The following is a 57,671-nucleotide window of genomic DNA, read 5'->3' as shown; positions in this document are numbered from 1 at the left end:
GGTCATCATCAACATTACCACTGCCGCGGCAGTCAGCGTTTTACAGCGCATCTCTACATTCCTTTTCTGGGGCCAAACGCCTTTTTCTCAGGCTGTTTTTTTGCCATCAAATTCTGAACTCTGCCTGCGGCAGGCTTTATTATTCAGGCGACATAAGTAGCCGATGATAATAAACCTTTTCGCTATTGGAAACCTCTACATCGACAGAGCAAGCATATGACCACGCAGCGGGAAGAAAGTGCGGCCGTTACGCCGCTAAAAGTTCTTTCGCGTTAGCAAGGGTATTACGCGTGACCTCGCTGCCGCCCAGCAGACGCGCCAGCTCCTGCAGGCGCGCGCGCTTGTCCAGCGCCTGCATATGGGTTTCGGTCATCGCGCCGTCGGTCTCTTTGCTGACAAAGAAATGCTGATGGCCGCAGCCCGCCACCTGCGGCAGGTGGGTAACGCACATTACCTGGGTTGATTCGCCCAGCTGGCGCAGCAGGCGTCCGACGACGGCGGCGGTCGGGCCGCTGATGCCGACGTCCACTTCGTCGAAGATCATCGCCGGCGTTTCCATCTTCTTCGCGGTAATCACCTGGATTGCCAGCGCAATACGCGACAGTTCGCCGCCGGACGCCACTTTACCCAGCGGCTGCAGAGGCTGGCCTGGGTTGGTGGTTACCTGGAAGTCGATGCGCGTCGCGCCGTCCGCCGTGAGGTGGTCGGGATTAAACGCCAGCGCAATAGTAAAACGGCCGTGCGGCATAGAAAGTTGGTGCATACTTTGCGTAATCAGCTGCTCAAGTTCGGCGCCATATTGCTGACGTTGCTGATGTAGATGCTCAGCACTGCGCAGAGCAGCTTGATAGTGTTCGCTTACTAACTCTTGCAGGCTCTCCTGATCGCTCTCCTGCTGCGAAAGCAGCTCGGCCTCCGTCAACAGCTGCTGATGCAGCTCCGCCAGACCTTCCGGCGCGACGTGGTGCTTACGCGCCAGCGCAATATAGCGCGAGATGCGCTGCTCCAGCTCATACAGGCGGTTGGGATCGAGATCGAGCCGGTCAACGTAGTGGCGCAGCTCGTCGCTCGCCTCGCTGAGCTGAATTGCCGCCTCTTCCAACATATTGAGCACGCCGCTCAGCTTGTCGTCCAGCGTTACCACCTCGGTCACCATCTGCCGCGCAGTGTAGAGCAGGCTGTTGAGATTGCTGTCGTCGCCGTCGGCAAGCAGCTGCAGCGCCTGCTGGCTGGTAGAGAGCAGTTGACCGCTGTTGGCGAGGCGCTTGTACTCCTCGTCGATCTGCTCGTACTCGTTCGCCTGCGGCGCGAAATCGTTGAGTTCTTTCAGCTGATACTGCAGCAGCTCGCGGCGCGCCTCGCGCTCCTGCGACAGCTGCTGATGCTGTGCCAGATTGCGACAGCTCTGATGCCAGGCCTGATAGTCGCTGCGCATCTGGCGCAGCAGATCGTCATGGCCCGCGTAGGCGTCAAGCAGGTGTTTCTGATGGTCGGGTTTAAGCAGCAGCTGGTGAGCGTGCTGACCGTGGATTTGAATCAGCAGCTGGCCCAGATCGCGCAGCTGCGACAGCGGCACCGCGGTACCGTTGATAAAGCCGCGTGAGCGGCCGTCGGCGCTGATGACGCGGCGCAGCAGGCACTCGTTGCCGTCATCCAGCTGATTCTCCTCGAGCCAGCGCTGCGCTGAAGGCGACGACTTGAGGTTAAAGCGGGCGCAGAGGTCGGCGCGCGCGGCGCCCTGACGCACCATGTCCGCTTCGGCGCGACCGCCAAGGCACAGACCGAGGGCGTCGATGGCAATAGACTTACCCGCGCCGGTTTCACCGGTAATCGCCGTCATACCGCGTTGGAAATCAATGTCGAGCTCACGAACGATAGCGAAATTACTGATGGTCAGCTGTGCCAGCATAGAATCACCTGTATGGAAAAACAGATATGGTTTTTCGTACAGTATAAACTGGTTTTTTATCCAGTAAAGAGGGCGCGCTGAAATTAGAACAATTTTTTCGACCAACCTAGTTTTGAGCTTAGCGTATTGAAATAGCTGTAGTTTTTAGGGTGAATCAGGTTCAGGTGGTTCTCGCTGCGGCGGATCAGCACATCTTCGCCTTCCTGAATCGGCAGGGCGATCTGGCTGTCGCAGCTGATTTCGAGATCGCTGCGACGCGACGAAAAGCGCAGTCGGATAGTGCTGCTGCTGTTGATCACCAGCGGCCGCGCCGAGAGGGTATGCGGGAACATCGGCACCAGCGCGATGGCGTCGAGCGAAGGGGTTAAAATCGGGCCGCCTGCCGACAGCGAATAGGCGGTTGAGCCGGTCGGCGTAGAGATAATCAGGCCGTCAGAACGCTGCGAGAAGGCAAACACTTCGTCGATATAGACCTCGAACTCGATCATGTGCGCCACTTTGCCGGGGTGCAGCACCACCTCATTGATCGCCAGGCCGAGCCGCGGCGAGCACGCATCTTTACAGACGCGCGCCTCAAGCAGAAAACGGCTTTCGACGAAATAATTCCCCTGCAGCACCTCGTCCAGCTGCTGCTGCGCATTGTCGGGATCGAGATCGGTGAGAAAGCCGAGGTTGCCGCGGTTAATGCCGATCACTTTGATATCGTAGCGCGCCAGCACGCGCGCCGCGCCAAGCATATTGCCGTCACCGCCGACCACCACGGCGAGGTCCGCCTGCTGTCCAATCTCCGCCAGCGTGCCGGTCTGGGCATCCTGAAGGTTGAGCTCCTGCGCGATCTGCTTCTCAATAATCACTTGATAACCTTTGGACGTCAGCCAGCGCCATAGCATCTCATGCGTGGTGAGAGCGGTAGGGTGACGCGGATGGCCTACAATACCAATGCAGTTAAAGTGTTTGTTCATTTGGTGGGTCTTTCCTCATAAGCCAAAACGGCAAGGCAATGTGATGGGTTCCCTTGAAACCGTCAAACCGATCCCCATAATAAGCGGACTGGCGAGATGAATGTGCAAAACGCGGAGAAATTCATGAGTAGTAAAGAACAGAACACCCCAAACGAGCAAGTCTCAGACGAAATTCAACAGGATCAGCAGCAGCCTCAGGAAGCGGAGACGGCAGTAGAGGTGGATCCGCGTGATGAGCGTATTGCGCAGCTGGAAGCTGAACTGGCGCAGTTGCAGACCGGCGTACGCGACGCTCAGCTGCGCGCGCAGGCGGAAGTGGAAAATATCCGCCGTCGCACCGAAATTGACGTTGAGAAAGCGCACAAATTCGCGCTGGAAAAATTCGCGAACGAGCTGCTGCCTGTTATCGACAGCCTTGAGCGCGCGCTGGAAGTCGCAGACAAAGAGAACCCGGAGCTGGCGTCGATGATTGAAGGGATCGAACTGACCCTGAAATCGCTGCTGGGCGCCGTGCGCAAATTCGGCGTTGAAGTGGTCGGCGATACCAACGTGCCGTTCAATCCGGAAATCCATCAGGCGATGTCGATGATGGAGTCAGACGACGTGGCGCCTAACCATGTGATGATGGTGATGCAGCGCGGCTATACCCTGAACGGTCGCCTGCTGCGTCCGGCGATGGTTGCGGTCGCGAAAGCGAAGAGCTAAGCAGTCAACGCACGTCAGACGGCCGCACGGTGATGCGGCCGTTTTTATTTGCGGCTCAGCTGGCGGGCAGCTGCGGCATCCAGTCGATGGGTTGCTCGCCCGCCTGCGTCAGCAGATCGTTGGCCTGCGCGAAATGGCCGCAGCCAAAGAAGCCGCGATGGGCGGAAAGCGGCGAAGGATGCGGCGCCTGTAAAACGTGATGACGCTGCCGATCGATAATGCTGCCTTTCTTCTGCGCGTGCGAGCCCCAGAGTAAAAACACCACGCCTTCGCGATGTTCATTAATCGCGGCAATGACGTTATCGGTAAAGGTTTCCCAGCCGAAGCGCGCATGAGAATGCGCCTTGCCCGCTTCCACGGTCAACACCGTATTCAGCAGCATCACGCCCTGTTTCGCCCAGCTTTCGAGAAAGCCGTGCTGCGGACGCGTAAAATCGGGAAACTCCTGCTCCAGCTCTTTATACATATTCTGCAAAGAGGGCGGCACCGGCACGCCAGGCAATACCGAGAAGGCCAGTCCGTGCGCCTGATTCGGCCCGTGATAGGGATCCTGACCCAGAATCACCACCTTGACGTCGCCCAGTTCGGTAAGGCGAAACGCATTGAAAACATCTTTCTGCGGCGGATAAACCGTCACGCCAGCCGCCCGTTCGTTCGCCACCAGTTTCAGGGTTTCGGTAAAGTAGGGTTTCTCTTTCTCTTCGGCCAGCACGTCGTGCCAGGTCAGTTTATCCGTCATGGTCTGCTCCCTTATAGATCGATGCCGTTAGCTTAACGGTTCGCCGCACCAGGTTGAAGGTAAAAAATATTTGAAATTTACAAAATATTTTTTAGGTAAAAATTTATCTGAATCAATTAATTGAAATTAGCAGCGAAAAGCGTGGCTGTGAAAATTGACCGAGGTCAAAACCTCTGCAAGAAGCGAGTGTTATATCAAGGCGATAATTTGATTTACTCACCGCGCTGAGCAGGATAGCGCCATGTTCTGGAGAACTAATTATGATCACTGGCATTCAAATTACTCAAACCAATAATCCCGATTTAATGCACTCTTTCTGGCTGATCGACGACGAAAAAGCGGAAGCACGCTGCCTGTGCGCGAAAGGGGGTTACGAAGAAGATCAGGTTGTCGCCGTGAGCGAGCTGGGTGAATTCGCATATCGCGAAGTGCCGATGGAGATGAAACCGCAGGTACGCATCGAAGGCGGCCAGCACCTGAACGTTAACGTGCTGCGCCGTGAAACGCTGGAAGATGCGGTTAAACATCCGGAGAAGTATCCACAGCTGACGATTCGCGTTTCAGGCTACGCGGTGCGCTTCAACGCCCTGACGCCGGAACAGCAGCGTGACGTCATTACCCGTACTTTTACCGAAAGCCTGTAATCTGGCAACTTTGGGCGCGTGTAGAAAAAGCGCCCACCGCATTGTAAATGGCAGGTTATTGAAAATAGTTAATATTTAACTTTTTCAGCGCTGGCGGCGTGATAACAATCCGGAGCTTTGGCTATTAGCCTTTATCCGAAAGGAATAATCGTTGTTTTGCGCGCTTAACTAAAAAAAATCGCCTCATTCGAGGCGATTTTTTTATAACGATGCTGATTTATTCCGCATCGCCGCTGGCTGGCGCGGCAGCGCTTGGTTTGCGGCGCTTGCCCACGTTTTTGGCGTCGCGATGACGTTTCTTCACGCGCGGTTTTTCCGCTTCGCTCTCTTTTTTCTCTTTACGTTTCGCCAGCGCCTTTTTCGACGGTTTTCCGGTGGTTTTGGCGCTTGGCGCGCGCGTTACCGGACGCAGCTCGTCGATCACGCGCGGTTTCAGCGGCTCATTCAGATAGCGGCTGATTTTGCCCAGCAGCAGATGATCGTGCGCTTCCACCAGCGACAGCGCGGTGCCTTTACGCCCGGCGCGCGCGGTACGGCCGATACGGTGCAGATAGGTATCGGCGGTGCGCGGCATATCGTAGTTGATGACGTGGCTGACATCTTCGATATCGATGCCGCGCGCGGCGACGTCGGTCGCCACCAGCACGTTGACGCGACCGTCGGTAATGCGTTTGATCGCCTCGGTGCGTTTAGCCTGCACCATTTCGCCTTCCAGATAGCAGCAGCGAATCCCCGCATCGTGCAGCCACTGCACCAGCTCGTGCAGACGCTCGCGCTTGCGCACGAAGACGATGGAACGCGTGGCGTCCGGCTGCTTCAGCAGGTGGATCAGCAGTTTGGTTTTATGCTCCAGATCGTCGGCGCGGTAGTACCACTGCTGAATTTTTTTACGCTCGCGACGGCTGGGATCGGCTTCGACTTCAACCGGATCGTTAAGCAGACGCTCGGCAAAATCTTTAATCGCGTCGCCTTCCAGCGTCGCGGAGAAGAGCATGGTCTGCTTACGCCAGCGGGTTTCGCCCGCAATGGTTTCGATATCCTGCGCGAAGCCGAGATCCAGCATGCGGTCCGCCTCGTCGAGGATCAGCGTCTCAACGGCGCGGCAGTCGAAGTTCTCTTCTTTAATATACTGAAGCAGACGTCCGGTGGTCGCCACCACCACATCCTGGTTCTCGCTGAACACTTCCGCGTGGTTCATATAGGCCACGCCGCCGGTGATGGTCGCGATATCGAGATGGGTATGTTTCGCCAGCTCGCGCGCATGATCGGCGACCTGCATCGCCAGTTCCCGCGTTGGGGTCAGGATCAGGATGCGCGGCGGCCCCGATTTCTTGCGCGGAAAATCGAGCAGGTGCTGCAGTACCGGCAACAGGTACGCGGCGGTTTTCCCGGTGCCGGTAGGCGCCGAACCCAGAACGTCGCGGCCCTCCAGCGCGGGCGGGATCGCCTCGGCCTGAATGGCGGTAGGGCGCGTGAAGCCTTTATCCTGCAGGGCTTCCAGCAGGCTTTCGTCGAGTTCGAGTTCGGAGAATGTGGTTACTGTCATGGTCTACCTCAGTTTGGGGCGCTGATTATAGACAGATCGCACGCAATCTTCATCTGTTAATCCGCGCCGGCCAGCCCATTACGTGTATTCCTCACGCCGTCACGTTACACTGAAGCGCTGCCGCACGGCAGGAAAAAGGGTAATGGTTGCAGAGTATGACGCAGGAAAAGCCGCATGTGCGGCCGGTGTTAAAAAGAAACGGTTTCACCTTCAAACAATTTTTCGTGGCGCACGACCGCTGCGCCATGAAAGTCGGCACCGACGCCATTCTGCTGGGCGCCTGGGCACCGGTCGCCAACGCGCGCCGCGTGCTCGATATCGGCAGCGGCAGCGGGCTTATCGCCCTGATGCTGGCGCAGCGTACCGCCGATGCGGTGCTTATCGACGCGGTTGAGCTGGATGCCGCCGCCGCGCAGCAGGCGCAGGAGAATGCGGCGCAGTCGCCGTGGGCGGCGCGCATTCACGTCCATCAGCAGGATATCGCCGCTTTCGCCGACAGTTGCGGCCAGCGCTATTCGCTGATCGTCAGCAACCCGCCCTATTATCCGCCCGATGTCGCCTGCGCCACGCCGGCGCGCGACGCGGCTCGCTCGACGGCGACGCTGGATCACGCCAGCCTGCTGCGTTACGCGGCGCGTTTGATCGACGAAGAGGGCTTTTTCTGCGTCGTGCTGCCGGAAACGGTAGGACAAACCATGATTACGCTGGCGCAAGCGTCAGGCTGGCATCTGCGTTTTCGCATCGACGTGGCGGAATATGCGCATCGACCGCCGCATCGCGTGCTGCTCGGTTTTTCCCCCAGCGCGGGCGAAACGCTGCTGGAGCGCATGGCGATCCGCAATCAGGATACGCACTATTCGGAAGCCTGGCGCAGCCTGACCCGCGACTTTTACCTCTTTATGTAACAGGGCGTCAGGATCGTCGGCTTCGCTTCAGGCAGCATATCGGGATAGTCGCGGGTAAAATGGAGCCCGCGGCTCTCTTTGCGCGCTAGCGCGCAGCGCACCATGAGTTCGGCCACCTGCGTCAGGTTGCGCAGCTCCAGCAGATCGCTGGAGAGACGAAAATGCGCGTAGTACTCGTCGATCTCCTGCTGCAGCAGGTTAATGCGACGCAGCGCGCGCTCCAGCCTGCGCGTGGTGCGTACAATCCCCATGTAATCCCACATAAATAGCCGCAGCTCGTGCCAGTTATGCTGGATCACCACGCGCTCGTCCGCATCGTCTACGCGGCTTTCATCCCAGGCCGGCAGGCTGTCGGGCGCGGCTTTTTGCGGCAGCGTCTGAATCAAATCCTCGGCAGCCGACCAGCCGTAGACCAGACACTCCAGCAGGGAGTTAGAGGCCATGCGGTTTGCGCCGTGCAGCCCGGTATAACTTACTTCCCCGATAGCGTAGAGCCCCTCGACATCCGTGCGTCCGCGCGCGTCTACCATTACGCCGCCGCAGGTGTAGTGCGCGGCGGGTACGATGGGAATGCGATCCCGCGTCAGGTCGAGGCCGAAGGTCAGCAGTTTTTCATAAATCGTCGGGAAATGGGCGCGGATAAATTCCGGCGGCTGGTGGCTGATATCCAGATAGACGCAGTCGACGCCGAGCCGCTTCATTTCGTGATCGATGGCGCGCGCCACGATATCGCGCGGCGCCAGCTCGGCGCGTGCGTCGAAGTCGGGCATAAAACGGCTGCCGTCGGGCCGCAGCAGCCAGGCGCCTTCGCCGCGCAGCGCTTCGGTCAGCAGAAAGCTGCGCGCGTCAGGATGAAACAGTGACGTAGGATGGAACTGGTTAAATTCCAGATTGGCGACGCGACAGCCGGCGCGCCACGCCATGGCGATGCCGTCGCCGGACGCGACGTCGGGATTGGTGGTGTACTGATAGACCTTCGCCGCGCCGCCGGTCGCCAGCACCACCGCGCGAGCGCTGCAGGTTTCCACCCGCTCGCGGTTGCGGTTCCAGATCCAGGCGCCAACAGCGCGGCGCGGGCCGGGCAGGCCCAGCTTGTCCGACAGGATCAGATCGACCGCGTTACTGCGTTCGAGAATCTGGATGCGAGGATGACTTAGCGCCTGGCTCACCAGCGTAGTTTCGACGGCGCGCCCGGTAGCGTCGGCGCTGTGAAGGATGCGCCGATGACTGTGTCCGCCTTCGCGCGTCAGGTGATAGGGCATATCGCCCGCCGCCTGCGGATCGCGATCGAAGGCGACGCCGTTGTCGATCAGCCACTGCACGCAGTGGCGCGCGTTGCTGGCAACGAACGAGACCGCCTCGCGTTCGCACAGGCCGGCGCCAGCGATCAGCGTATCTTCCACATGCGACTCGATGCTGTCGGTCTCATCAAACACTGCGGCGATACCGCCCTGGGCATAAAAGGTAGAGCCTTCGCTGACCTGCGCTTTGCTCAGTACCAGCACTTCGTAATGCGCCGCCAGCCGCAGCGCCAGCGATAAACCCGCCGCACCGCTGCCGATAATTAAAACATCGCACTGGTAATCTGGAGAGAATGAGTGTGCCATAGTGTTTAATTTACTAAACAAGGGTGGCTTGAGAATAGGCGTTTCACGCAGTGTTGTGAAGTATTTTAAACACCAGTGCTGCCTGTTTAGATCAACTAACCGGCAGAAAGCGGTAAAATCAGCCAATTAGCCAAAAGCGTAGCGAAAACCCGTTTTTTATATAAAACCTGGGGCGAAGGCAGGATTTAAAGATGAAAAAGCCTCTGTCATAAGGTACTCTGCCTGCGATTCTGCGTTGATAGCCGCAGTCTGGATTACACTGTCTTGAGAATGAAAAACAAATGACAGCGCCTCCGGAAGAGTCATCATCAGCGCGTTAAGTGAACTTTTTGCCGCACCACCACTCTAAGCGCATGCTTGCTCAGAACCATGAAGATGTGCTGGCAGTTCCTTTACGCATTTAAAAGTATTTGGGGAGACATTACCTCGGATGAGCGAGCAGTTAACGGATCAGGTACTCGTAGAGCGGGTGCAGAAGGGAGATCAGAAGTCATTTAACCTCCTGGTTATTCGCTACCAGCATAAAGTGGCGAGCCTGGTTTCCCGCTACGTCCCGTCGGGGGACGTGCCTGATGTCGTGCAGGAGTCCTTTATCAAAGCGTATCGCGCGCTGGAATCCTTTCGCGGCGACAGCGCGTTCTATACCTGGCTTTATCGTATCGCGGTCAATACCGCAAAAAATTATCTGGTTGCTCAGGGGCGTCGCCCGCCATCCAGCGATGTGGATGCGATCGATGCGGAAAATTTCGAAAGTGCTGGCGCGTTAAAAGAAATTTCGAACCCTGAGAACTTAATGTTGTCAGATGAACTGAAACAAATCGTCTTTCGCACCATTGAGGCACTCCCTGAAGATTTGCGTATGGCAATCACGCTCAGGGAGCTGGACGGACTGAGCTACGAAGAGATCGCCGCCATCATGGATTGCCCGGTCGGTACGGTGCGTTCACGTATCTTCCGTGCGCGAGAGGCCATTGATAATAAAGTTCAACCGCTTATCCAACGTCAGTGATAACGGCTACTGGAAGGGTACTTAGGCATGCAGAAAGAACAACTTTCCGCTTTGATGGATGGCGAGGCGCTCGATAACGCGCTGCTGTCAGCACTATCTCAGGATGCAGAGCTGCAACAGCGCTGGACTAGCTATCATCTTATCCGCGACACCATGCGCGGTGATGTAGGCGATGTGCTGCACTTCGATATCTCCGCGCGCGTTGCGGCGGCCCTTGAACAAGAGCCGGCCCGTAAGGTTACGCCGCTGATCGTCGAATCTCAGCCCGAACCGGCCAGCGTTGCGAAGATGCCTTTCTGGCGCAAAATGCGTCCCTGGGCGGCGCAGCTGACTCAGGTCGGCGTAGCGGCGTGCGTATCGCTGGCGGTTATCGTGGGCGTACAGCATTACAACCAGCCGAGCGGCACCACCGCAGAACCGTCTGATTCGCCGGTGTTCAATACGCTGCCGATGATGGGCAAGGCTTCGCCGGTCAGCCTGGGCGTGCCGTCTGACGCCTTCGACACCAGCGGCTCCAGCCAGCAGGTTCAGGAGCAGCGCCGTCGCGTTAACGCGATGCTGCAGGACTACGAACTGCAGCGCCGTCTGCATTCCGATCGTCTGCAGTTCGAAACCAACGCGCCGCAGCAGGCGCAGGCGAACGTTCCCGGCAACCAGTCCTTAGGTACGCAACAGCAGTAATGAAGCAGCTTTGGTGCGCCGTTAGCCTGCTGGCAGGCAGCCTGCTTTGGTCATCTACCGCCCCGGCGCAGACATCTGCGTCCGGGGCGTTGTTACAGCAGATGGAGCAGGCAAGCCAGAATCTCAACTACGAATTTGCTTATATCAACGTCTCGCGCATCGGCATCGAGTCGCTGCGTTATCGTCACGCGGTGATCGATAATCGCGTCTATGCGCAGCTGCTGCAGATGGACGGCCCGCGCCGCGAGGTCATTCAGCGCGGCGGCGATATCAGCTATTTCGAACCCGGCCTCGATCCTTTCTCTCTGCCCGGTCAAAACATTATCGACGCCTTGCCGTCGCCTATCTTCGCTGATTTCACTCAGCTCGCCAGCGCGTGGGATTTTATCCCGGTAGGGCGTTCGCGCATTGCCGATCAGCTGTGCGAGGTGATCCGTATCGTCTCGCGCGACGGCACGCGCTACAGCTATGTGGTGTGGCTCGATGTGGACACCAAACTGCCGCTGCGCATCGATCTGCTGGATCGCGACGGCGAAACGCTGGAGCAGTTCCGCGTGATTAGCTTCGCGGTCGACGAAGGCGTGCGCAATCTTATGCAGGGGCTGCAAAAGGCCAATCTGCCGCCGTCGCTCTCGGTGCCGGAAGGCGAGAAGGTCAAGCTCAGCTGGCAGCCAGCCTGGGTGCCGGCGGGCATGAAGCTGGTGTCGCAGAGCCGACGCGATATTCCGGCGATGAATAAAACCGTTGAATCGCGTCTGTACAGCGACGGCCTGTTCAGCTTCGCCATCAATATTACTCCGGCCGACAAAAGCAGCGTCACGCAGACATTGCGCACAGGACGTCGCACGGTGCAGACCGAAGTGCGCAATAATAGCGAAATCACCGTGGTGGGCGAACTGCCGCCTGCCACGGCAAAACGCATAGCGGACAGTATTGATTTGGGGTCGCAACGATGATGAGAGAGTGGGCCACGGTGGTGGCATGGCGTGACGGCATCGCCACGCTGCATACGGAGGCGAAAACCTCCTGCAACAGCTGCTCGGCGCGTAAAGGCTGCGGCAGCCACATGCTGAACAAACTGGGACCGAAAGACGCTCACGTGATGGAAATCGCCAGCGCGACGCCGCTTCATCCCGGTCAGCGCATCGAACTCGGCATCAAAGAGAGCAGCCTGCTCGGTTCGGCGCTGCTGGTCTATATGACGCCGCTGTTTGGACTGTTTCTGCTGGCGGGCCTGTTCCAGGCGCTATTTCACAGCGATCTGGCGGCGGCCTGCGGCGCGCTGCTTGGCGGCATCGGCGGCTTTATCGTCGCCAAAGGCGTGTCGCTGAAAGTCGGCGATCGCGCCGCTTTTCAGCCCGTCATTCTGAGCGTGGCGCTTCCGCCTGACGCCCTGCGGGTGGAAAGCGAAGCCTAATCCTCTGCAGGCCGCGTATATCGCGGCCTTTTAGCGCCTGTTTCTCGCCAAAAAGTGTTGTGATTCCGCAACGTTCCATTCTTTTATGCGCGGCCTTAACAGTGTAATATGCGTCGTCATTAATGAGGCTGACAGGATTGTAGGTAAAGAGCGATCTTCCTGAATGTGTCTGTGCTCAGGTTCTCAACTGTTTTTCTACGTGAAGATATTCATATAAATGAAGCACATAAGAAACTTCTCCATCATCGCGCACATTGACCATGGTAAATCGACGCTCTCTGACCGCCTGATTCAAATCTGTGGCGGCCTGACCGATCGCGAGATGGCGGCGCAGGTTCTCGACTCGATGGACCTGGAGCGTGAGCGCGGCATTACTATCAAAGCGCAGAGCGTGACGCTCGATTATAAAGCGCTCGACGGCGAAACTTACCAGCTCAATTTCATCGATACCCCAGGGCACGTCGACTTCTCCTATGAAGTGTCGCGCTCGCTGGCGGCCTGCGAAGGCGCGCTGCTGGTGGTGGATGCAGGACAGGGCGTAGAAGCGCAGACCCTGGCGAACTGCTACACCGCGATTGAGATGGATCTGGAAGTTGTGCCGGTACTGAATAAAATCGATCTGCCTGCCGCCGATCCGGAACGCGCGGCGCAGGAGATTGAAGATATCGTCGGCATTGACGCCACCGATGCGGTGCGCTGTTCGGCGAAAACCGGCGTCGGCGTGCCGGAAGTGCTGGAGCGTCTGGTGCGCGATATTCCGCCGCCGGAAGGCGATCCGGAAGGCCCGCTGCAGGCGCTGATTATCGACTCCTGGTTCGATAACTACCTTGGCGTGGTCTCACTGATCCGCGTGAAAAACGGCACGCTGCGCAAAGGCGACAAAGTCAAAGTGATGAGCACCGGCCAGGTGTACAACGCCGATCGCCTCGGCATCTTCACGCCGAAGCAGGTTGACCGCACGCAGCTGAACTGCGGCGAAGTGGGCTGGCTGGTCTGCGCCATCAAAGATATCCTTGGCGCGCCGGTGGGCGATACCCTGACGCTGTCGCGCAATCCGGCGGATAAAGCGCTGCCAGGCTTCAAAAAAGTGAAGCCGCAGGTCTATGCTGGCCTGTTCCCGGTTAGCTCTGACGACTACGAAGCCTTCCGCGACGCGCTCGGCAAGCTGAGCCTGAACGACGCCTCGCTGTTTTATGAGCCGGAAAGTTCTACCGCGCTCGGCTTCGGCTTCCGCTGCGGCTTCCTGGGTCTGCTGCATATGGAGATCATTCAGGAGCGTCTGGAGCGCGAATACGATCTCGATCTGATCACCACCGCGCCGACCGTGGTGTACGAAGTGGAGACCACCAGCGGCGAAATCGTCTACGTCGACAGCCCCTCTAAGCTGCCGCCGCTGAACAATATCGAAGAGCTGCGCGAGCCGATCGCCGAGTGTCATATGCTGCTGCCGCAGGAGTATCTGGGCAACGTCATCACGCTCTGCATCGAGAAGCGCGGCGTGCAGACCAACATGGTCTACCACGGCAACCAGGTCGCGCTGACCTATGACATTCCGATGGCGGAAGTGGTGCTCGACTTCTTCGACCGTCTGAAGTCGACCTCGCGCGGTTACGCCTCGCTGGACTACAACTTTAAACGTTTCCAGGCTTCCGACATGGTGCGCGTGGACGTGCTGATCAACGCCGAGCGCGTCGATGCGCTGGCGCTGATTACCCACCGCGACAATTCGCAGTATCGCGGCCGCGAGCTGGTTGAGAAGATGAAAGAGCTCATCCCGCGTCAGCAGTTCGACATTGCGATTCAGGCGGCGATCGGCACCCACATCATTGCTCGCTCAACCGTGAAGCAGTTGCGTAAAAACGTGCTGGCCAAATGCTACGGCGGCGACGTCAGCCGTAAGAAGAAACTGTTGCAGAAGCAGAAAGATGGCAAGAAGCGCATGAAGCAGGTCGGCAACGTTGAGCTGCCGCAGGAAGCCTTCCTCGCTATTCTGCATGTCGGCAAGGACAGCAAATAAGGATCCCCAATGGCTAATATGTTCGCCCTGGTTCTGGCGCTAGCAACGCTGATTACCGGCATTATCTGGTGTATCGATCGCGTTAAATGGGCGCCGGCGCGCCGGGCTAAACGAGCGGAAGCGCAGGCTGCGGCCGGTCATACCCTCGACGAGAAAACGCTGGCGAAAGTCAACGGGCAGCCTGGCTGGGTAGAGACCGCCGCGTCGGTCTTCCCGGTGCTGCTGGTGGTGTTCGTGGTGCGCTCGTTTATCTATGAGCCATTCCAGATCCCGTCCGGCTCCATGATGCCGACGCTGCTGATCGGCGATTTTATTCTGGTGGAGAAGTTTTCCTACGGCATCAAAGATCCCATCACCCAGACGACGCTGATCCCGACCGGTCATCCGCAGCGCGGCGATATCGCGGTATTTAAATACCCGAAAGATCCGAGCCTGGACTACATCAAGCGCGTGATCGGCCTGCCGGGCGACAAAGTGGTGTTCGATCCCTACAGCAAAACCCTGACCGTTAGCCCGAACTGCGCCGCCGGCCAGCGCTGCGCCAGCGCGCTGCCGATCACCTACACCAATATAGAGCCGAGCGACTTTATTCAGACCTTCAGCGGTTTTGACGGCAATGAAGCGGGCAACGGGTTCTATCAGGTGCCGCAGGGCGAAACCATGCGCGGCGGACTGCGTCTCGGTACCCGTAAAGAGACGCTGGGCAACGTCACGCACGATATTTTGCTGGTAAACGAAGCGCAGAGTCAGGCGAGCATGTATTATCAGCAGCCGGGCCAGCCGCAGGCGACCTGGATCGTGCCGCAGGGGCAATATTTCATGATGGGCGATAACCGCGACAACAGCGCCGACAGCCGCTACTGGGGCTTTGTCCCGGAACGCAATCTGGTCGGCAAAGCGGTCGCCATCTGGATGAGCTTCGATAAGCAGGAAGGTCAGTGGCCGACGGGCGTACGCCTGAGTCGTATCGGCGGCATTCACTGAGTCATCTGGCCCGGATAAACGGGCAAAACGGTTGGCCTCCTGCGGGGGGCCACTGCACACTAAACAGAATGCGTTGGAAAGCCAGCCCTGTTTCGTATGCAGAGTCACAGACGCACAAAAGAACTGGAATCGCATGAACCCCATCCTCATTAATAAGCTTCAGCGCAAACTGGGCTACACTTTTACTCATCCGGAACTCTTGCAACAGGCGCTAACGCACCGCAGCGCCAGCAGTAAGCACAACGAGCGTCTCGAATTTCTTGGCGATTCCATTCTCAGCTATGTGATCGCCAATGCGCTCTATCATCGCTTTCCTCGCGTCGACGAGGGCGATATGAGCCGCATGCGCGCGACGCTGGTGCGTGGCAACACGCTGGCGGAGATGGCGCGAGAGTTTGACCTCGGCGAATGTTTGCGTTTGGGGCCGGGCGAACTGAAAAGCGGCGGATTTCGCCGTGAATCCATCCTTGCGGATACGGTGGAGGCGCTGATCGGCGGCATCTTCCTCGACAGCAATATCCAGACGGTGGAAAAGCTGATCCTTGACTGGTATCAGTCGCGCCTCGAGCAGATTAGCCCGGGCGACAAGCAAAAAGATCCGAAAACCCGCCTGCAGGAGTATCTGCAGGGGCGTCATCTGCCGCTGCCGTCCTATCTGGTGGTGCAGGTGCGTGGCGAAGCCCACGATCAGGAATTCACCATTCACTGTCAGGTGAGTGGCATGGCTGAACCGGTGGTGGGCGTAGGCTCCAGCCGCCGTAAAGCAGAACAGGCTGCTGCCGAACAGGCGCTAATTAAGCTTGGTCTCGAATAGCAACATCCCGGCGCCTGAACAGGCGCTGAAAAAGTCAGGACTCGAATGAGCGAACAGAATACCTATTGCGGCTTTGTCGCGATTGTCGGCCGACCCAACGTCGGCAAATCCACCTTACTGAACCAGCTGCTGGGGCAGAAGGTGTCGATCACCTCGCGTAAGCCGCAAACCACGCGTCACCGCATTATGGGCATTCACACCGAAGGCGAATACCAGGCCATCTACGTGGACACGCCCGGGCTGCACATGGAAGAGAAGCGCGCCATTAACCGCCTGATGAACCGCGCGGCCAGCAGCTCTATCGGCGACGTCGAGCTGGTGATCTTCGTGGTCGAAGGCACGCGCTGGACGCCGGACGACGAGATGGTGCTCAACAAGCTGCGCGACAACAAAGTGCCGGTAGTGCTGGCCATCAACAAAGTGGACAACATTCAGGATAAAAGCATCCTGCTGCCGCATCTGCAGTTCCTCAGCCAGCAGATGAACTTCCTCGACATCGTGCCGATCTCCGCCGAAAGCGGAAAAAACGTTGATACGATTGCGGCGATCGTGCGCAAGCGTCTGCCGCAGGCGGACCACCACTTCCCGGAAGATTACATCACCGACCGCTCGCAGCGCTTTATGGCGTCGGAAATTATCCGCGAGAAGCTGATGCGCTTCCTCGGCGCCGAGCTGCCGTACTCCGTAACCGTGGAAATCGAGCAGTTCGTGGCGAACGATCGCGGCGGCTACGATATCAACGGCCTGATCCTCGTCGAGCGCGAAGGGCAGAAGAAGATGGTGATCGGCAACAAAGGCGCCAAAATCAAAACTATCGGCATTGAAGCGCGTAAAGACATGGAAGAGATGTTCGAAGCCAAAGTGCATCTCGAACTCTGGGTCAAAGTGAAGTCCGGCTGGGCCGACGACGAACGTGCGCTGCGCAGCCTGGGCTACGTAGACGACCTCTGATCCTATGGAAGGCTGGCAACGCGCCTTTGTGCTGCATAGTCGCCCTTACAGCGAAACCAGCCTGCTGCTCGATCTCTTCAGCGAAAGTCACGGGCGCGTCAGGGTGCTGGCGAAAGGCGCGCGCGCGCGCCGCTCGCAGCTGAAAGGCACGCTGCAGCCCTTCACGCCGCTGCTGGTGCGCTGGACCGGGCGCGGCGAGGTCAAAACCCTGACCAAAGCCGAAGCGGTGTCGCTGGCGCTGCCGCTCAGCGGCATTACGCTCTACTGCGGCCTCTACGTTAACGAACTGGTGTCGCGCGTGCTGGAGCAGGAATTTCCCTTCTCAGAACTCTTCTTTGACTACCTGAACTGTCTGCAGACGCTGGCGGCGGCCAACAGCTCGCCTGAGCCGGCGCTGCGCCGCTTCGAGCTGGCGCTGCTCGGCCATCTCGGCTACGGCGTCGACTTTCTGCACTGCGCCGGCAGCGGCGAGCCGGTCGCCGACAACATGACCTACAGCTATCGCGAAGAGAAGGGCTTTATCGCCAGTCTGGTCGCCGGTCAGCGCAGCTTCACCGGCCGCCAGCTGCGCGCGCTGTGGGAACGCGATTTTCCCGATGCCGACACGCTGCGCGCCGCCAAGCGCTTTACCCGCATCGCGCTGAAACCCTACCTGGGCGGCAAACCCTTAAAGAGCACCGAGCTGTTTCGCCAGTTCGTGCCGAAAAAGCGGCCCGATGCCGCCAGCCCGTAGCGCTGTGCCTGCGCCGCGCGCCGCGGTACACTCTGATTTTTCGACATAGTTAACCTGAGGATTGTCATGGCTGAGTTGCTGTTAGGGGTCAACATCGATCATATCGCCACGGTACGTAACGCGCGCGGCACCCACTATCCCGATCCGGTTCAGGCGGCTTTCGTCGCCGAGCAGGCGGGCGCGGAAGGCATCACCGTGCATCTGCGCGAAGATCGCCGCCATATCACCGATCGCGACGTGCGTATTCTGCGCGACACCATCCAGACGCGCATGAACCTGGAGATGGCGGTTACCGACGAGATGGTGGGCATCGCCTGCGATATCCAGCCGCACTTCGTCTGTCTGGTGCCGGAGAAGCGCGAAGAGGTGACCACCGAAGGCGGCCTCGACGTGGCGGGCCAGCAGGAAAAAATCAACGCCGCGGTGAAGCAGCTGAGCGACGCGGGCATTCAGGTTTCGCTGTTTATCGATCCCGACCATCGCCAGATTGAGGCGGCGGTCGCCAGCGGCGCGCCCTATATCGAAATTCATACCGGCGCCTACGCCGAGGCGCCGGAAGGATTGCCGCGCGATGCCGAGCTGGCGCGCATCCGTCACGCCGCCACCTTTGCCGCCAGCCTGGGCCTCAAGGTCAACGCCGGCCACGGTCTGACCTACCACAACGTCCAGCCGATCGCCGCGCTGCCGGAGATGCACGAGCTGAATATCGGCCACGCCATTATTGGCCGCGCGCTCTTCAGCGGCCTGGCTGACGCGGTAAAAGAGATGAAGCTGCTGATGCGGGAAGCGCGTCGCTAATGGCTATTCTCGGACTGGGCACCGACATCGTCGAAATCGAGCGTATCGCTGGCGTGATTGAGCGCTCCGGCGACCGCCTGGCGCGGCGTGTGCTGAGCGAAGCCGAGTGGCAGCAATATCAGCGGCATCAGCAGCCGGTGCGCTTTCTGGCTAAGCGCTTCGCCGTCAAGGAAGCGGCGGCCAAGGCCTTCGGCACCGGCATTCGCGGCGGTCTGGCGTTCAATCAGTTTGAAGTTTATAACGATGAGCTGGGCAAGCCCGGACTGCGCTTTTTCAATCACGCCAGCGAAGTGGCGGAAAAGCTGGGCGTCCGGCAGGTTCACGTCACGCTGGCGGATGAGCGTCACTACGCCTGCGCAACGGTGATTATCGAAAACTAGTGGTGCAGCAGCACGAACTTCTCCCACAGCGCATCGCGCGATTCGATGTGCTGTGGATCGATAATAATGGTGTTATCGATAGGGCAGACGCTCTGGCAGGTCGGCGCATCGTAGTGCCCGACGCACTCGGTGCAGCGGCTGGCGTCGATCTCATAGATCTCCGCGCCGAGCGTAATGGCCTGGTTAGGGCATTCGGGTTCGCACATATCGCAGTTAATGCATTTGGCGGTAATCAGCAGCGCCATGATTTCACCTGATTAGCTAAAAACGGCGCCATTATACTCGCGTTCGCCGCCTAGTTCAGCTTTTTCACCAGCGCTTCGCTGTGACGGATATGGCTGGCGGCGCGCTCTGGATCGTTCTGCACCAGCGCCATAAACAGCAGATCGGTCAGCGCCAGCTGCGCCGTGGTCGACGAAATGGCGGCGCTGCGCGTGCTCTGTTCTTCCGCTACGGTATAGAGACAGTGGGTCGCGGTCTGCTGCAGGCTGTTGGGCGTAAAGCCAGTAAAAGCCAGTACGTACGCGCCAATCTGCGCGGCTTCCTGCGCCGCCAGGTTGATCTCTTTACGCTCGCCGGTATAGGAGATCGCCAGCAGCACGTCGCCGGGACGCATCGCCTGCACGCTGGAGAGCAGCGCGTGCATATCCTGCTCCGCCACCGCATTAATGCCGATCTTCATCAGCTTCCAGGAAAAGTCCTTCGCCACCAGTCCCGAAGCGCCGATGCCCACCAGCACGATGCGCTGGGCGTTTTTCAGCAGGTGCAGCGTCGCGTTCAGCTTCTCTTCGCTATTGATATCGAGCGTGGCGCGAATCGCGGAGAGCTTCTCGGTCAGCAGCTTCTCGCCCACGGTTTTCAGCGAGTCGTCGCTGAGAATATGGTTATGCACGGTAATGGCGTCGCGATCTGCCAGCGATTCGCTCAGCGCCAGCTTAAGCGCCGGAAACCCCTTATAGCCCAGTTTCTGCGCGAATTTCACCACGCTCGACTGGCTAACGCCCGACTCTTCAGCCAGCTTCTGCGAGCTGAGATGGCGTGCCCGATCCGGCTGTGACAACAGAAAGTCCGCCAGCCGACGCTCGTTTAGCGCCAGACGCGGATAGAGCTGACGAATGCGCAGCAATGAACTCATGCCTGGTCCTCGTTTAAGTAGCCTGCCGTAAGATGCCTTTCTCTGCTGAAGAATAAACTATTCATCTGGCATTGTAGCCACTGGAATTAAAAATAGCCCTCTTCGCCGCTGCCGCGGTTGATGGCTACAATAAGGAAACACAGGGCGAACAAATCAGAAAGGAGCGTTTTTTGACCAAGGGTACACAACGTCGCGTAGTGTTTTTCGATCTGGACGGCACATTGCATCAGCAGGATATGTTCGGCACCTTTATGCGCTATTTGCTCTGGCGTCAGCCGCTCAATTTGCTGCTGGTGGTACCGCTGTTGCCGGTGGTCGGGCTAGGGCTGCTGATTAAAGGGCGCGCGGCGCGCTGGCCGATGAGCCTGCTGCTCTGGTCGATTACCTTTGGCCGCTCGGAGCGCACGCTGCTGCGGCGCGAAGCGGCCTTTGCGCAGTGGTTTCGCCAGCGGGTAACCGCATTTCCGGTGGTGCAGCAGCGCCTGACCGACTATCTGGGCAGCGATGATGCCGACGTCTGGCTGATTACCGGCTCGCCGCAGCCGCTGGTGGAGCAGGTCTACTTTGACTCGGCGTTTTTGCCGCGCGTCAAACTGATCGCCAGCCAGATGCGGCGCGGCTTCGGCGGTCGCGTACTGGCTATGCGCTGCCTCGGCCATGAAAAGGTGGTCCAGCTCGAAGAGCAGATCGGCACGCCGCTACAGCTCTATAGCGGCTACAGCGACAGTAAGCAGGATAACCCGCTGCTCTTTTTCTGCCAGCACCGCTGGCGCGTCACGCCGCGCGGCGAACTTCAGCAGCTGGAGTAGGTTGCATCTTCGATTCTGCGCGCGGGATCGCTATAATGCGCCGCTTTGCTGCTGCCGGGAGTGAGCCTGCGTGAATCAATCTCAAGACGAATACTGGATGCGCCATGCGCTGCGGCTGGCGCGCATCGCCTGGGAACAGGGCGAGGTGCCGGTCGGCGCGGTGCTGGTGCAGGGCGATCGCGTTATCGGCGAAGGGTGGAACCGGCCCATCGGTCAGCACGATCCGACCGCGCACGCCGAAATGATGGCGCTGCGTCAGGGCGGCAAAGTGCTGGAGAACTATCGCCTGCTGGATACCACGCTCTACGTGACGCTGGAGCCCTGTGTAATGTGCGCCGGCGCGATGGTGCACAGCCGCATCGCGCGGCTGGTCTACGGCGCCAGCGATGAGAAAACCGGCGCGGCGGGCTCGCTGATGGACGTGCTCGGCCATCCCGGCATGAATCATCAGGTAACGCTACAGAGCGGCGTGCTGGCGGAGGAGTGCGCGGCGATGCTGAGCGACTTTTTCCGCATGCGGCGCGAGCAAAAAAAAGCGCTGCGTCAGGCGCAGCGCGGAACGGACTAACGCGGCGTCGACGTCGCGCTTCACTCGTTGCCTAATTCATGGCGATTTCCGGCGCCACCGCCGGATAGCCGCTGCCCAGCTCTGCCTCTTGCGCCGCTTGCTGGGCCAGGCGCTTTTCCTGCTCCTGCAAATATCCCACCAGACTCAGCTGATACTTACGGATGTTCTCAACGTAGTTATAGGCTTCGTGACCGCGCGCGTAGCCGTAGGTGGTCTGCGCATAGTAGCGTTTCTGGCTCAGCATCGGCAGCCGCAGCTTGACGTCGGCCCAGCTGTCGGGATTGCCGCCCTGTTTCGCCGTAAGCTTACGCGCATCCAGCATATGGGCGTAGCCCATGTTGTAGGCCGCCAGCGCGAACCAGATGCGCTCATCTTCGGGAATGGTGGCGGGCACCTTTTCCATCATGCGCTGTAGATAGAGGCTGCCGCCGCGAATGCTCTGCTCGGTGTCGGTACGATCCTCGACGTTCAGGCTGTCGGCGGTATTGCGCGTCAGCATCATCATGCCGCGCACGCCGGTCGGGGAGGTCGCCAGCGGATTCCAGTGCGACTCCTGATAGGAGATCGCCGCCAGCAGCCGCCAGTCGATACTGGCCGCATACTTCTCAAACAGCGGTTTAATCTCCGGCAGCGTCACGTCGATGGCGCGCAGGAAGGTGCGGGTATCGACATAGTCGAAAGTGCCGACGTGGCCGAGATACTTCTCCTCCAGGCGCGCCATCACGCCTTCTTCACCCATTGAGTTAAAGAAGTCGAGCATCGCGGCGTTCAGGCTGCTGTCGTCGTTATGCGGCACATACCAGGTGACCGGTTCTTCATCCGTGACGTCGAACGCCACCGCCAGCTGCGGATGGATGCGCTGCAGCAGGGCGATAGTGACGGAATCGCCGATGGTGTAGTCGAGCTTGCCGTCGGCGACCGCCTCCAGCAGCGCTTTCGGCCCCTGATCGGTGGAGATCACCCAGTTGAGATCGGGATACTGCTTATCGCGCGCCGTTTTCAGCGACGACAGATAGGCGGAGCCGGAAGCGACCCTGAGCTCACCTTTAAGATCGCCGAGATTCTTCGGGCGCGGCTTATCGACGCGATAGACCAGCTGCTGGGACACGGAGTAGTAGCTCGGCCCGGTTTTATAGCGCGCCAGCCTTTCATCGTTGTAAATCAGGCCCGCCGCCAGCAGGTCCGCTTTGCCGTCGTCGAGATCGTCAAACAGATCGCTAAGGTTTGGGCGCACCGTGACCTTGAGCTTAACGCCCAGATAGTCGGCAAAGCGCTTCGCCAGCTCGTAATCCATGCCGGCGGGAGCTTTATTGATGGTGTAGTAAGTCAGCGGGGAATTGATGGTACTGATACGCAGCACTCCCCGTGATTTTATCTGCGAAATCGCATCCTGTCCGTTGCCGTACCACGGGATCGATGGCCATAACGCCATCGCCAGCAGCAGGGTGACGAGACCGATCAGCAGATAGTTTAATTTTAGGCGTTTCAAATAGTTGTCTCTCGCTGGCTCTAAGGCCTCTGTCTTTTAAAGGCAGTATTGATCTTTTTTGAACTCCCAGAGCGAGGGGCATTTTGCGCAACTCGGCAGCGTAGAGCAACTTATAAAGCAGGTTTTGCGCAAAATTCAGGCAATTCCGCAGGCAGAGAAATTATGCGCAAACGGTTTCGTCGAGCGGGGTGTTTCTCTATAATACCGCCCGTTTTCTGCTGTTGTGCCCCTTGAAGCGTCGCACGGCGCTCTGACGAGAGATTAAATGATGGAAATTCTGCGTGGTTCGCCCGCCCTGTCGGCATTTCGTGTAAACAAACTGCTGACCCGCTTTCAGGACGCTCACCTGCCGGTGAGTGACATTTACGCCGAGTACGTCCATTTTGCCGATGTCAGCGCACCGCTGAACGCTGATGAAAAAGCGCGCCTGCAGCGCCTGCTGAAATACGGTCCTTCTCTCGCCGAACACGCGCCGCAAGGCCGCCTGCTGCTGGTGACGCCGCGTCCCGGCACCATCTCGCCCTGGTCTTCCAAAGCGACCGATATCGCGCACAACTGCGATCTGCCGCAGGTGCGCCGCCTGGAGCGCGGTCTGGCCTTCTATGTGCAGGCGCCGCAGCTCACCGACGCGCAGTGGCAGACGCTTCAGGCGCTGCTGCACGATCGCATGATGGAGACGGTTTTCAGCGATCTGTCGCAGGCGGAAGCGCTGTTCGCGCACCACGAGCCGCAGCCGCTGAAAAGCGTTGACGTGCTGAATAATGGCCGTCACGCGCTGGAAGAGGCGAACCGCACGCTGGGGCTGGCGCTGGCGGACGACGAAATCGACTATCTGCTGGCGGCTTTCCAGCGCCTCGGGCGCAACCCCAACGACATCGAACTCTATATGTTCGCGCAGGCCAACTCTGAGCACTGCCGTCATAAAATTTTCAACGCCGACTGGATTATCGACGGCGAAAAACAGCCGAAATCGCTGTTTAAAATGATTAAAAACACTTTCGAGACCACGCCGGACCACGTGCTGTCAGCCTATAAAGACAACGCGGCGGTAATGGAAGGCTCGGAAGTGGGACGCTTTTACGCCGACGCGCAAAAAGGCGAGTATGAGTACCATCAGGAGGCGGCGCATATCCTGATGAAGGTAGAAACCCATAACCATCCTACGGCGATCTCGCCGTGGCCTGGCGCGGCGACCGGCTCCGGCGGCGAGATCCGCGACGAAGGCGCCACCGGACGCGGCGCGAAGCCGAAAGCTGGCCTGGTGGGCTTCTCGGTGTCGAACCTGCGTATTCCCGGTTTTGAGCAGCCCTGGGAAGAGGATTTCGGCAAGCCGGACCGCATCGTCAGCGCGCTGGACATCATGACCGAAGGCCCGCTGGGCGGCGCGGCGTTTAATAACGAATTCGGACGTCCGGCGCTGAACGGCTATTTCCGCACCTATGAAGAGCGGGTCAACAGCCATAACGGCGTCGAGCTGCGCGGCTACCATAAGCCGATCATGCTGGCGGGCGGCATCGGCAACATCCGCGCCGATCACGTGCAGAAAGGCGAGATTACCCTGGGCGCGAAACTGATCGTGCTGGGCGGCCCGGCGATGAATATCGGTCTGGGCGGCGGCGCGGCCTCGTCTATGGCGTCAGGCCAGTCCGATGCCGATCTCGATTTCGCTTCCGTACAGCGCGACAACCCGGAAATGGAACGCCGCTGTCAGGAGGTGATTGACCGCTGCTGGCAGATGGGTGAAGAGAACCCGATTCTGTTTATTCACGACGTGGGCGCGGGCGGCCTCTCCAACGCCATGCCGGAGCTGGTGAGCGACGGCGGCCGCGGCGGCCGTTTCAACCTGCGCGACATCCTGAACGATGAGCCGGGCATGAGCCCGCTGGAAGTATGGTGCAACGAGTCGCAGGAGCGTTACGTACTGGCGGTGGCGCCGGAGAAGCTGGCGCAGTTCGATGCGCTCTGCCAGCGCGAGCGCGCGCCTTACGCCGTGATCGGCGAAGCGACCGAAGAGCAGCACCTGAGCCTGAGCGACAGCCACTTCGACAACACCCCTATCGATATGCCGCTGGACGTGCTGCTGGGCAAAACGCCGAAGATGACGCGCGACGTGGTGACACAGCAGGCCAAAGGCGAGCCGCTGCTGCGCGACGGTATTACCCTTAGCGACGCGGTAAAACGCGTGCTGCACCTGCCGACCGTGGCGGAGAAAACCTTCCTCGTCACCATCGGCGACCGTACCGTCACCGGCATGGTGGCGCGCGACCAGATGGTTGGTCCGTGGCAGATTCCGGTGGCGAACTGCGCGGTCACCACCGCCAGCCTCGATAGCTATCACGGCGAGGCCTTTGCGCTGGGCGAGCGCGCGCCGGTTGCGCTGCTCGATTTCGCCGCCTCCGGCCGTCTGGCCGTGGGGGAAGCGCTGACCAACCTGGCAGCGACGCAGATTGGCGATCTCAAGCGCGTGAAGCTCTCCGCGAACTGGATGGCGGCGGCAGGCCACCCTGGCGAAGATGCCGGCCTCTACGAAGCGGTCAAGGCGGTAGGCGAAGCGCTCTGTCCTGCGCTTGGCATTACGATTCCGGTGGGCAAAGACTCGATGTCGATGAAAACCCGCTGGCAGGAAGGCATCGAGCAGCGCGAAATGACTTCGCCGCTGTCGCTGGTGATCACCGCTTTCGCCCGCGTGGAAGATGTGCGCCGCACCGTCACGCCAGAGCTGCAGGCGGACGGCGAAAACCTGCTGCTGCTGATCGATCTCGGCAACGGCGCGAACACGCTTGGCGCCACCGCGCTCTCGCAGGTCTATCGTCAGCTGGGCGACAAGCCGGCCGACGTGCGCGACGCGCAGCAGCTGGCGGGCTTCTTTAACGCGATTCAGGCGCTGGTGGCGCAGCAGAAGCTGCTGGCTTACCACGATCGTTCAGACGGCGGCCTGCTGGTCACGCTGGCGGAAATGGCCTTTACCGGCCACTGCGGCGTCGAGATCGATATCGCCGCGCTGGGCAGCGACGCGCTGGCCGCGCTCTTTACCGAAGAGCTGGGCGCGGTGATTCAGATCAAGGCCGAAGATCGCGCGGCAGTGGAAAAGATGCTGGCGGAGCAGGGGCTCGCAGCGTGCAGTCATGTGATCGGCAGCGCGCAGCGCGGTGACCGCTTTGTGATTCGCTCCGGCGACAGCGCGGTCTACAGCGAAAGTCGCACCACGCTGCGTACCTGGTGGGGCGAAACCAGCTGGCAGATGCAGCGCCTGCGCGATAACCCGATCTGCGCCGATCAAGAGCATGAAGCGCGTAAAGACGACAACGATCCTGGCCTCAACGTCCATCTGACCTTTAATCCGGAAGAGGATGTCGCCGCGCCGATGATCGCCACCGGCGCGCGTCCGCGCGTCGCGGTGCTGCGCGAGCAGGGCGTTAACTCCCACGTCGAAATGGCGGCGGCGTTCCATCGCGCAGGCTTTACGGCGGTTGACGTGCATATGAGCGATCTGCTGGCAGGACGTCGCGGTCTGGATGAGTTCCAGGCGCTGGTGGCGTGCGGCGGTTTCTCCTACGGCGACGTGCTGGGCGCCGGCGAAGGCTGGGCGAAATCTATTCTGTTCAACAACCGCGTGCGCGATACGTTCGAAAACTTCTTCCATCGTCCTCAGACGCTGGCGCTGGGCGTGTGCAACGGTTGTCAGATGATGTCGAACCTGCGCGAGCTGATCCCGGGCAGCGAACTCTGGCCGCGCTTCGTGCGTAACCAGTCGGAGCGTTTCGAAGCGCGCTTTAGCCTGGTGGAAGTGGCCGCCAGCCCGTCGCTGCTGCTGGACGGCATGGCTGGCTCGCATATGCCGATTGCGGTCTCTCACGGCGAAGGCTTTGTCGAAGTGCGCGACGGCGCGCATCTGGCGGCGCTGGAGTCTAAAGGACTGGTTGCGCTGCGCTTTGTCGATAACTACGGCAAGGTGACCGAAACCTACCCGGCTAACCCGAACGGCTCGCCTAACGGCATTACGGCGGTGACCAACGAAAGCGGCCGCGTGACCATCATGATGCCGCACCCGGAGCGCGTTTTCCGTACGGTAAGCAACTCCTGGCATCCGGCGGAGTGGGGCGAGGATAGCCCATGGATGCGTATCTTCCGCAACGCGCGTAAACAGCTGGGCTAAACCCGCCAGTGCGACAAGACAAAAGGAGACAGCGATGTCTCCTTTTTTATGTCTGTTGGCAAATGGCGACAGTTGCCACTCTCTGATGTCTCTAAAAGGAGACATTTATCCTGATGATAAATCAGTGATTAATATTCAGGGTATCGATGTGTTGGGTTTTAGCGACAGAAGGGCGCGCGCGGCGGCGCGTCAGGCGTCCGTCAGCGAGAAATAACCTGGCAACCCTATGAAAAAGAATGTTATTTCTTTTTTGGCATGAAGTTTGCTAATATTACTGTGTGGCTCATTCTCCTGTTTATGATTGCCCCGCTACGGCGGCAGAGCTCATAAAAACTGAATGACGCACCAAACGGAGCCTGCCGTCCACCAACCGATAATCGTTTGCTCTGCAACGTTATCAAGCATCGGGCGCAACGTTGAGTTAGGCTCCACCTTATTTCCAGGCGATGCTGCGGCGTCGCTCTCACGGCAGGCCGAAAGGCCTGCCGTTTTCATTTCCGCTCTATCTTCCACCGACGGACTTCGCTAGCATTCTCACAGCGTTTATTACAGGAAGCGACCGCGTGAGAAGATGGCGTTTATTTCCCCGATCGTTGCGCCAGCTGGTGCTGATGGCGTTTTTGCTGGTGCTGCTGCCGCTGCTGGTGCTGGCCTGGCAGGCATGGGAAAGTTTGTCGGCGTTAAGCGATCAGGCCGCCGACACCAACCGCAACACCTTCACCGACGTGCGCCGCAGCGAAGCGATGGCGCGCACCGCGCTGGAGCTGGAGCGCAGCTACCGGCAATATTGCGTGCTGGGCGACGTTACCCTGGCGCGCCTCTATGAAACCCAGCGCGCGCGTTACAGTCAGATACTCGACTCTCACATCTCCAGCCTGCCCGCGCTGGCGGTGTTTCAAACGCTGCGCGCGACGCTGCCGCAGCTGGCTGAACTCAAGTGCGATAACGGCAACCCGGCCGCCGCCGCCTCGCAGGCGCTGGAGCGCTTTTCCGCCGTTAACGCGCAGCTGGTACAGGAGACGCGTGAAGTGGTATTCGCGCGCGGGCTGCAGCTGCAGCGCGAAATCGCCGATCGCGGCCAGTTTTTCGGCTGGCAGGCGCTTATCCTGTTTATCGTCAGCCTGGCGCTGGTGCTGCTGTTCACCCGCATGATTATCGGGCCGGTAAAAAGCGTCGAACGCATGATCAACCGGCTCGGCGAAGGGCGCGAACTGGGCGCGACCGTGGCTTTTCGCGGCCCGCGCGAGCTGCGCTCTCTGGGGCAGCGCATCGTCTGGCTCAGCGAGCGGCTGGCGTGGCTGGAGACGCAGCGCCATGAGTTCCTGCGTCATCTCTCTCACGAGTTGAAGACGCCGCTTGCCAGCCTGCGCGAGGGTACGGAGCTGCTGGCGGACGAGGTGGTGGGCGCGCTGAACGGCGACCAGAAAGAGGTCGTGGCGATCCTGGATGCCAGCAGCCGCCATCTACAGCGCCTGATTGAGCAGCTGCTCGACTACAACCGCAAGCTGGTAGAGGGGCCGACGACGCTGGAGACGGTGGATATCGGCGAGCTGGTGGATATGGTGGTCAGCGCCCATGCGCTGCCGGCGCGCGCTAAGCTGATGCATGTGCACTGCGATCTTCAGGTGAAAAGCTGTCTGGCGGAGCCTGTGCTGCTGATGCGCGTCATCGACAACTTATACTCTAACGCCGTGAACTATGGCGGCGAATCCGGTAGCATCTGGCTGCGCAGCCAGCTGCACGGCGACAAGGTCTGGATAGAGGTCGCCAACAGCGGCACGCCGATTCCCGCTAAAGAACGGGAAATGATCTTCGAACCCTTTTTCCAGGGGAGTCTGCAGCGTAAAGGGCCGGTTAAAGGCAGCGGGTTAGGACTGAGCATCGCCAAAGACTGTCTGCGCCGCATGCAGGGGGATCTGCTGCTGATCGACAGCAAAGATGCCGACGTTTGTTTTCGTATCGTACTGAATCACACAGCCGGGAATCACTGACAGATGAATATCGTCTTCGCCTCACTTTTTACCGCGCTGCTGAGCCTTTCGCTCAGCGGCTGCAGCGCCTCCCCGGCCGCTTCGTCCGCGCATCGCGACGCCGTCGTCGCCGAGCCTGAGGTCAGGCTTCCCGATTACCTGGCGACCGACTGCGCCAGCGTCTGGCGCAACGAAAGCGCGACGGCAACGGGGAATCCGCTCTACTGGCTGCGCGCCATCGACTGCGCCGAGCGTCTGTCGCCCGCAGAAGCGCGCGCCGAAGCGCATCGCTGGCCGGTAGAAGGCTGGGCGCGCGCCTTTAAAAACGGCATCCTGATGGCTAATGGCAACGTCACGCCGCTGGAACGCCGCGATTACGTCGACGCGCTGGATGCGTACAGCAGCCGCTTTCCCGGCGCGGTACGTCCGCTGATTCAGCTGTGGCGCGGCAATCAGGTCGCACAGCTCGATCTCAGCGAAACGCGCACGCGCTTCGCGCATTTGCAGCAGAGCAGCGATGCGCAGCTCGACGCGCTACGTCAGCAGCAGACGCAAATGCGCCAGATCCTTAACGACACGCAGCATAAGCTTGAGCGCCTGACGGATATTGAACGTCAGCTCTCTTCGCGCAAAGCGCCAGACGTCACCGAAAGCGGCCATGCGCCGGAAACCTCGCCACATGAGGAGCCTTAATGGCCAGACAATCCGCACGTCTGCTGCTGGTGGATGACGATCCCAGCCTGTTAAAGCTGCTGGGGATGCGCCTCAGCAGCGAAGGTTACCAGGTCACCACCGCCGCCAGCGGGCCGGAAGCGCTGCGCCTGCTGCAGAAAGAGCAGATCGATCTCGTCATCAGCGATTTGCGTATGGATGAGATGGACGGGCTGGCGCTGTTCGGCGAAATCCAGAAGCGTAACCCCAGCCTGCCGGTGATTATCCTCACCGCGCACGGCTCGATCCCCGACGCCGTCTCCGCCACGCAGCAGGGGGTATTCAGCTTCCTCACCAAGCCGGTAGACCGCGACGCGCTCTATAAAGCGATTGACGATGCGCTGGCGCAGCGCGCGCCGGCCAGCGACGACCGCTGGCGCGAGGCGATCGTCACCCGCAGCCCGATTATGCTGCGGCTGCTGGAGCAGGCGCGCATGGTGGCGCAGTCCGACGTTAGCGTCTTAATTAACGGCCAGAGCGGCAGCGGCAAAGAGGTGCTGGCGCAGGCGATCCACGCCGCCAGCCCGCGCGCGGGCAAACCTTTTGTCGCCATTAACTGCGGCGCGCTGCCGGAGCAGCTGCTGGAGTCGGAGCTGTTCGGTCACGCCCGTGGCGCCTTTACCGGCGCGGTAAGCGCGCGCGAAGGACTCTTTCAGGCGGCGGAAGGAGGCACGCTGTTTCTGGACGAAATCGGCGATATGCCGCCGTCGCTGCAGGTGAAGCTGCTGCGCGTGCTGCAGGAGCGCAAAATCCGTCCGCTCGGCAGCAATCACGATATCGACATTAACGTGCGCATTATCTCCGCCACTCATCGAGACTTGCCGAAGGCGATGGAGAAGAAAGAGTTCCGTGAGGATCTCTTTTACCGCCTTAACGTGGTCAATCTTAAGCTGCCGGCGCTGCACGAGCGCACCGAAGATATTCCGCTGCTCGCTGGCCATCTGCTGCGTCAGGCAGCGGATCGGCATAAACCCTTTGTACGCAGCTTTTCCGTTGATGCGATGAAACGGCTGATGACGGCAAGCTGGCCGGGCAACGTGCGTCAGCTGGTAAACGTGATCGAGCAGTGCGTCGCGCTTACCTCGTCGCCGGTGATCAGCGATGCGCTGGTCGAGCAGGCGCTGAGCGGAGAAAACAGCGTATTGCCGACCTTTGTCGAGGCGCGAAACCAGTTTGAGCTGAACTATCTGCGTAAGCTGTTGCAGATGACCAAAGGCAATGTCACCAATGCCGCCCGGCTGGCCGGGCGCAATCGCACCGAGTTTTATAAGCTGCTGTCCCGACATGAACTGGACGCCAGCGATTTTAAAGAGTAGCTTTCTGGCGCGATGAAGCGCCTGAGAGCGTTGACGAATGCCCCGGCGGCCGGGATGCGTTGCGGGCAACACGCCTGTAGCCTGCGGCTGCGGGTCTATACTTACAGCACCCCATCCGGCCACGGAGGGAGTGAGAAAAGGGTCTGACATGAAAAAGATTGATGCGATTATCAAACCATTCAAACTCGACGATGTGCGCGAAGCCTTAGCCGAAGTCGGCATCACCGGGATGACGGTCTCTGAAGTGAAAGGTTTTGGCCGTCAGAAAGGGCATACTGAGCTCTATCGCGGCGCGGAATATATGGTCGATTTTCTGCCGAAAGTGAAAATTGAAATGGTCGTAGGCGACGACATCGTCGACACCTGCGTGGAAACCATTATGAAAACCGCCCAGACCGGTAAAATCGGCGACGGTAAGATTTTTGTTTTCGACGTATCGCGCGTGGTGCGTATTCGTACCGGCGAAGAGGACGAAGAGGCGATTTAACGCCGGAAACATGCGGGCTTTGTCTGTAACTAAGTGCCAGCGCAGGTGATATAGCCCGATCGCAAAGACGCAAAATACGGCATCCTTGCCAGCTCGGCCCGCGCCTTCCATGGCGCGGGACGCTTTGCTCTCCGGTCCATACCACCTGCTACCAGGCATTATGTGCCGTCTGTAGTCGGTTCCAGAAGCGGCATCAAAGCCCCTTATGCGGGCCAAACACTTCATAGTGGATGCGTGAGGCGTCGACGCCCGCGTCGCGCAGCTGTCCGGCGATAAACTGCATAAAGCCGATCGGACCGCACAGCCAGAACTGCGTGCGCGCATCCTGTAATCGCGCGGATTCGGCAGCCAAATCCATCACGCCTTCGGCATCAAAACGGCCGGCGTCGGCCGCCTCCGGCACGCGATACCAGACGCGTTTCTCAAAGTCGCGCAGGCGGGCGCCCGTCTCGGCCACTTCTTCCGCAAAGGCGTGCTGCGCGCCGTTTTCCGCTGCATGCAGCCAGGTGACCGGCGCGGCATGCTGCTGTTCGGCCAGCGCGTGCAGCATCGCCAGCGTCGGCGTTACGCCGACGCCTGCAGAGATCAGCGTTACCGGCGTCTCCGTACCGACTTCCATAAATACATCGCCGTGCGGCGCGGTCAGCTCCAGCACATCACCGACCTGCGCTTTTTCATGCAGCCAGCCGGAGACGGTGCCTTGCGCGTCGCGCTTCACCGCAATGCGGTAGCTTTTGCCGTTGCTGGTGTGGGTCAGCGAATACTGGCGATTTTGCTGAAACTCAAACTCGGCGGGATGCAGATGCACGGTGAGATACTGGCCTGGTTTAAACGCCGCAACCGCGCCGCCGTCGACCGGGGTCAGAGTAAAGCTCTTGATAACGGAACTTTGCGCTTCGATAGCGGCGATGCGGAAGGGGCGCGTGCCGCGCCAGCCGCCTGCCTGCTGCTCGGTTTCCTGATAAATCGCCTCTTCGCGCTGGATAAAGACATCGGCCAGCACGCCGTAAGCGCGGCCCCATGCCGCCAGCACCTCATCGCCTGGATTTAGCAGCTCTCCAATGGTTGCCAGCAGGTTCTCGCCGACAATGGCGTACTGTTCCGGCTTGATCGCCAGGCTGGCGTGCTTCTGCGCGATCTTTTCAACGGCGGGCAGCAGCGCCGCCAGGTTATCGAGATTCGCGCCATAGGCGCAGATGGCGTTGAACAGCGCTTCGCGCTGGTTGCCATTGCGCTGATTATTCATATTGAAGACGTTTTTGAGTTCAGGATGCTGCGACAGCATGCGGTCGTAGAAGTGAGCGGTAAGCTTCGGTCCTACGGCGGCGACGGCGGGAAGCGTGGATTTCACGGTAGCGATGGTTTGTGCGTCAAGCATGGGAATACCTCAGGCTGCGTAAAGTTGTATTTTAAATACATGTTATAATCGCATCCCTGAAGTTGTAAATAACCCGCTGCGAAAATGGGCCATCGCGCTGGCAAGGTTTGGGTACAAATTGAAAAAATCTACGTCACAACCTGATGAAAAATCGTGAAGAGCATGCCGTATGGAAAAGCGTAAAAAACCTTTGCCAGCGGCAAGCCAATCGTTTGCGTGCAAAGCGGAATTGGCGCTACCGTCACCTGGCAAAACGGTTTACACTGTTGGCCTTTGCTCCTTAAGGGAGCCTAAACCGCCGTTAAAAAGTTAGCTGAGTCAGGAGATGCGGATGTTAAAGCGTGAAATGAACATTGCCGATTATGATGCCGAATTGTGGCAGGCGATGGAGCAAGAGAAAGTGCGTCAGGAAGAGCACATTGAACTGATTGCTTCTGAAAACTACACCAGCCCACGTGTAATGCAGGCGCAAGGTTCGCAGCTCACCAATAAATACGCGGAAGGGTATCCGGGAAAACGCTACTACGGCGGTTGTGAATTTGTCGACATCGTGGAGCAGCTGGCGATCGATCGCGCTAAAGCGCTGTTTGGCGCCGACTTCGCCAACGTGCAGCCGCATTCCGGCTCTCAGGCTAACTTCGCCGTCTATACCGCGCTGCTGCAGCCGGGCGACACCATTCTGGGCATGAATCTGGCGCACGGCGGTCACCTGACTCACGGTTCGCCGGTCAACCTTTCCGGCAAACTCTACAACGTCGTGCCTTACGGCATCGATGAGAGCGGCAAAATCGACTACAACGAGCTGGCGGAACTGGCGAAAACCCATCAGCCGAAAATGATCGTCGGCGGCTTCTCCGCCTATTCCGGCGTCTGCGACTGGGCAAAAATGCGTGAAATCGCTGACAGCGTCGGCGCTTACCTGTTCGTTGATATGGCGCACGTGGCTGGCCTGATCGCCGCTGACGTCTATCCGAACCCGGTGCCGCATGCGCATATCGTCACCTCGACCACCCATAAAACCCTGGCGGGTCCGCGCGGCGGCCTGATCCTGGCGAAAGGCGGCGACGAAGATCTCTACAAGAAACTTAACTCTGCCGTCTTCCCGGGCGGGCAGGGCGGTCCGCTGATGCACGTTATCGCCGGTAAAGCGGTGGCGTTTAAAGAGGCGATGGAGCCGGAGTTCAAAGCGTACCAGCAGCAGGTCGCGAAAAACGCCAAAGCGATGGTGGAAGTGCTGATTGCGCGCGGCTACGACATCGTGTCTGGCGGCACCCATAACCACCTGTTCCTGATCGATCTGGTGAGCAAGAACATGACCGGCAAAGAGGCGGACGCCGCCTTGGGCCGCGCCAACATCACCGTTAATAAAAACAGCGTGCCGAACGATCCGAAAAGCCCGTTCGTCACCTCTGGCGTGCGTATCGGTACGCCTGCCGTGACCCGTCGCGGCTTTAAAGAAGCGGAAGTCCGCGAGCTGGCTGGCTGGATCGCCGACGTGCTGGATAACGTCAACGACGAAGCGACTATCGAACGCACCAAACAGAAAGTGCTGGAAGTCTGCTCGCGTCTGCCGGTTTACGCGTAAGCGTACGCCTGCGCGATCGTGATTAAGGATGGCTTCGGCCATCCTTTTTTATTGCCGTTTTTAGGCTAAAATCGCGCGCACTTACTTATCATGGACACTTTGCTGCGGGAGGCAGGATGACTATCGGCTCGGCGAAATGGCTCGGTCTTGGCTATTTCACTTACTTTTTTTGCTACGGCATCTATCTGCCTTTCTGGGGCGTCTGGTTAAAAGAGACCGGCCTCGACGCGGAAAAAATCGGCCTGCTGTTGGGCTGCGGCATGGTGGCGCGCTTCATGGGCAGCCTGCTGATCGCTTCACAGGTCAAACATCCAGCGCAGCTGATTACCGCGCTGCGGCTGCTGGCGCTGATGACCTGCCTGTTCGCCGCCGGCTACTGGATAGGGCAGCAGTGGCTGTGGCTGCTCTTCGTTATGGTGGGCTTTAACCTCTTTTTCTCGCCGCTGGTGCCGCTCAGCGATGCGCTGGCCGCCACCTGGACGCAGCAGATCGGACTCAAATACGGGCCGGTGCGGCTGTGGGGATCGCTGGCGTTCGTTATCAGCTCCGCGCTGACCGGGCTGCTGGTGAACCACTGGTCCTCGCAGGCGATTCTGGCGCTGCTCTCCGTCGGCGTACTGGCGATGCTGGGCGGCATGCTGTTGCCGCCGCACACCCGACCGCAGGGTGAGGAGCGGCACAGCGCGGCGAGCGGCGGCTGGCAGGCGTGGCGCGATCTGCTGCGCGAGAACAGCGTGTGGCGCTTTATGCTGTGCGTTACGCTGATGCAGGGCGCGCACGCCGCCTATTACGGCTTCAGCGCCATCTGGTGGCAGCAGAGCGGCTATTCCGCTTCGGTGGTAGGCTATCTGTGGTCGCTCGGCGTGGTGGCGGAGATTGTGGTTTTCGCCCTGAGCAATCGCCTGTTTCGCCGCTGGCGCGCGCGCGATCTGCTGCTGCTCTCCGGCCTTTGCGCGCTGGCGCGCTGGACGCTGCTGGGCGCGACCGTTGAGCTGCCGTGGCTTATTGTGGGGCAGATCCTGCACTGCGGCAGCTTTACCGTCTGTCATCTGGCGGCGATGCGTTTTATCGCTGCGCGCCGCGGCCCGGACGTGATTCGGCTGCAGTCGATCTATTCAGCGCTGGCGATGGGCGGCGGCATTGCGGTCATGACCATGATTTGCGGCGTGCTGTTCGCGCATCTGCAGGGGCATCTCTTCTGGGTGATGGCGCTGGTGGCGCTGCCGGCGCTCTTCTTGCGGCCGCGCGCGGTTTAAGCCTCCAGCAGCGCCCGGATGCGCTGCTGCTGATGTTCGCTCAGCGGCAGCTCGGCGTGGATCAGCGGCGGCGAATAGAGCGGCAGCGAGGTGGCGTAAGGCGAGATCACCAGCGCGATCTCGCGCGGCGCGCCCTCGCGCTGAAAGTCGCTCATCTCCTGATATTTGATATTGATCGGCAGCAGCGAGATTTCACGGATTTGCTGCTCAATCTGCTGCTCAAGCCGGGCGTTATCGCCCGTCAGCAGCAATACCTGCTTCTCCTGTAGCGCGTTCTCCTGCATCAGCCAGGCGCCAAAGATCACCGCAATCAGGCTTACCTCCTCCTGACTAAAGCGTAAATCGTACGCGGTTTCGAAATCGCTCAGTGCCTGCTGCGTGGTACGCAGCAGGCGCGGATAGAGCTTAGTGACATCCAGCGCCACACTGTTATCAATACCGATGCTGAAATGAGCGCGATCCAGCGCCTGCGCCAGATGGGTATAAAGCTGCTCCGTCAGTTCCTCGGGCTCGTCGAAGCGCAGTTCGGCCAGCTGCTCGAAGGCGGCGACCAGTTGCCTGGTGGCCTGCATCAGCCGCTGGCTGCAGGGATGATCGAGCGCGTCAGGCGCTGGCGCGTGGATCAGGCTAAACAGCAGCGTCCAGAATTCCGCTTCGCTGATATGCGGCGCCAGGTGGCAGCGCTTTTGCCAGTGCAGAATGACGTCCATTGCCGCCTCACGCTCATACTTTTGCTGCAGCCAGGCAAGCTGACGCTCGTTGAACATCGCGGGCTGACGCTGCATCAGGCCATATTTCATAAAGATTTGCAGAAACAGCCGATCGCGCGCGCTGAAGTCGCGGCAGAGTTTCAGGCTGCAGTGCTGGATCAGCGCCTGCAGATTGGTTTCGTCGTAGAGCGCTTTCTCAATCTTCATCGCTTTCAGCCGCTGGCGCAGCGGCGCGGCGAAGTGGTCGCGCACGAAGTTTTCCGACAAGCGCAGCCCGCGCCGCAGCCAGTGCAGCAGGCAAAGTCGCCGATCCAGCTCGGTGCCGTGAATGCGAAAGCTGCCGTCCACCATATGATGCAGTTCCAGCTGGTGATAACGCTGTATCTCATCCCTGACATCTTCGATATCCTGTCGGGCGACAGCGGCCTCGACCCCGTTCAGCTGACAGAGTTTTTCGAGCGTAAGCGCGGGAGTGGGCAGATACAGTAGCAGCAGCAGATGACAACGACGCTGTGAACGGGTGAAGAGTGGTGCCGAAGAGGGAGCAGAACTCATCAGTCTAGATTCCAGCGGTCCGGTATTGCGCTAAGAATAGCCAATGGCAAATAAGGCCGCGGCTTTCGGCTGGTTTTTTGTGCAATGCTTCAGGACGGGTCACAATTTTTTTGTCATTCACCGGAGCGTTTAACCTGGTATGTCCTTTTTTAACCTCACAAGAAGCGCGCTTTTTACCTTACTGATGGCGCTGAGCGCCAGTAGCTATGCGCATCCGCACAGCTTTATCGACATGCAAACCGAACTGCTCGCCGACGGCGATGCGCTAACCGGGCTGAAAATGCGCTGGACCATGGACGAGATTACTTCGGCCGATCTGCTTTACGACGCAGGCGATGCAAAACCGGGCAGTGAGAGCTGGAAAAAGCTGGCGGCGGAGGTGATGGCGAACGTGCTGGGCCAGCACTACTTTTCCGAGGTCTGGCACAACGGCCAGCGCGTGAAATTCCTTAACCTGCCGAAGTCCTACGCGCTGTCGCGCAGCGGCAACAAAGCGGTGCTGGAGTTTGTGTTGCCGCTGGCAGAGCCGCCGCAGCTGGCCGGACAGCGTTTCGACATCCTGACGTTCGATCCCACCTATTTCGTCGATATGACCTATAGCGACGCCCGCGCCCTTAGCCTGCCCGCCGCGCTGCAGGACCGCTGCCAGGTGGCGCTGCAGACGCCGAAACCCGATAGCTCGCTGAAGCAGTACGCGCTGTCGCTCGATAAAGCCGACGCGCCGTCTGAGCAGATGGATCTGGGGCGTCAGTTTGCGCAAAAGGTAACGCTGACATGTCATTGATGTTTTCTCAACGCCGCGCGCGTCGCGTCTGGCCGCTGTGGCTGCTGGTCCTTGCGCTGGCGGCGGGCGCGTTGACGCTGTGGCAATACTGGCCACAAATTTTGCTGCAAAGCGCCATCTGGCAGAAAGGGTTGCATCAGCAGATGACCCAGCTGCTGCAGCAGGTTAAAACCGCGCCCGGGCAGGCTGGCGGCCTGCTGATGCTGTTCAGCCTGGCCTATGGCGTGCTGCATGCGCTGGGGCCCGGCCATGGCAAAGTGGTCATCACCACCTTCCTCGCGACCCATCCGGCGCGCCTCAATATCACGCTCAGGCTGACGCTGCTGGCGTCGCTGCTGCAGGGCAGCGTAGCCATTGTCCTGGTGACGCTGATGCTGGTAGTGCTGCAGACCTCTTCGCGCCAGCTGCATCTCAGCAGCTACTGGCTGGAGAAGGGCAGCTATCTGCTGGTGATCGGATTAGGGATATGGATCGGCGTGCGGGCACTGAAGACGCTGCTTCGTCAACTACGCCCGCGCTCGCCGATAACGATCCGCGCCCTGCGCGCCGCTCATCAGCACCACGCGCACTGCGGCTGCAGCCATGCGCATTTGCCGGATGCGCAGCAGGTCGCTGAGGCGGTCAGCGTGAAAACCCAGCTGCTGCTGGTGGCGTCAATGGGGCTGCGTCCCTGTTCGGGCGCAATCATGATGCTGCTCTTTTCACGCGTTATCGGCGTTTATCTCTGGGGCGTCCTGTCGGCAGTCGTGATGGCGCTGGGCACCGCCTTAACCATTTCCGCCATTGGCCTGCTGGTGCAGCGCGCTCGGACGCTGGCGCAGCGGCTGGGCGATGAAAGCCGCACGGCCTCGACGGCGGCGCTGGCGATGCCTTTGCTGGCGCTGATCGGCAGCGCGCTGCTGATCGCGGCGGGGCTGGCGCTGTGGCAAAGCGCTGCGCCCGGCGTCGGCGGCGGTCTTCGTCCGTTCGGCTAACAACCGCAACAGGGGACGCAAAAAATAGTATCTTGCGTCCTTGCTTTATTCCGCTTTGCTTATCTCAAATATTCACGCTTCGCTAATTGCAATATATTGCCGCTTGCTCTGGTGAAAATAGTTTTCTCGTCTACGCTAAATAACAACAACCACATGTATTGTCCCTTTATTAATATTGATTATTTAACGTTGTCTGTTGCGAGGAGAACCACCATGCACGAAACCCGGATTAATAATGGCACAACAGAAACCATTACTGAAACGCACGCGGGATTACCGTTAAAGCGTATTTCATGGAGCGCCGTATTCGCTGGCGTAATTGGCGCGCTGATTGTGCATATTTTACTGACGCTGCTCGGAACGGCGATTGGCGCCACTACTGTCGATCCGCAGCAGGAGCAAAATCCGCTGCAGCATCTTGGCACCGGCGCTCTGGTATGGACCGGTCTGAGCATGTTGATCGCCATGGCGGTGGGTAGCTATCTGGCGGGCCGTCTGGCGCAGCGTGAAGGCGCGCTGCATGGTCTGCTGATGTTTGGCCTGAGCACGTTATTTACTATCTGGCTGGCCGTTTCTCTTGCCAGCAGCCTGATCGGCGGCGCATTTAATATTATTGGCGCAGGCTTCCAGGCGGCAGGTAGCGGTATTTCCGCAGCGGCGCCGGCAGTGACCGACTTTGCCAAACAGAAGCTGCAGGAAAATAATATCAACCTCGATGATTTGCAGAATGAATTGACCACCACGCTGCGCCAGACCGGCAAGCCGGAATTGCAGCCGGAAAATTTACAGAAGGATGCGAATAGCGAAGCGAATAATGCCGAAAATCAGGCGAAAAATACCGCGCAAAATCCGCAGAACGCCGATACCGATATTACCAACTGGATTAGCGGCGTAATGAATCGTCATGCCGATACCCTGCAGGCGGCTGACCGCGACGCGCTGAAAAATATCATCAAGGCGCGCACCGGTAAGAGCGATCAGGAAGTTGAGCAGATCGTTAGCCAGACCGAACAGAGCTATCAGAAAGCGATGCAGCAGTATCAACAGCTGAAGCAGCAGGCAGAACAGAAAGCGCGCGAGGCGGCTGAGCAGGCTGCTGCGGCAACCGCGAAAGCGAGCTGGTACGCCTTCTTTATGCTGCTGATTGAAGCGGTGCTGGCTGGCGTGATGGGACGCATCGGTCGTCGCACTCAGCCGCGTCAGGTGCTGAGCCACGAACGTCGTTAAGATTGAGATTGAGTTAATAAAAAGGCGGCTGAAAAGCCGCCTTTAATTTTGTATGGTGCAGACGCGAATGGTATGAATCGATCGCAAAGTCGCTCAAGTCATCCCTGAGCGCTCGGCCCGCGCCATCCCTGGCGCGGGACGCTTTGCTCTTCGCTTCATACCATCCGCGTTTTTACATTTCCAGCGTGAGTTCGAGGCGGCTAAAAGCCGCCTTTTTCATCTTAGCGCTTCAGCGCTTCGCTCAGCTCGTCACGCATGCTGGAGAGCAGTGACTTCACCACGCGCGGGTTGCCCGCCACGATGTTGCCCGAGTGCATATAACCGTGACCGCCGGTAAAGTCGGTGACCAGACCGCCCGCTTCGCGCACCAGCAGTTCGCCGGCAGCAAAATCCCACGGCTTCAGGCCGATTTCAAAATAGCCATCAACGCGGCCGGCGGCGACGTAGGAGAGATCCAGCGCAGCGGAGCCGGTGCGGCGGAAGTCGGCGCACTGGGTAAACAGCTTCGTGACCACATTCATAAAGGCCGGCGCGTGCTGCTTGGTTTTGAACGGGAAGCCAGTGGCGAGAATCGTGCCGTCGAGATCGCGAGCGGTGCTGCCGCGCAGACGGTAACCGTTAAGCTGCGCGCCCTGACCGCGTACGGCGGTGAAGAGTTCGTTGCGCATCGGATCGTAAACCACCGCCACTTCGGTACGGCCTTTAATGCGTACGGCGATAGAAACAGAGAAGTGCGGCAGGCGTTTGATAAAATTGGTGGTGCCATCCAGCGGATCGATAACCCATTGAATGTCCTGATCGTCGCCCGGCAGTTCGCCACTCTCTTCAGTAATGATGGAGTGCTGCGGGTAGGATTTGCGAATCACTTCGATAATCAGTCGTTCTGCATCACGGTCAACATTGGTAACAAAGTCGTTGCTGCCTTTCTGGCTCGCTTCGACCGCGTCCGGGGTTTCATAATTCTTGGCAATCAGGTTGCCGGCCTTGCGCGCAGCGCGCACGGCGATGTTGAGCATCGGATGCATCGGTATCTCTCACTGGATGTTAAAGAACGAGGAAAAACGGCGCGGAGTATAGCAGCGCATTCTTTAAATGTCTCGACTTATGTTAGCATGCTGCCCATCATTTCCTCACTGACGCCAACTAATGCTGCAAAATATCCGAATCGTACTGGTGGAAACCTCTCACACCGGCAACATGGGCTCCGTGGCCCGCGCCATGAAAACCATGGGCTTAAGCAATCTTTATCTGGTTAATCCGCTGGTGAAGCCTGACTCGCAGGCGATCTCGCTGGCGGCGGGCGCCAGCGACGTGATCGGCGACGCGCAGATCGTCGATACGCTCGACGAGGCCATCGCTGGCTGTAGCCTGGTGGTCGGCACCAGCGCCCGCTCGCGCTCGCTGCCCTGGCCGATGCTCGATGCGCGCGAATGCGGCGTAAAAAGCGTGGAAGAGGGGCAGCAGGCGCCGGTGGCGCTGGTCTTCGGGCGCGAACGCGTCGGGCTGACCAACGAAGAGCTGCAGAAATGCCACTACCATGTCGCCATTCAGGCGAACCCGGAATACAGCTCGCTCAACCTGGCGATGGCGGTGCAGATCATCGCCTACGAGGTGCGGATGGCGTGGCTGGCGGCGCAGGAAAAAGCGCAGCCCGCGCCGGTATACGCCGAATCGCCATACCCGCTGGTAGACGATCTGGAACGCTTCTATCAGCATATGGAACAGATGATGCTGACCAGCGGCTTTATCCGCGAAGGCAACCCGGGACAGGTCATGAGCAAGCTGCGTCGCCTCTACACGCGCGCCCGTCCAGAGCGCGATGAGCTGAATATTCTGCGCGGCATGCTGGCCTCGTTTGAGAAGCGCAAAGGTGAAAAAGAGTAGTTGAGTAAATTACTCGGTTAAATAGTTGACCAAAATACTCGGGAATGTCAGACTTCGGCTATCTTTTGCTAATCCTCCGATAACCGGACGCTATTGAGGTAGTACGCTATGAGACTGACATCCAAAGGACGTTACGCCGTTACCGCGATGCTGGACGTTGCCCTGCATTCCCATCAGGGGCCGGTTCCGCTGGCTGATATTTCCGAGCGTCAGGGCATTTCGCTCTCCTATCTGGAGCAGTTATTCTCGCGTCTGCGTAAACATGGTCTGGTCGCCAGCGTGCGCGGTCCGGGCGGCGGTTATCTGCTGGGCAAAGAGTCCAGCGCGATTGCGGTAGGCGAAGTCATTACCGCCGTGGATGAGTCCGTCGACGCCACCAAGTGTCAGGGCAAAGAGGGCTGCCAGGGCGGCGAACGCTGCCTGACCCATGTGCTGTGGCGCGATCTTAGCGTGCGCATCAGCGATTTCCTGAACAACATTACGCTGGCCGAGCTGGTGAACAATCAGGAGATCCTCGACGTGGCGGACCGTCAGAATTCACAGGACAATCGTCGTTTCCAGAACAACCGCGTTCAGGAAATCAACGTCAATCTGCGCGCCTCCTGATCCCCTTTCTGTGCGGCCCTTACTGCTAACGCGGTGAGGGCCGAATCTGCTATAAAGACGTATGATTTTTGATACGGAGCTTTAGCGCAATGAAATTACCGATTTACCTGGATTACGCCGCGACCACGCCGGCCGATCCGCGTGTGGCCAGCAAAATGATGCAGTTCCTGACGCTGGACGGCACCTTTGGTAATCCGGCTTCGCGCTCGCACCGTTTCGGCTGGCAGGCGGAAGAGGCGGTTGACGTGGCGCGCAATCAGGTGGCGGAGCTGGTCAACGCCGATCCACGTGAAATCATCTTCACCTCCGGCGCGACCGAATCGGACAACCTCGCCCTGAAAGGCGCCGCGCATGCCCAGCGCGCGCGCGGTCAACATATCATCACCAGCCAGACCGAACATAAAGCCGTGCTCGACAGCTGCAAACAGCTGGAAAGCGAAGGCTTTACGGTGACTTATCTGACGCCGCCCGCCAACGGCATTATTACGCCTGACGCCGTGCGCGCCGCGCTGCGCGACGACACCGTGCTGGTGTCGCTGATGCATGTGAATAACGAAATCGGCGTGATTCAGGATATCGCCGCCATCGGCGAGCTGTGCCGCGCGCGCGATATTCTTTTCCACGTCGACGCCACCCAGAGCGTCGGCAAGCTGCCGATTGACCTGAGCGCGCTCAAGGTCGATCTCATGTCGTTCTCCGCCCATAAACTCTACGGCCCGAAAGGCATCGGCGCGCTTTACGTGCGACGCAAACCCAAAGTTACCATCGACGCGCAGATGCACGGCGGCGGACACGAGCGCGGCATGCGTTCCGGCACGCTGCCGGTGCATCAAATCGTCGGTATGGGCGAAGCTTTTCACCTCGCGCGCGAGGCGCAGGAAAGCGAGATGGCGCGCCTGGCGACGCTGCGCGCGCGACTGTGGCAGGGGCTGAGCGCGCTGGACGGCGTGCAGCTTAACGGCGATCTGGCGCAGAGCGCGCCCAATATTCTCAATATCAGCTTTGCTGGCGTCGACGGCGAGTCGCTGATTATGGCGCTGAAAGACCTGGCGCTCTCGTCGGGTTCGGCCTGCACCTCCGCCAGCATGGAACCCTCCTACGTGCTGCGCGCCATCGGCCTTGATGAGGCGCTGGCGCACAGTTCGCTGCGCTTTTCGCTCGGCCGCTTTACCACCGAAGAAGAGATCGACTACGCCATTGCGCTGGTGCAAAAGGTGGTCTCTCGCCTGCGCGCGCCGGTGTCTGCCTCACGTTAACGGCTGCGCCCTGTTCCGGGGAAATCCGGAAACGGCGCGCCTCCAGTTGGATCCGCTGGCGTCACCCGGCAATATCTGTTATCAGGTCTGACGTTTAACGGCTAAAGCCTGCGCTTCTGGCTGGATGATACTTATAACGCATATGGAGTTTCGCGATGACAACACAACCGATGAACATTACGCTGAGCCACCAGCCCGCTGATGCGCGCTGGGGCGAAAAAGCGATTCTGACCAGCAACGACGGCGGCATGACCATTCACCTGCACGGCGCGGATCAGCTCAATACTATCCAGCGCGCGGCGCGCAAGATCGACGGGCAGGGCATTCGCCACGTCGCGCTGAGCGGCGAAGGCTGGGATCTGGAGCCGTGCTGGGCGTTCTGGCAGGGCTATCGCAGTCCGAAAGGAGAGCGCAACGTCGTCTGGCCGACCCTGAACGAACAGGATCAGGCGGAGTTTTCCCGCCGTCTGCGCATTATCGACTGGGTGCGCGACACCATTAACCTGCCGGCGGAAGAGCTGGGTCCGGAAGATCTGGCGCACGGCGCTATCGATCTCATCAGGGAAGTCGGCGGCGAGGCGGTCAGCTATCGCGTTACGCGCGGCGACGATCTGCGCACGCAGGGCTATCTTGGCCTGCATACCGTTGGACGCGGCTCCAGCCGTCCGCCGGTGCTGCTGGCGCTGGACTACAACCCGACCGGCGACGACAGCGCGCCGGTGTACGCCTGCCTGGTCGGCAAAGGCATCACCTTCGATACTGGCGGCTACAGCCTGAAGCAGAGCGCCTTTATGGACTCGATGAAGTCCGACATGGGCGGCGCGGCGACCCTGACCGGCGCGCTGGCGCTGGCGATTTCGCGCGGCCTGAAGCAGCGCGTCAAACTGTTCCTTTGCTGCGCCGACAATATGGTCAGCGGCAACGCTTTCCGTCTCGGCGACATCATCCGCTACCGCAACGGCAAATCGGTCGAAGTGATGAATACCGATGCGGAAGGGCGTCTGGTACTGGCCGACGGCCTGATCGACGCCAGCGAACAGCAGCCGACGCTGCTGATTGACGCCGCGACGCTGACCGGCGCGGCGAAAACCGCGCTGGGCAACGACTATCACGCGCTCTTCACCTTTGACGACGTGCTGGCGCAGTCGCTGATGGGCAGCGCCACCAGCGAGAACGAGCCGTTCTGGCGTCTGCCGCTGGCGGAGTTCCACCGCAACCATCTGCCTTCGAATTTCGCCGATCTCAATAATATCGCCAGCGCGGCGCATTCGGCGGGCGCAAGCAGCGCGGCGGCGTTTCTGTCGCACTTCGTCACCCGTTATCAGGAAGGCTGGCTGCACATCGACTGTTCAGCGACCTATCGTAAAGGCGCGGTGGATCAGTGGTCGGCAGGGGCAACCGGCATTGGCGTGCGTACCTTGGCGAATCTGCTGCTCAAGTAAAGGATCCGGCGACGGCGTTGACCGTCGCCTTAGTGAGAAAGGCAAAACATGAACCGTCTTGAAGAGGTGCTGAAGCTGGCGGCAACCGAGCCGGCGCACCGTCCGGAGTTTTTTCAGCTGTTGCTGGCCGCCGACGTCTGGGTGCCGGGCGAAAGCACCGAGACGCAGTTCGCGGCGGATACGCCGGTCGATCTGCAACACTGGGAAAAAGAGGATGGCCGCAGCGTCATTCCGTTTTTTACCTCGCAGGAGGCGATGAGCGAAGCGATCGCGGGCGAACAGGCTTATCTGCGCCTGCCGGTGCGCACGCTGTTTGAGATGACGCGCGGCGAAACGCTGTTCCTGAATCCCAAACTGCCTACCGGCAAAGAGTTTTCTCCAGCGGAGATCGCCCATCTGCTGGGCGAAGAGGGCGACGCGCTAAGCCAGCAAACCGTGCTGGAAGGCGGCCACGCGCTACTGCTGTCGGAGGTGGAGACGCCGCCCGCGCAGATGATCGACTCGCTGACGCAGCTGTTCAGCAAATACAAACAGGTGCGCCGCGCCTTTATCGCCAGCATTCGCGAAAGCGCAGACCAGCAGCCAAATCTGCTGATCGGCATCGAAGCGGAAAGCGATATTGAAGCGATTATTCAGGCGGCGGGCAGCGTTGCGACCGATACGCTGCCGGACGACGCGCCGATCGATATCTGCGAAGTGGTGGCGGACGAGAAGGGCATCAGCCACTTTTTCACCGCCCACATTACCCCTTTTTACGAGCGTCGCTGGGGCAGTTTTCTGCGCGACTTCAAAGGCAGTCCGCGCATTATCTAATCGGGTGCGGCGCGATGCCGCACCTCGCAGTTACTTCTCGATCGGCAGATCGTCCCGGCTGCCCCATTCGCCCCAGGAGCCGTCATAGAGCGTGACGTCGCGCGCGCCCAGCACGGTCAGCGCCAGGATCACCACCACGGCGGTCACGCCTGAACCGCAGCTCGCTACCACCGGCTCATCCAGCTTCACGCCCGCTCGGGCAAAAACCGCGCGCAGCTCAGCTTCCGGCTTCAGGGCGCCGTTCACTACCAGATCGTTCCAGGGGACGTTCAGGCTGCGGGGAATATGGCCGCGATGCAGGCCCGGACGCGGCTCATCGACTTCGGCGTTGAAGCGGTTCGCCGCGCGCGCGTCGACGATCTGCGCGCCGCCCTCATGACTGATCAGCAGCACATCGGTCAGGCGCCGGACCTGCCCTTCATCGTATGTCGCCTCAAACTCCCCTTCCGGCAGCGCGACCTGGCCGGTCGCCAGCGGCAGACCCGCCGCTTTCCAGCCCTGCAGGCCGCCCGCCAGGATCGACACCTGCGCCACGCCGAACGCGCGCAGCATCCACCAGGCGCGCGGCGCAGAGAAGAGGTTGCCCTCGTCGTAGACCACCAGATGTTTGTCGCTGTGGACGCCCAGCTCGCGCATCGCCACGGCGAAACGTTCGGCGCGCGGCATCATATGGGGATAAGGGCTGGTGTGGTCGGAAAGCGCTTCAATATCGAAGAAAGGCGCGCCCGGCAGGTGGCCCGCCAGATACTCCGCCGTGATATTGCGCACGGCCTCCTGACCCGGCGGCAGCATGCGGGCGTCCAGCACCTGCACATTCTCATCGGCGTAGTGTTCATTTAACCAGTCGGCGGAGACAAATATGGCTGTCATTGCAACCTCTTCTTATCGTCAGGAAAAGCCCAGTGTCGGGGAATGTGAAGGCTATCTCAAGGGCGGCATTGCTAAAATCGCGGGTTTGCGGTGAAATTGCGCGGCGAAATTAACCCATCTGGGACGGGCGAGGGATTTACCATGGAAAGAGTTATCAAACGTCTGCTCGCTGGCGTCGCGCTGGGCGCAGCGCTACTGGGCGGCGGCACCTTTATGCTGGCCGCCGCAGAGCCTGCCGCGACGCAGCCAGCGGCGAAAGCGCTCTCGGTTATCGACTTCTCCGAGCTGCAGCTGGACGGCGCGGCCGCGCTGGTGCTGACCTTTAATACGCCGCTCGACGACAAACAGGATTTTGCCGCGCGCGTTGCGCTCATCGACGACAAAAGCGGTAAGGTCGACGGCGGCTGGGAGCTGGCGCAGAACGGCAAATCGCTGCGCTTTCGCCATCCGGAACCCTCGCGCAAGCTGACGGTCAGCGTTGAGGCCGGCCTGCGCGCCGCCAACGGCACCACCTTAGCCACGCCCTTTAGCCAGTCGCTGACCACGCGCGATATTCAGCCGATGGTCGGTTTCGCCAGCCGCGGCTCGCTGCTGCCGCTGCGTCTGACCCAGGGGCTGCCGGTACTGGCGCTCAACGTTGCGCGCGTCGACGTCGATTTCTTTCGCGTAAAAGCCGCCTCGCTAAACGATTTTCTCGCCCAGTGGAACTACGGCAACAATCTCTCTTACTGGTCGTCGCGCGAACTGCTTAATCACGCCGACCTCGTCTACACCGGGCGCTTTGACCTGAATCCGGCGCGCAACACGCGAGAGAAGCTGCAGCTGCCGCTGGCGGAGGTGGCGCCGCTGAAACAGCCAGGCGTCTATCTGGCGGTGATGAAACAGGCGGGCTCCTATAATTATACGCTGCCCGCCACGCTGTTTACCCTGAGCGATATCGGGCTGTCGCTGCATCGTTTCCCCGGCGAAATGGCGCTCTTTACCCAGAGTCTGGCGAGCGGCGCGCCGCTGGCTGGCGTCAGCGTGCAGCTGCTGGATGAAAAGGGAAAACAGCTCGCCAGCGGCGTCAGCGACGACAGCGGCTATCTGCGTCTGCCGACGCAGGCGAAAGGCAAGGTGTTAATCGCCACGCAAAAAGAAGAGACCTCGCTTATCGATCTCAATCTGCCGGCGCTGGATCTGGCGGAGTTTCCCGTCGGCGGCTCTCAGGGCTTCGACAAGCAGCTGTTCGTTTTCGGCCCGCGCGATCTCTATCGTCCCGGCGAAACGGTCATCGTTAACGCGCTGCTGCGTGATGCCGACGGCAAGCCGCTGCCCGCGCAGCCGCTGAAGGCGGAAGTGGTGCAGCCCAACGGCGAAGTGGCGCAAACCTTTCTCTGGCAGCCGGAGAACGGTTTCTATCAGCAGCGCTTTGCGCTGCCTTCCTCAGCGATGACCGGCGACTGGACGCTGCGCCTGAACAGCGGCGACAGCCAGCCGCGCAGCTGGACCTTTCACGTCGAAGATTTCCTACCGGAGCGCATGGCGCTGACGTTGCAAAACAGCGACAGCCCGCTGTCGCCTGACGACGACGTCGTTTTCAATATCGAAGGTCGCTACCTCTACGGCGCGCCTGCGGCGGGCAACGAACTGCAGGCGCAGCTAATGCTGCGGCCGGCGCGCGAAGCGGTCGCCGCGCTGCCGGGCTACCAGTTCGGCGACGAGATGGAGCAGGAGAGCAAACGCAACCTGGACGATATCGACGACACGCTGGACGACGAGGGCAAGCTGCAGCTGACGGTAGAGAGCGAGTGGGCGCAGATCCACTCGCCGCTTAACCTTATCCTGCAGGCGAGCCTGCTGGAGACGGGCGGCCGACCGGTCACGCGCCGCGTCACGCAGGCGATCTGGCCCGCGCCCGCGCTGCCCGGCATCCGGCCGCTGTTCAACAGCGAATCGGTCTATGACTACCGCTACGATCGTTACACCCAGCAGCCGACGGTGCCGGAGAACAGCATCGCCGACTTCGATATCGTCTATGCCAACAGCAAAGGGGAGAAGCTGGCGGCGAAGGATCTTGAGGTGCGACTGATCCACGAGCGGCGCGACTACTACTGGAGCTTCTCCGACAGCGAAGGCTGGCAGATGCGCCACGACGAAAAGGATCTGCAGGAGGACGCGCAGCGTATTTCGCTGGCCGCCGGCAGCAGTCGAAAGGTGAGTTTCCCGGTGGAGTGGGGCGCCTATCGCCTCGAAGTGCAGGCTGGCGAGAAGATTATCTCCAGCGTGCAGTTCCGCGCGGGCTACTGGTGGGAGGACAACACCAACGGCACCGGCGCGCTGCGGCCCGATCAGGTGAAGCTCAAACTGGATAAAATCGCGCTGCGGCCCGGCGAGACCGCCCATGTTCAGGTAGAGTCGCCAGCGGCGGGCAAAGGCTATCTGATGGTGGAGTCGAGCAGCGGCACCCTGTGGCGGCAGCCGATCGACGTGCCTGCGGGCGGCGCGACTATCGATGTGCCGCTTGACGCCAGCTGGAAGCGCCACGATCTCTACCTCAGCGCCATCGTGGTGCGCGACGGCGATAAGGCCAGCGGCGCCACGCCGAAGCGCGCCGTCGGGCTGCTGCCGCTGCCGATGGCGACCGACGCGCGTCGCCTCGATCTGACGCTGGACGCGCCGCTGAAAATTCGCCCTGAGCAGACGCTGAAGGTGAAGGTTAAAGCCAGCCGCGTCGGCGGCGAGCTGCCGCAGACTATCCAGGTGCTGCTGTCGGCGGTGGACAGCGGCGTACTGAATATCAACGATTACAAAACTCCCGATCCCTGGGAAGGGTTCTTTGGCCGCAAGCGCTACAATGCCGATCAGTATGACGTTTTTGGCCAGCTCATCGAAGGCGGCGGGCGACTGGCGACGCTGCGCTTCGGCGGTGACGGCGATGATGAAGCGTCGTCGCGCGGCGGCAAAAAGCCGCTCACCGAGGTTAATATCGTGGCGCAGCAGCTTCAGCCGGTCACGCTGGATAAAAACGGCGAGGGCACGCTGGCGCTGCCGATTCCGCAGTTCAACGGCGAGCTGCGCCTGATGGCGCAGGCGTGGAGCGCCGACAGCTTCGGTTCGACGGATCGAAAAGTGGTGGTGGCCGCGCCGCTGATCAGCGAGCTGGCGACGCCGCGCTTTATGGCGAGCGGCGATCAGGCGATGCTGGCGCTCGATCTCACCAATCTCACGGAACAGCCTCAGGCGCTGAAGGTCGATGTGCAGACTCAGGGTCAGATTGCGCTGAGTGGGGCCGCCTCGCACCGCGTTCAGCTGGCGAAAGGGGCGCGCGCCACGCTGCATATCCCGGTGAAGGCGCAGGGCGGTTTCGGCGAAGGCGCGGTGCAGGTGCGGGTCTCCGGCCTGGCGATCGCGGGCGAAGCGCTGGCCGACAGCCAGCGCAGCTGGAAAATCGGCGTGCGTCCGGCTTATCCGGCGCAAACGCTGAGCGTCGACGGCGTGATGCAGGCCGGGCAGAGCTGGCAGGTTCAGGCCGCCGCCCTTAGCGGGCTGCAGCCTGAAACGCTAAGCGGACAGCTCTCGCTCAGCAATCAGCCGCCGTTGAATATCGGCCACTATATCAGCGCGCTTTACGCCTATCCGTACGGCTGCCTCGAGCAGACCGCCAGCGGCATCTGGCCGTCGATTTTCACCAGTCAGGCGCAGCTCGCCGCGATGGGCATCAAAACCAGCAGCGACGAGGCGCGGCGCGCCGCCGTCGATACCGGCATCGCGCGGCTGGCAGGCATGCAGCGCGGCAACGGCAGCTTTGGCCTCTGGAGCAAAGAGAGCGAAGAGGAGTTCTGGCTGACCGCCTACGTCACCGATTTTCTGCTGCGCGCCAGCGAGGCGGGCTACAGCGTGCCGACGGAGACGATTGCGCGCGCCGACGAGCGCCTGCTGCGCTATCTGCAGGATCCGGCGCAGATCGAAACCCGCTGGAGCAGCAACGAGGAGGCGATGCGCTTTAGCGTGCAGGCCTATGCGGGCATGGTGCTGGCGCGTCAGCAGCAGGCGCCGCTCGGCGCGCTGCGCGCGCTCTATGAAAAGCGCGACAAGGCCAAATCGGGACTGGCGCTGGTGCAGCTCGGCGTGGCGCTGAAGCTGATGGGCGATTCGCAGCGCGCGCAGCTGGCGCTGGCGCAGGGCGTCGGCCTGACGCGCGAAGCAGACGGCTGGCTGGGCGATTACGGCAGCGCGCTGCGCGATCGCGCGCTGACGGTGGCGCTGCTGGCGGAAAACCAGCTGCTGCCGGAGATGCAGCCGGCGCTGCAGCAGGAGCTGGCGAAAGCGGCGTATGGCCAGACCTGGTTCTCTACCCAGGAGAATAATGCCCTGTTCCTGGCGGCGCGCACGCTGCAGCAGCATCAAGGCGAAGCCTGGCAGGCGACGCTGGCGGGCGACGCCCAGCCGCTGGCAGGCAGCGGCCCGCTGACGCAGGGCATGAACCAAAGCCAGCTGCAGCATGGCGTCACGCTGACCAACCGAGGCCAGGCGCCGCTCTACGGCGCGCTCAACGTCACGGGCTATCCGCTTGCCGCGCCGAAGCCGATGCACAACGTGCTCAATGTGACGCGCGAATACTTCACGCTCGACGGCAAACCGGCGGATCTGGATAACCTCAGCAGCGGCCAGCTGCTGGTGGTGCGGCTCAAGGTCTCCTCCAGCAAGCGCGTCAGCGACGCGCTGGTGGTCGATCTGCTGCCTGCCGGCCTGGAGCTGGAAAACCAGAACCTCAGCGACAGCAGCGCCAGCCTCGGCGACGGCGCGGATGCGCTGAAGGAGAGCATGATGGATATGCAGCAGGCGGATATCCGCCATATCGAGTTCCGCGACGATCGCTTTGTCGCGGCGCTGGCGCTGAGCGGCTACAAAACCGAGACGCTGCTCTATCTGGCGCGCGCGGTGACGCCGGGCAGCTATCGCCTGCCGCCGCCGCAGGTCGAGTCGATGTACGTGCCGGAGTGGCGCGCCGTGGGCGCGACGCCGGAGAAAATCAGTGTGCGTTAAGGCATGAAGCTGAAAGGCGGGCAAAAGCGGTGGCTCTGGCCGCCGCTTGTTTTTTTAGCGCTGGCGCTGGCGCTTTTCGGACTCGACCGGCTGTTTCCGCTGCCGCTGCGCGAGGTGCAGCCGGCGCGCGTGGTGGTCGCGGAAGATGGCACGCCGCTCTGGCGCTTCGCTGATAAGCAGGGCGTCTGGCGCTATCCGGTCACGACAGAGGAGGTCGCGCCCGCCTACCTTGAGGCGCTGCTCAACTACGAAGATCGCTGGTTCTGGCGTCATCCCGGCATCAATCCGATCGCCGTCCTGCGCGCGGCGGGGCAGAATCTGCGCGCTGGCGCCATCGTTTCCGGCGGCAGCACGCTGACTATGCAGGTGGCGCGCCTGATCGATCCGCAGCCGCGCAGCTTCTCCGGCAAGGCGGTGCAGGCGTGGCGGGCGTTGCAGCTGGAGTGGCACCTGTCGAAGCGCGAGATTCTGACGCTCTATCTCAATCGTGCCCCCTTTGGCGGCACGGTCGAGGGCGTGGGCGCGGCAAGCTGGATCTGGCTCGGTAAGCCGCCCTCGCAGCTGACGAAAGGCGAGGCCGCGCTGCTGGCGGTGCTGCCGCAGGCGCCTGGCCGCCTGCGTCCGGATCGCTGGCCGCAGCGCGCCGAGGCGGCGCGCAATAAGGTGCTGCAGCGCCTGGCTGAACACCGTGTCTGGCCGCAGCAGGAGGTCGACGAGATCCTGCAGGAGCCGGTCTGGCTGCCGCCGCGCCAGATGCCGCAGACCGCGCCGCTGCTGGCGCGCCGTCTGCTGTCGCTCTCGGCCGACGCTAAAATCGTCTCGACGCTGGATCTCTCGCTGCAGCGCGAGCTGGAAAATCTCGCCGCCGCCCTTAAGCCGCAGCTGCCGCCGCGCACCTCGCTGGCGATTCTGGTGGCGGATCACACCGATATGAAAGTACGCGGCTACGTCGGCTCGGTGGATTTTCGCGACGACAGGCGCTTCGGTCATGTGGATATGGTCGCCAGCGTGCGATCGCCCGGCTCGGTGCTGAAACCCTTTATCTACGGCATGGCGCTGGACGACGGGCTGATTCACGGCGAATCGCTGCTGCAGGACGTGCCGCGCCGCTTTGGCGACTACCGGCCAGGCAATTTTGACAGCGGCTTCCACGGGCCGGTCAGCGCCAGCGAAGCGCTGAAGCGATCGCTCAATCTGCCCGCCGTCCAGCTGCTGGACGCGCTTGGCCCAAAAAGCGTGACGGCGCGGCTGCGCAACGTGGGCCTGAATTTGCGCTTCCCGGCCGGCGCCGAGCCTAACCTGTCGCTGGCGTTAGGCGGAACCGGCGCGCGGCTGGATGAGCTGGTGGCGGCCTACAGCGCCTTCGCGCGCCAGGGCGACGCCGCGCAGCTGCGCTACCTCGGGGATCAGCCGCTGCGGCAGCGTCGCCTGCTGTCGCCGGGCGCGGCCTGGATCGTGCGGCGCATGCTGGCGGGCGACGCGCAGCCTGCCGCCAGCGGCGCGACGAGCGATATCGTGCCGCTGGCGTGGAAAACCGGCACCAGCTACGGCTATCGCGACGCCTGGACCATCGGCGTCACGCCGCGCTATCTCATCGGCGTCTGGGTCGGCAGACCGGACGCCACGCCGGTCGCGGGGCAGGTCGGCTTCGCCTCGGCGGTGCCGGTGATGCATCAGGTGGCGAACCTGCTGGCTGGCCATATGCCGATCGGCGGCACGCCGCGCGATCCGCGTCCCGCCTCGGTCAGCGCGCAGAGCATCTGCTGGCCCGGCGGCCAGCCGCTGCCCACAGGGGATGAAAACTGTCGCCAGCGCCGACAAAGCTGGGTGCTGAATCAGACCCTGCCGCCGACGCTGCTGGCGCCGGGCCAGGAAGGCGTGAACGGACTGCGGCTGCGCTACTGGCAAAACGCGCAGGGAAGGCGGGTGGCGGCGGACTGTCCCGGCGCCCAGAGCCGCGAACGGCTGCTGTGGCCGCTGCCGCTGGAGCCCTGGCTGCCCAGCAGCGAGCAGCGCGCGCAGCGTTTGCCGCCGGTCGACGCCGCCTGTCCACCGCTGCATCAGGGCAATGCGGCGCCGATGGTGATCACCGGCGTTATCAACGGCCAGCATCTGCAGCCGCTGCCCGGCAAAGCCGTGCTGATCGTGCCGGTGGCGGTGCAGGGCGGTCAGGGCGCGCGTCGCTGGTGGTTTTTAAACGGCGAGCCGGTAGAGCAGGGCGAGGAGAACAGCCGCGTACAGCTGGCGTTGCGCGATGCCGGCCCCTGTCAGTTGGTGGTGATGGATGAGGCGGGAGAGCTGGCGGCCGTTTCCTTTATCCGCGACTGAATGCGGCGCAATGCACATTATTTGCCTGCCTGCATCGACAAATATCAATAATTTTCAATAAATCATACGATAGCTAATAGGCAACGCCCGTTGATCTCCCTATAATCGGCGCGTTTTCTTACCGGGAGCGGGTTCCCGGTTTCTTCAGGATGCTAAAGACAGAGGTCAACATGGCAATCGAACGTACCTTCTCCATCATTAAACCAAACGCCGTTGCTAAAAACGTGATTGGCGCCATCTACAACCGTTTTGAAAGCGCTGGCTTCAAAATCGTTGGCGCTAAAATGCTGCAGCTGAGCAAAGAGCAGGCTGAAGGTTTCTACGCTGAGCACCAGGGCAAGCCGTTCTTCGACGGTCTGGTAGAGTTCATGACTTCTGGTCCGGTTGTGGTATCTGTGCTGGAAGGCGAAAACGCCGTTCAGCGTCACCGCGATCTGATGGGCGCGACCAACCCGGCGAACGCGCTGGCTGGCACGCTGCGCGCTGACTACGCCGACAGCTTCACCGAAAACGCCACCCACGGTTCTGACTCCGCTGAGTCTGCCGCGCGTGAAATCGCCTACTTCTTCGGCGAAAACGAGATCTGCCCGCGCACGCGTTAATCGCGTCGAGGCCAGCCGGAGCGCGCGCTTTACAAATTTCTCGCTAACGCGTCGCCCTCTACCCTGGCATCACACCGCAGATGTTGTACAATATCGCGCCCTTGTTGAGCTTGTCTCAGCAAGGGCGTCTTTTTTTTCTATCCTTAACCAGAGCCATAACGTGTAATAACGAGGCCAGAGAACATTATGTCCGAACTGATTGTGACGCCGTCGTCCGCTTCCCCCGTTGCTGTTGCCCCCAAAAGCGAAAAAATTAACCTGCTCGATCTTAACCGCCAGCAGATGCGCGAGCTCTTTCTCTCGATGGGCGAAAAGCCGTTCCGCGCCGATCAGGTGATGAAGTGGATGTATCACTACTGCTGCGACGATTTCGAGCAGATGACCGACATCAACAAGGTGCTGCGCGGCAAGCTGAGCCAGATCGCGGAAATCCGCGCGCCGGAAGTGGCGGAAGAGATGCGCTCCAGCGACGGCACCATTAAATGGGCGATACGCGTCGGCGATCAGCTGGTGGAAACCGTCTATATCCCGGAAGACGATCGCGCCACGCTTTGCGTCTCCTCGCAGGTGGGCTGCGCGCTGGAGTGCAAGTTCTGCTCGACGGCGCAGCAGGGCTTCAACCGCAACCTGCGCGTCTCCGAGATTATCGGCCAGGTATGGCGCGCGGCGAAGATTATCGGCGCCGCCAAAGTTACCGGCCAGCGTCCTATCACCAACGTGGTGATGATGGGCATGGGCGAGCCGCTGCTGAATCTCAACAATGTCGTGCCGGCGATGGAGATCATGCTGGACGACTTCGGTTTCGGCCTCTCAAAGCGTCGCGTCACCCTGTCGACCTCAGGCGTGGTGCCGGCGCTGGATAAGCTCGGCGATATGATCGACGTTGCGCTGGCGATTTCGCTGCATGCGCCGAACGACAAGCTGCGCGACGATATCGTGCCGATTAACAAAAAGTACAATATCGAGATGTTCCTCGGCGCGGTGAAGCGCTATCTGGCGAAGTCGAACGCCAATCAGGGACGCGTTACCATCGAATATGTGATGCTGGACCACGTGAACGACAGCACCGACGATGCGCACGAGCTGGCGGCGCTGTTGAAAGATACGCCGAGCAAGATCAACCTGATCCCCTGGAACCCCTTCCCGGGCGCGCCTTACGGCCGTAGCTCTAACAGCCGCGTTGACCGCTTCGCTAAAGTATTGATGGAATACGGATTTACTACTATCGTGCGTAAAACGCGCGGCGACGATATCGATGCGGCCTGCGGGCAGCTGGCGGGCGATGTGATTGACCGCACCAAGCGTACCATGCGTAAAAAAATGGCGGGCGAAGCCATATCTGTGAAGGCGCTCTGAAACCGGGAACAGATCGTTTTGACCGGGTCGCGACGCGTGGCAGGCTGCTGCCACGCAATCTCTCTTGCGACCAGGAGAACGAAATGGGTAAAGGATTACCGGCCAGCCTGCTGGCCCTGATTGTTGTAACCGGGTGTGTCAGCCAGCCGCCGCATTCTGGCGCGGCGGAAACGCGTCTGGCGCTGGGAATGCACTATCTGGCGGCGGAGGATTACGCCAACGCGCGCCGCAACTTCCAGCGGGCACAGGCCTCCGCGCCCCGCGACTATCGAATGGCCCTGGCGCTGGCGCGCCTGGCGGAGAAACAGGGCCGTCGCGATGAGGCGGCGCGCAGCTACCAACAGGCGCAGCGGCTGGCGCCGGCAAATGGCTTTGTCGCTAACAATTACGGTGCGTTTCTCTGCGCTTTAGGGCAGTATGACGAAGCGCATCAACAGTTTAAGCAGGCGATGAGCGCATCGGAAAATGAAGCGCGCATCGATGCGTGGGAACTGTCGGGATATTGCTATCTTCAGGCAGACGAGACGCTGGCCGCGCGAGCGGCGCTGAGTCGGGCGCTGGAGGCGGATCGCGCGAAAGGCGACGCTCTGCTGGACGAGGCGGAAAAACAACGTCTCCTCTCTCCGGCGCGTGCTCTACTGTTAATAGAGCTTTATCAGCAATATCTGCCTGCTACGGCGCGCAGCTTAGAGTTACAGATACGTTTCGCCGCGCAACAGGGAAACGCTGCTGACGTTACACGTTATGGCGACCGGTTGGCGCGAAGTTTTCCACAATCGATACAGTACCAGCGTTATTTAGCTAATGAATACTGAAGCCACTCAAGACAACTCTGCAGTACATTCCACAGGTGAACGCCTGCGTCTGGCCCGTGAGCAAATGGGGCTGACTCAGCAAAACGTGGCTGAACGCCTGTGCCTGAAACTTACGACCGTACGCGATATCGAAGAGGACAAAGCGCCTGCCGATCTGGCGTCGACCTTTTTGCGTGGATACATCCGCTCCTATGCGCGTCTGGTGCACATTCCTGAAGAGGAACTGCTGCCGATGATGGCGAAGCAGACCCCGGTGCGTGCGGCCAAAATCGAACCGATGCAGCACTTCTCGCTGGGCAAACGCCGCAAGAAACGCGACGGCTGGCTGATGATTTTCACCTGGCTGGTGCTTTTCGTGGTGGTGGGCCTGACCGGCGCCTGGTGGTGGCAAAACCATAAGGCGTCGCAGGAGGATCTGGTCTCGATGGCCGATCAAAACGGCAGCAGCGGCGACGCGAGCCAGTCTATTCCGCTCGACGGCGGCGCCAGCGACGAGACGGCGGCGCCTGCCGCGCCGGACGAAACCAACAGCGCGGACGCCAGCGCGGCGGCGCCTGCCGCCAGCCAGCCGTCCAGCACCGCGCCCGCCCACAGCGCCGCTCACAGCGCGGCGCCGGCCCCCCCGTCGGCCAACACCGCCGTGGTGTCCCCGAGCCACGCCCCGGTCGATAACGCGGCCAGCCCGACGGCCCCCGCCGGTCCGCCGCCGACCAGCCGCCCTCCCGTTGGCCAAGCGGCAGCCGACCCTCATCCCGTGGTC

General features: G+C 60.5%; 51 protein-coding genes (1 of these 51 running past the window's edge). 38 read left to right on the top strand and 13 right to left on the bottom strand.

Annotated features, from left to right (window positions below):
• From bamE to nadK, 3 genes are all read right to left on the bottom strand, one after another.
• Positions 1-51: the 5' portion of an outer membrane protein assembly factor BamE gene (gene bamE / locus B3229_RS16065; protein ID WP_048786769.1), read on the bottom strand. 297 nt of this gene lie to the left of the window's left edge; the window shows 51 of its 348 coding nt (coding positions 1-51); its start codon is at positions 49-51; its stop codon lies off the left edge, out of view.
• Between the two features lie 196 nt (positions 52-247).
• Positions 248-1,909, bottom strand: a complete 1,662-nt coding sequence (gene recN, locus B3229_RS16060) for a DNA repair protein RecN (protein ID WP_286872393.1) — start codon at positions 1,907-1,909, stop codon at positions 248-250.
• Positions 1,910-1,992: 83 nt separating this feature from the next.
• Complete coding sequence (gene nadK / locus B3229_RS16055) at positions 1,993-2,871, bottom strand: NAD(+) kinase (RefSeq protein ID WP_048786765.1); 879 nt, start codon at positions 2,869-2,871, stop codon at positions 1,993-1,995.
• Positions 2,872-2,994: 123 nt separating this feature from the next.
• Between nadK and grpE the strand changes: the two genes are divergently transcribed.
• On the top strand, positions 2,995-3,576 hold the full coding sequence (gene grpE, locus B3229_RS16050) for a nucleotide exchange factor GrpE (RefSeq protein WP_033754166.1): 582 nt from the start codon (positions 2,995-2,997) through the stop codon (positions 3,574-3,576).
• Positions 3,577-3,631: 55 nt separating this feature from the next.
• Here grpE and ung read toward each other — a convergent pair whose 3' ends face one another.
• Positions 3,632-4,315, bottom strand: coding sequence for a uracil-DNA glycosylase (gene ung, locus B3229_RS16045; protein WP_048786763.1), 684 nt, complete (start codon positions 4,313-4,315; stop codon positions 3,632-3,634).
• A gap of 260 nt (positions 4,316-4,575) precedes the next feature.
• Between ung and grcA the strand changes: the two genes are divergently transcribed.
• Complete coding sequence (gene grcA, locus B3229_RS16040) at positions 4,576-4,959, top strand: autonomous glycyl radical cofactor GrcA (RefSeq protein ID WP_033754038.1); 384 nt, start codon at positions 4,576-4,578, stop codon at positions 4,957-4,959.
• Positions 4,960-5,176: 217 nt separating this feature from the next.
• Here grcA and srmB read toward each other — a convergent pair whose 3' ends face one another.
• Complete coding sequence (gene srmB / locus B3229_RS16035; protein ID WP_048786761.1) at positions 5,177-6,505, bottom strand: ATP-dependent RNA helicase SrmB; 1,329 nt, start codon at positions 6,503-6,505, stop codon at positions 5,177-5,179.
• A 155-nt stretch (positions 6,506-6,660) separates the two neighbouring features.
• On the opposite strand from srmB, the gene trmN reads away from it, so the two are divergent.
• On the top strand, positions 6,661-7,410 hold the full coding sequence (gene trmN, locus B3229_RS16030) for a tRNA(1)(Val) (adenine(37)-N(6))-methyltransferase TrmN (RefSeq protein ID WP_048786759.1): 750 nt from the start codon (positions 6,661-6,663) through the stop codon (positions 7,408-7,410).
• Here trmN and nadB read toward each other — a convergent pair.
• Positions 7,395-9,017, bottom strand: a complete 1,623-nt coding sequence (gene nadB / locus B3229_RS16025) for an L-aspartate oxidase (protein ID WP_048786757.1) — start codon at positions 9,015-9,017, stop codon at positions 7,395-7,397. The two genes, trmN and nadB, sit on opposite strands and share 16 nt — an antisense overlap.
• Before the next feature lie 430 nt (positions 9,018-9,447).
• Between nadB and rpoE the strand changes: the two genes are divergently transcribed.
• From rpoE to acpS, 11 genes are all read left to right on the top strand, one after another.
• Complete coding sequence (gene rpoE, locus B3229_RS16020) at positions 9,448-10,026, top strand: RNA polymerase sigma factor RpoE (RefSeq protein WP_010617748.1); 579 nt, start codon at positions 9,448-9,450, stop codon at positions 10,024-10,026.
• Positions 10,027-10,053: 27 nt separating this feature from the next.
• Positions 10,054-10,707 carry an anti-sigma-E factor RseA gene (rseA, locus tag B3229_RS16015; RefSeq protein WP_048786755.1) on the top strand — a complete coding sequence of 218 codons (654 nt, stop codon included), beginning with the start codon at positions 10,054-10,056 and terminating at the stop codon, positions 10,705-10,707.
• Positions 10,707-11,663: a sigma-E factor regulatory protein RseB gene (rseB, locus tag B3229_RS16010; protein ID WP_033754023.1), complete on the top strand. Its 957-nt coding sequence runs from the start codon at positions 10,707-10,709 to the stop codon at positions 11,661-11,663. The genes rseA and rseB overlap by 1 nt, the downstream gene beginning before the upstream one ends.
• The gene (rseC, locus tag B3229_RS16005; protein ID WP_033754020.1) at positions 11,660-12,124 is read left to right on the top strand and encodes a SoxR-reducing system protein RseC; all 465 of its coding nucleotides are present in this window, start codon (positions 11,660-11,662) and stop codon (positions 12,122-12,124) included. The genes rseB and rseC overlap by 4 nt, the downstream gene beginning before the upstream one ends.
• A gap of 217 nt (positions 12,125-12,341) precedes the next feature.
• A complete protein-coding gene (lepA, locus tag B3229_RS16000; protein WP_033754017.1) occupies positions 12,342-14,141 on the top strand; it encodes a translation elongation factor 4 in 1,800 nt (599 codons plus the stop codon).
• A 9-nt stretch (positions 14,142-14,150) separates the two neighbouring features.
• On the top strand, positions 14,151-15,125 hold the full coding sequence (gene lepB / locus B3229_RS15995) for a signal peptidase I (protein ID WP_033754015.1): 975 nt from the start codon (positions 14,151-14,153) through the stop codon (positions 15,123-15,125).
• A 133-nt stretch (positions 15,126-15,258) separates the two neighbouring features.
• Entirely contained in the window at positions 15,259-15,939 is a 681-nt protein-coding gene (gene rnc, locus B3229_RS15990; RefSeq protein WP_033754012.1) for a ribonuclease III, read from the top strand.
• 45 nt (positions 15,940-15,984) lie between these two features.
• Positions 15,985-16,890 (top strand): GTPase Era, encoded by a 906-nt coding sequence (gene era, locus B3229_RS15985; protein WP_033791871.1) that lies wholly within the window; start codon positions 15,985-15,987, stop codon positions 16,888-16,890.
• Between the two features lie 4 nt (positions 16,891-16,894).
• Positions 16,895-17,623, top strand: a complete 729-nt coding sequence (gene recO / locus B3229_RS15980) for a DNA repair protein RecO (protein ID WP_033754006.1) — start codon at positions 16,895-16,897, stop codon at positions 17,621-17,623.
• A 66-nt stretch (positions 17,624-17,689) separates the two neighbouring features.
• Positions 17,690-18,421 carry a pyridoxine 5'-phosphate synthase gene (gene pdxJ, locus B3229_RS15975; RefSeq protein ID WP_286872364.1) on the top strand — a complete coding sequence of 244 codons (732 nt, stop codon included), beginning with the start codon at positions 17,690-17,692 and terminating at the stop codon, positions 18,419-18,421.
• Complete coding sequence (gene acpS / locus B3229_RS15970; protein ID WP_033754000.1) at positions 18,421-18,801, top strand: holo-ACP synthase; 381 nt, start codon at positions 18,421-18,423, stop codon at positions 18,799-18,801. The genes pdxJ and acpS overlap by 1 nt, the downstream gene beginning before the upstream one ends.
• Here acpS and B3229_RS15965 read toward each other — a convergent pair.
• Both B3229_RS15965 and B3229_RS15960 read right to left on the bottom strand, forming a co-directional pair.
• A complete protein-coding gene (locus B3229_RS15965; RefSeq protein ID WP_286872361.1) occupies positions 18,798-19,046 on the bottom strand; it encodes a YfhL family 4Fe-4S dicluster ferredoxin in 249 nt (82 codons plus the stop codon). The genes acpS and B3229_RS15965 overlap by 4 nt on opposite strands.
• 50 nt (positions 19,047-19,096) lie before the next feature.
• A complete protein-coding gene (locus B3229_RS15960) occupies positions 19,097-19,936 on the bottom strand; it encodes a MurR/RpiR family transcriptional regulator (RefSeq protein WP_033753994.1) in 840 nt (279 codons plus the stop codon).
• Between the two features lie 170 nt (positions 19,937-20,106).
• Between B3229_RS15960 and yfhb the strand changes: the two genes are divergently transcribed.
• Positions 20,107-20,745: a phosphatidylglycerophosphatase C gene (gene yfhb / locus B3229_RS15955; protein ID WP_033753991.1), complete on the top strand. Its 639-nt coding sequence runs from the start codon at positions 20,107-20,109 to the stop codon at positions 20,743-20,745.
• Positions 20,746-20,815: 70 nt separating this feature from the next.
• Entirely contained in the window at positions 20,816-21,313 is a 498-nt protein-coding gene (gene tadA, locus B3229_RS15950; RefSeq protein ID WP_075203262.1) for a tRNA adenosine(34) deaminase TadA, read from the top strand.
• A 31-nt stretch (positions 21,314-21,344) separates the two neighbouring features.
• Here the strand turns inward: tadA and mltF are convergent, their stop codons facing one another.
• Entirely contained in the window at positions 21,345-22,802 is a 1,458-nt protein-coding gene (mltF, locus tag B3229_RS15945) for a membrane-bound lytic murein transglycosylase MltF (protein ID WP_048786748.1), read from the bottom strand.
• 265 nt (positions 22,803-23,067) lie between these two features.
• Here mltF and purL point away from each other — a divergent pair, with 265 nt between their 5' ends.
• The 6 genes from purL (at position 23,068) to glnB (ending at position 31,442) form a co-directional block, all read left to right on the top strand.
• Positions 23,068-26,958: a phosphoribosylformylglycinamidine synthase gene (purL, locus tag B3229_RS15940; protein WP_286872354.1), complete on the top strand. Its 3,891-nt coding sequence runs from the start codon at positions 23,068-23,070 to the stop codon at positions 26,956-26,958.
• Positions 26,959-26,992: 34 nt separating this feature from the next.
• Positions 26,993-27,172, top strand: a complete 180-nt coding sequence (locus tag B3229_RS15935; protein ID WP_048784002.1) for a hypothetical protein — start codon at positions 26,993-26,995, stop codon at positions 27,170-27,172.
• A 349-nt stretch (positions 27,173-27,521) separates the two neighbouring features.
• Positions 27,522-28,949 carry a sensor histidine kinase gene (locus B3229_RS15930; RefSeq protein WP_286872352.1) on the top strand — a complete coding sequence of 476 codons (1,428 nt, stop codon included), beginning with the start codon at positions 27,522-27,524 and terminating at the stop codon, positions 28,947-28,949.
• 3 nt (positions 28,950-28,952) lie between these two features.
• Positions 28,953-29,621 (top strand): two-component system QseEF-associated lipoprotein QseG, encoded by a 669-nt coding sequence (gene qseG, locus B3229_RS15925; RefSeq protein WP_286872350.1) that lies wholly within the window; start codon positions 28,953-28,955, stop codon positions 29,619-29,621.
• Positions 29,621-30,955 carry a two-component system response regulator GlrR gene (gene glrR, locus B3229_RS15920; RefSeq protein ID WP_048783997.1) on the top strand — a complete coding sequence of 445 codons (1,335 nt, stop codon included), beginning with the start codon at positions 29,621-29,623 and terminating at the stop codon, positions 30,953-30,955. Before qseG ends, glrR begins: the two co-directional genes overlap by 1 nt.
• A gap of 148 nt (positions 30,956-31,103) precedes the next feature.
• The gene (gene glnB / locus B3229_RS15915; protein WP_033753971.1) at positions 31,104-31,442 is read left to right on the top strand and encodes a nitrogen regulatory protein P-II; all 339 of its coding nucleotides are present in this window, start codon (positions 31,104-31,106) and stop codon (positions 31,440-31,442) included.
• A gap of 193 nt (positions 31,443-31,635) precedes the next feature.
• On the opposite strand, the gene hmpA is transcribed toward glnB, so the two are convergent.
• Positions 31,636-32,820: an NO-inducible flavohemoprotein gene (gene hmpA / locus B3229_RS15910; protein ID WP_286872345.1), complete on the bottom strand. Its 1,185-nt coding sequence runs from the start codon at positions 32,818-32,820 to the stop codon at positions 31,636-31,638.
• A gap of 331 nt (positions 32,821-33,151) precedes the next feature.
• Here hmpA and glyA point away from each other — a divergent pair, with 331 nt between their 5' ends.
• A complete protein-coding gene (glyA, locus tag B3229_RS15905) occupies positions 33,152-34,405 on the top strand; it encodes a serine hydroxymethyltransferase (protein WP_286872342.1) in 1,254 nt (417 codons plus the stop codon).
• A 116-nt stretch (positions 34,406-34,521) separates the two neighbouring features.
• Positions 34,522-35,661 carry a 3-phenylpropionate MFS transporter gene (locus B3229_RS15900; RefSeq protein ID WP_048783994.1) on the top strand — a complete coding sequence of 380 codons (1,140 nt, stop codon included), beginning with the start codon at positions 34,522-34,524 and terminating at the stop codon, positions 35,659-35,661.
• Here B3229_RS15900 and csiE read toward each other — a convergent pair.
• Positions 35,658-36,926, bottom strand: a complete 1,269-nt coding sequence (gene csiE, locus B3229_RS15895; protein ID WP_286872337.1) for a stationary phase inducible protein CsiE — start codon at positions 36,924-36,926, stop codon at positions 35,658-35,660. The genes B3229_RS15900 and csiE overlap by 4 nt on opposite strands.
• A gap of 139 nt (positions 36,927-37,065) precedes the next feature.
• Between csiE and B3229_RS15890 the strand changes: the two genes are divergently transcribed.
• From B3229_RS15890 to B3229_RS15880, 3 genes are all read left to right on the top strand, one after another.
• Positions 37,066-37,710, top strand: a complete 645-nt coding sequence (locus B3229_RS15890) for a DUF1007 family protein (RefSeq protein ID WP_286872335.1) — start codon at positions 37,066-37,068, stop codon at positions 37,708-37,710.
• The gene (locus tag B3229_RS15885) at positions 37,701-38,684 is read left to right on the top strand and encodes a nickel/cobalt transporter (RefSeq protein WP_286872332.1); all 984 of its coding nucleotides are present in this window, start codon (positions 37,701-37,703) and stop codon (positions 38,682-38,684) included. The genes B3229_RS15890 and B3229_RS15885 overlap by 10 nt, the downstream gene beginning before the upstream one ends.
• 213 nt (positions 38,685-38,897) lie before the next feature.
• The gene (locus B3229_RS15880; protein ID WP_048783985.1) at positions 38,898-39,911 is read left to right on the top strand and encodes a TIGR04086 family membrane protein; all 1,014 of its coding nucleotides are present in this window, start codon (positions 38,898-38,900) and stop codon (positions 39,909-39,911) included.
• A gap of 221 nt (positions 39,912-40,132) precedes the next feature.
• Here the strand turns inward: B3229_RS15880 and suhB are convergent, their stop codons facing one another.
• Positions 40,133-40,936, bottom strand: a complete 804-nt coding sequence (gene suhB, locus B3229_RS15875; protein WP_048783983.1) for an inositol-1-monophosphatase — start codon at positions 40,934-40,936, stop codon at positions 40,133-40,135.
• A 121-nt stretch (positions 40,937-41,057) separates the two neighbouring features.
• Here suhB and trmJ point away from each other — a divergent pair, with 121 nt between their 5' ends.
• The 5 genes from trmJ (at position 41,058) to sseB (ending at position 45,912) form a co-directional block, all read left to right on the top strand.
• A complete protein-coding gene (gene trmJ, locus B3229_RS15870) occupies positions 41,058-41,795 on the top strand; it encodes a tRNA (cytosine(32)/uridine(32)-2'-O)-methyltransferase TrmJ (protein ID WP_048783981.1) in 738 nt (245 codons plus the stop codon).
• Between the two features lie 108 nt (positions 41,796-41,903).
• Complete coding sequence (iscR, locus tag B3229_RS15865) at positions 41,904-42,401, top strand: Fe-S cluster assembly transcriptional regulator IscR (RefSeq protein ID WP_033753949.1); 498 nt, start codon at positions 41,904-41,906, stop codon at positions 42,399-42,401.
• 89 nt (positions 42,402-42,490) lie between these two features.
• Entirely contained in the window at positions 42,491-43,657 is a 1,167-nt protein-coding gene (locus tag B3229_RS15860; protein WP_286872325.1) for an IscS subfamily cysteine desulfurase, read from the top strand.
• 155 nt (positions 43,658-43,812) lie between these two features.
• A complete protein-coding gene (gene pepB / locus B3229_RS15855; RefSeq protein WP_286872322.1) occupies positions 43,813-45,099 on the top strand; it encodes an aminopeptidase PepB in 1,287 nt (428 codons plus the stop codon).
• Between the two features lie 48 nt (positions 45,100-45,147).
• On the top strand, positions 45,148-45,912 hold the full coding sequence (gene sseB, locus B3229_RS15850) for an enhanced serine sensitivity protein SseB (RefSeq protein ID WP_048783974.1): 765 nt from the start codon (positions 45,148-45,150) through the stop codon (positions 45,910-45,912).
• 30 nt (positions 45,913-45,942) lie between these two features.
• Here the strand turns inward: sseB and sseA are convergent, their stop codons facing one another.
• Complete coding sequence (gene sseA / locus B3229_RS15845; RefSeq protein ID WP_048783972.1) at positions 45,943-46,782, bottom strand: 3-mercaptopyruvate sulfurtransferase; 840 nt, start codon at positions 46,780-46,782, stop codon at positions 45,943-45,945.
• 141 nt (positions 46,783-46,923) lie between these two features.
• Between sseA and B3229_RS15840 the strand changes: the two genes are divergently transcribed.
• The 6 genes from B3229_RS15840 to rodZ all read left to right on the top strand — a co-directional run.
• On the top strand, positions 46,924-51,810 hold the full coding sequence (locus B3229_RS15840; protein WP_286872319.1) for an alpha-2-macroglobulin family protein: 4,887 nt from the start codon (positions 46,924-46,926) through the stop codon (positions 51,808-51,810).
• A 3-nt stretch (positions 51,811-51,813) separates the two neighbouring features.
• Complete coding sequence (pbpC, locus tag B3229_RS15835) at positions 51,814-54,138, top strand: peptidoglycan glycosyltransferase PbpC (protein WP_286872317.1); 2,325 nt, start codon at positions 51,814-51,816, stop codon at positions 54,136-54,138.
• 170 nt (positions 54,139-54,308) lie between these two features.
• Positions 54,309-54,740, top strand: a complete 432-nt coding sequence (gene ndk / locus B3229_RS15830) for a nucleoside-diphosphate kinase (RefSeq protein WP_003848684.1) — start codon at positions 54,309-54,311, stop codon at positions 54,738-54,740.
• Between the two features lie 186 nt (positions 54,741-54,926).
• Entirely contained in the window at positions 54,927-56,096 is a 1,170-nt protein-coding gene (locus tag B3229_RS15825) for a bifunctional tRNA (adenosine(37)-C2)-methyltransferase TrmG/ribosomal RNA large subunit methyltransferase RlmN (protein WP_033753922.1), read from the top strand.
• A gap of 83 nt (positions 56,097-56,179) precedes the next feature.
• Positions 56,180-56,911, top strand: a complete 732-nt coding sequence (gene pilW / locus B3229_RS15820) for a type IV pilus biogenesis/stability protein PilW (protein WP_286872312.1) — start codon at positions 56,180-56,182, stop codon at positions 56,909-56,911.
• A partial coding sequence (rodZ, locus tag B3229_RS15815; protein WP_286872310.1) for a cytoskeleton protein RodZ occupies positions 56,901-57,671 on the top strand: 771 nt, incomplete at its 3' end. The genes pilW and rodZ, both read left to right, overlap by 11 nt.

It is taken from the genome of Pantoea sp. UBA5035 (assembly GCF_002415245.1).
Taxonomy (GTDB): domain Bacteria; phylum Pseudomonadota; class Gammaproteobacteria; order Enterobacterales; family Enterobacteriaceae; genus Pantoea; species Pantoea septica.
Note: the sequence above shows the minus strand (reverse complement) of the source record. Positions and strands in the feature narration are given on the sequence as shown.

Coding starts and splice junctions, on each gene's coding strand:
- recN (WP_286872393.1), bottom strand. CDS start 1,909: ATGCTGGCACAGCTGACCATCAGTAATTTCGCTATCGTTCGTGAGCTC.
- nadK (WP_048786765.1), bottom strand. CDS start 2,871: ATGAACAAACACTTTAACTGCATTGGTATTGTAGGCCATCCGCGTCAC.
- grpE (WP_033754166.1), top strand. CDS start 2,995: ATGAGTAGTAAAGAACAGAACACCCCAAACGAGCAAGTCTCAGACGAA.
- ung (WP_048786763.1), bottom strand. CDS start 4,315: ATGACGGATAAACTGACCTGGCACGACGTGCTGGCCGAAGAGAAAGAG.
- grcA (WP_033754038.1), top strand. CDS start 4,576: ATGATCACTGGCATTCAAATTACTCAAACCAATAATCCCGATTTAATG.
- srmB (WP_048786761.1), bottom strand. CDS start 6,505: ATGACAGTAACCACATTCTCCGAACTCGAACTCGACGAAAGCCTGCTG.
- trmN (WP_048786759.1), top strand. CDS start 6,661: ATGACGCAGGAAAAGCCGCATGTGCGGCCGGTGTTAAAAAGAAACGGT.
- nadB (WP_048786757.1), bottom strand. CDS start 9,017: ATGGCACACTCATTCTCTCCAGATTACCAGTGCGATGTTTTAATTATC.
- rpoE (WP_010617748.1), top strand. CDS start 9,448: ATGAGCGAGCAGTTAACGGATCAGGTACTCGTAGAGCGGGTGCAGAAG.
- rseA (WP_048786755.1), top strand. CDS start 10,054: ATGCAGAAAGAACAACTTTCCGCTTTGATGGATGGCGAGGCGCTCGAT.
- rseB (WP_033754023.1), top strand. CDS start 10,707: ATGAAGCAGCTTTGGTGCGCCGTTAGCCTGCTGGCAGGCAGCCTGCTT.
- rseC (WP_033754020.1), top strand. CDS start 11,660: ATGATGAGAGAGTGGGCCACGGTGGTGGCATGGCGTGACGGCATCGCC.
- lepA (WP_033754017.1), top strand. CDS start 12,342: ATGAAGCACATAAGAAACTTCTCCATCATCGCGCACATTGACCATGGT.
- lepB (WP_033754015.1), top strand. CDS start 14,151: ATGGCTAATATGTTCGCCCTGGTTCTGGCGCTAGCAACGCTGATTACC.
- rnc (WP_033754012.1), top strand. CDS start 15,259: ATGAACCCCATCCTCATTAATAAGCTTCAGCGCAAACTGGGCTACACT.
- era (WP_033791871.1), top strand. CDS start 15,985: ATGAGCGAACAGAATACCTATTGCGGCTTTGTCGCGATTGTCGGCCGA.
- recO (WP_033754006.1), top strand. CDS start 16,895: ATGGAAGGCTGGCAACGCGCCTTTGTGCTGCATAGTCGCCCTTACAGC.
- pdxJ (WP_286872364.1), top strand. CDS start 17,690: ATGGCTGAGTTGCTGTTAGGGGTCAACATCGATCATATCGCCACGGTA.
- acpS (WP_033754000.1), top strand. CDS start 18,421: ATGGCTATTCTCGGACTGGGCACCGACATCGTCGAAATCGAGCGTATC.
- B3229_RS15965 (WP_286872361.1), bottom strand. CDS start 19,046: ATGGCGCTGCTGATTACCGCCAAATGCATTAACTGCGATATGTGCGAA.
- B3229_RS15960 (WP_033753994.1), bottom strand. CDS start 19,936: ATGAGTTCATTGCTGCGCATTCGTCAGCTCTATCCGCGTCTGGCGCTA.
- purL (WP_286872354.1), top strand. CDS start 23,068: ATGATGGAAATTCTGCGTGGTTCGCCCGCCCTGTCGGCATTTCGTGTA.
- B3229_RS15935 (WP_048784002.1), top strand. CDS start 26,993: ATGTCTCCTTTTTTATGTCTGTTGGCAAATGGCGACAGTTGCCACTCT.
- qseG (WP_286872350.1), top strand. CDS start 28,953: ATGAATATCGTCTTCGCCTCACTTTTTACCGCGCTGCTGAGCCTTTCG.
- glrR (WP_048783997.1), top strand. CDS start 29,621: ATGGCCAGACAATCCGCACGTCTGCTGCTGGTGGATGACGATCCCAGC.
- glnB (WP_033753971.1), top strand. CDS start 31,104: ATGAAAAAGATTGATGCGATTATCAAACCATTCAAACTCGACGATGTG.
- hmpA (WP_286872345.1), bottom strand. CDS start 32,820: ATGCTTGACGCACAAACCATCGCTACCGTGAAATCCACGCTTCCCGCC.
- glyA (WP_286872342.1), top strand. CDS start 33,152: ATGTTAAAGCGTGAAATGAACATTGCCGATTATGATGCCGAATTGTGG.
- B3229_RS15900 (WP_048783994.1), top strand. CDS start 34,522: ATGACTATCGGCTCGGCGAAATGGCTCGGTCTTGGCTATTTCACTTAC.
- csiE (WP_286872337.1), bottom strand. CDS start 36,926: ATGAGTTCTGCTCCCTCTTCGGCACCACTCTTCACCCGTTCACAGCGT.
- B3229_RS15890 (WP_286872335.1), top strand. CDS start 37,066: ATGTCCTTTTTTAACCTCACAAGAAGCGCGCTTTTTACCTTACTGATG.
- B3229_RS15885 (WP_286872332.1), top strand. CDS start 37,701: ATGTCATTGATGTTTTCTCAACGCCGCGCGCGTCGCGTCTGGCCGCTG.
- B3229_RS15880 (WP_048783985.1), top strand. CDS start 38,898: ATGCACGAAACCCGGATTAATAATGGCACAACAGAAACCATTACTGAA.
- suhB (WP_048783983.1), bottom strand. CDS start 40,936: ATGCATCCGATGCTCAACATCGCCGTGCGCGCTGCGCGCAAGGCCGGC.
- trmJ (WP_048783981.1), top strand. CDS start 41,058: ATGCTGCAAAATATCCGAATCGTACTGGTGGAAACCTCTCACACCGGC.
- iscR (WP_033753949.1), top strand. CDS start 41,904: ATGAGACTGACATCCAAAGGACGTTACGCCGTTACCGCGATGCTGGAC.
- B3229_RS15860 (WP_286872325.1), top strand. CDS start 42,491: ATGAAATTACCGATTTACCTGGATTACGCCGCGACCACGCCGGCCGAT.
- pepB (WP_286872322.1), top strand. CDS start 43,813: ATGACAACACAACCGATGAACATTACGCTGAGCCACCAGCCCGCTGAT.
- sseB (WP_048783974.1), top strand. CDS start 45,148: ATGAACCGTCTTGAAGAGGTGCTGAAGCTGGCGGCAACCGAGCCGGCG.
- sseA (WP_048783972.1), bottom strand. CDS start 46,782: ATGACAGCCATATTTGTCTCCGCCGACTGGTTAAATGAACACTACGCC.
- B3229_RS15840 (WP_286872319.1), top strand. CDS start 46,924: ATGGAAAGAGTTATCAAACGTCTGCTCGCTGGCGTCGCGCTGGGCGCA.
- pbpC (WP_286872317.1), top strand. CDS start 51,814: ATGAAGCTGAAAGGCGGGCAAAAGCGGTGGCTCTGGCCGCCGCTTGTT.
- ndk (WP_003848684.1), top strand. CDS start 54,309: ATGGCAATCGAACGTACCTTCTCCATCATTAAACCAAACGCCGTTGCT.
- B3229_RS15825 (WP_033753922.1), top strand. CDS start 54,927: ATGTCCGAACTGATTGTGACGCCGTCGTCCGCTTCCCCCGTTGCTGTT.
- pilW (WP_286872312.1), top strand. CDS start 56,180: ATGGGTAAAGGATTACCGGCCAGCCTGCTGGCCCTGATTGTTGTAACC.